The organism is Hyphococcus formosus (assembly GCF_046736345.1).
GTDB classification, from domain to species: domain Bacteria; phylum Pseudomonadota; class Alphaproteobacteria; order Caulobacterales; family Parvularculaceae; genus Hyphococcus; species Hyphococcus formosus.
In genome coordinates, this window is sequence record NZ_CP157210.1 from 2,834,064 (window position 1) to 2,890,738 (window position 56,675).

Below are 56,675 nucleotides of genomic sequence, written 5' to 3' on the forward strand. Positions count from 1 at the left end.
GGATTTTCACGGCGGAATTTCGCGATCGCCGCCGGGGCGATTTCCAGACCGATTGACGGCAACACGCCCAAGCGCAACAACCCATCATCGCCGCGGCGCAAATTCTTTGTCGTCTCACGCAGGGATTCTACGCGGTTATAAAGCTCGCGCGCTTCCCGAAATAAAATATGCGCTTCATTGGTGGGCACTAACCGCCCACGCACGGATTGAAAAAGCGCAAAGCCAATTCGTGACTCTGCATGTTTGAGAACTTTACTGACGGAGGGTTGCGAAACGTTGAGCGCGCGTGCGGCGGCACTTACAGAGCCGGTTTCGTAAACCGCGTGAAAGACCTCGATATGGCGTAAATTCATCATAGGTCGATATATACTCCACAATCCCTGTTTGGCGATATTGGTGCGTGAGGATAGGCGTAATCGCGGCTCAACATTATAAGTTGCCGCCTATACCCGCGGGTTATGGATACGCTAAATCATGGTCATACTTCCCGGTTGACCGGATCATGAACCCCATGAAGATTCGCAAATTGGTTCGCCTTGGGCGAAATCGCCGATATTGCTGGGAGCGACGGGCATGAAGATCGACATTGCGAAATTAACGGCAAAAATTACGGGGGCTGCCCTCGGCGCGAGTGCATTGCTGCTTGGATGCACTGAAAGCCCAGTTCAATATGACGTTATTATCCGTGGTGGTGAAGTCATAGACGGGACGGGCGCGCCGCAGTTTCGCGCCGATATCGCGATTGTCGGCGATAAGATCGAAGCAATCGGTGATGTAGATGGTGATGCAAAACAAATCATCGACGCAGCGGGCCTTATTGTTGCGCCGGGTTTCATAGACCCCCACGCTCATGCGGCACCGGGTATTGAAACCGCATCATTAGCGCCCGCACCACAGCTATTATATCAAGGTATCACAACGGTGATCCTTAATCCGGATGGTGGTGGCCCATCACGATTGGCACCGCAAATCGAGAATCTGAAATCTAACCGACCCGGGGTCAATACGGCTTTGGCTATTGGCCATAACGCCGTGCGGCGCGAAATCATGGGCGAAGAAGATCGGGAACCTACCATGGCGGAGCAAGCCGCGATGGAAGGGCTCGTGAAAGATGCGATGGAGGCAGGGGCGCTGGGGCTATCATCGGGGCCTTTCTATACGCCGGGGAAATATTCCAAGACGCAAGAGATCATAGGGCTTGCGTCGGTCGCGGCGAATTATCCGGTTGCGTTTCACACAAGCCACATCCGCGATGAATCGAATTACGATATCGGTGTCTTGGCCGCTATCGAAGAGGTGATTGAGATTTCGCGGCAAACGGGAATAACGGGCATCGTCACCCATATGAAAATGCTTGGCCCACAAGTCTGGGGTAAGTCATCAGATGCGATCGCGCTAATAGAGAACGCGCGCCGCGAGGGTGTTTCGGTGTGGGCGGATCAATATCCTTATACCGCGTCGGGAACGTCGCTAAAGGCCGCGTTGGTCCCCGGTTGGGCAAGAAATGGTGGCGACCAGGAAATGATCCGCAGACTGTATAACCCAGTACAGAGAGCGAAGATTAGATCAGAGATGGCGACCAATCTCGAACGCCGCGCGGGGGCGGGCGCAATCATGATCCGGAATTACGCGCCCAACCCCGACTATGTGGGTATGCGCCTTGATGAAATCGCCGAGGACATGGGGCTTGATCCTTTGGATGCTGCAATTGAGCTTTTAATCAATGACAGCCCGTCGATCATTTCCTTCAATATGAGCGAACAAGACCTTGAAGCGATCATGAAGCAGCCTTGGACCATGACAAGCTCTGACGGAACGCTGTCAGAACCCGGCAGTCGGCTTGAACACCCTCGCTCTTTTGGTGCCTTTCCGCGCAAAATTCGTCGTTATGTTTTGGAGCGTGATACGGTATCGCTTGAAGATGCGGTCCGTGCCGCAACCTCTTTAACGGCTGAAGTCCACGGCATTGAAAAACGTGGTACCCTCACAAAAGGAAACTACGCAGATATCGTCGTTTTTGACCTCGCCACTATCAATGATACGGCGACCTATCAAAAGCCCGAAGCCATGGCCGCGGGCATGCAATTTGTACTGGTGAATGGCTCGCTCGCAATCAATGACGGGAAGGTCACGGAAACGCAGCATGGACGCCTATTATTACGGGGACAGCAATAGGCAAGTGTAAATGGTGAGCGGAAATTTTTCCGCCCACCCAAATCCGCTAGTCAATCAATAGCCGCATTAGCTCTTCTGCGGCGATTTCACCGATTAGGTTTATGCGTTCAAAATCAGTTTTGTCACCAAGCTCAACCGTGACACCGGGAATGTCATAGGCAACATTTATCCAGGTTTTGAATGTCGGTTTTTCGCTATTGTGATTGGCATCCCGGACAATCGGATCATGCCCCGCAGCGACCAGACGCTCATTGATCGCTTCATGCCATGCTTTAACGATCATGCCCTTGGGTTCTGGGCTATCCGGTTGGGTGTACAGAATATCGCGGCGAGTGGAATGAAAATCGAGCCCGGCAATCAGCGATTGCCCCGCGTCTATTTTCTCCGCAATCAGATCACGTACTAATTGGCTTTCAGGTCGCGTAAACGGCCCCCAATCCCGATTGAGATCTAGCCCCGAAGATTCTAATCGCCAGTTGCCTGCGATAACGCCATCGGGGTTTAGCATGGGAATTGTGACAAGCCCGACTTTCTGGCGAAATTCATTCGCCATTGATTCATCGCGATAAAGCCGTTCGACAAAAGCCTTCATCGCAACAGCCCCTGTCGTTTCCGGCGGGTGTTGCCTGCCGATCAGGAGTAACCAATGATCGAGATCCTGTCCGGATTTAAGCGCGAATATATTTCGTCCCTGTGCGGATTCTCCGATGTTCTGGAATTCAGCCTGGTCATGGTTTGCAAGCGCTTTGAGCCAGCCATTCGTATCGCTGGGTAATATAATGGGCTGGGCCGCAATGCGGAGCGTACCGTCAAGGTCTTTGATCTTGAACGTGGCGCGCTTGCCGTCATCATGCACTTTGAGCTTGCTTGGCAAGGCTTGCCAGCCGGTCTCTTCCGTCCAGATTTTGGGGTCGTAGCGGTGCCAAAAATCCCCATATTCAAGGGTGATTTTTACGTCTCGTTCTGATTTCGTCGTGACGTCGAATGCGTACCAAGGGCTTGGGTTTATTGGTGTTGCTTCTGGCGTAATCGTCAGAACAAAATGACGTTTTCCTTTTTGAAAACACTCATTTAGACGGCCGCCATCAAACCGGGCGGTAAAGGAAACATTTTCGTATTGGCATTCCGGTCCGGATTGCGCTTTCGCTGGTTTCGCGTAGGCGTTGCCGGTGCATGTGAACGCAATTGCAAGCAATAAAAATGCCGTGCGAATGTTCTGAGAGCAGAGATTCACACGGCGCAATACCGTGGCGCTCATCATGAGCGCCACGCTTTAAGTTGATTAGAATGATTTCCGTACGTCGATATAAAGGTAACGACCACGGGCGCTATGGTAAGATGCATCATATCCATTTCTTTCGTCGGCAAGTGGGGGCTCTTTGTCGAAGATATTGTTTACCCCGAAACGGAAACGAGTATCACTGAGAACGCCAGCGTCCTCAAGTTCGTATTGCGCATAAAGATTAGTCGTCACCCAAGGTGTTACGATGAATGGTTCATCGTCTGGATTGAGACCTGCACCGGTATCGATAAAGCGGCCAATATAATTGACGCGCGCACCCATACCGAGGCCGCTATCATGACGCCATGTCAGGTTTGCACCAAGACGCCATTTTGGCTGACCATTTTCAAGAATGATGTCGCCTTCTTGTGCAACATCAATTTCATTTGAAATCTGGCCACTATCGATCGCATCAGCAATGGCGATTGATCCCGGTGAAAGGCTGACAAAGAACTCACGCAATTTCGTTGCGTTGAACTTGATGTCGAAATCACCGACCGCTGAACCACCGAAGGAATAATAAAGCGCGAAGTCGGTACCCGCGACATCGATATTCTCGTTATTGTCATAGGTGTCGTTGATGAACAGGATATCACCGACCGGGGTAATACCTGTACCGGCGAAGAATGCGATATCATCTTCGTTCGGATCCGCACGAACAACATTCGGGTTTGATGATCCATTGAGGCGCTGAACCAGATCAAGGCTGATATGGTTCTGACCACCGAAGACGCCGACAACGCGTTTACGCTGGATGTCCCAACGGTCCATCGTGATTGTCAGACCGTTCAGGAAGGACAATGCACCGTCAAGACCGCGTGGTTCAAACACGAAGCCATAGGTCAGGTTGCGGTCATCCTCAGGCCCGATATCCGGATCAACCGTCCGCCGCTCCTGCCGCGACTCCGTGAACCCTTCGCAATCGCTATAGTCGGCGAAGGTACCGTTTTCGACGCCAGCGTGACAGAAGACTGCATCGGTACGTGTATTTGAACGGAAGACCTCTTCATTGACCACGTAGAGGTTTGGAGCGCGGAAGCCAAGCGACCAAGCGCCACGGAACTTGATAAAGTCCACAGGTTTCCATGCCGCCGCGACCCGAGGCTTGATACCGCTACCGCCAAAGTCGGAATAATATTCATAGCGCGCAGCCGCCTGAATATCGAACGTGTTGATCAGCGGGATACCCATCTCAGGGCTAATGACCGGGATCGATGTTTCGACGAAGCCGGCCCATACGGTGCGCGAACCAGATGAATCAGGCGTCGGGCTGGAGCCCATTACATCGCTGAGAATTTCTTGCCCGGTCACCATATCGGTAAATGTAATCGTACCATCAAGACGATCATCACGATCTTCTTTATACGCCTCATAACGGCCTTCAACACCAAGCGCGACACCAACGCCGCCGCCCGGTAGCTGGAATAGACCGCCATTGGTCAGCTTGAAATCGCCGACGGCAAGTTCAGTCTGGCTCAGGCGTTGAACGTCAATCATGAAGGGATCGATCACTGATTGCGGGTTCGGTGTGGAATCGAGCGAGAAGTTGGTGAGGTCTGCGCCATTGAACATGTTATAGGCGTCAGGTGTTTCATTCGCCAAAGCCTGTTGGAACAAGGTCGATGAAACCCGTCCGTCAGTCATGTCGTCGGTTTTCGCACGCGAATAAAGCAGCGCGGTGTCAAAGTCCCAGTTAGACTGGCGCACTTGACCTTTCGCGCCCAAGAGCGCGCGCCAAGATGTGTTTTTCACATTGATATGGCGCGGTCCAAGATCGACAAGGCGATAGCGTGCACCGTCAACATAAACCGGCAGCCCTTCAGCAGGCACATTTTCAAGGCCAGGAAGGCGGTTTGGATTGGCGGAACCATCTGAGAAAGTAACCGGACCGAATGGGTTCCAGTAATTGTTCGCGGGGATTACGATATCACCGCTAGCAATCGGCGTAGATGCTTCGAGCGTGCTGTCAGTTTCAGCGTAGTAATAGCCAAACTCACCATAAACCCGAACGCCATTGTCCATGTCGTGGTTCAGGAAAGCAAACGCATTAAAGCGATCGCGGTCAGAAATGATCTGGCGAACAGGGCCAGCGTCATAGCGTAGTTCCCGATTTAGCGAGCTGTCATCAATGCAGATACCATCGGTGGCTAGATCATCTGCGGTCGTGCCGCGGCAGCCAGCCAATGTATCTGGCTGAATGTGAAACCTTCCGCCGGACGTCGTCAGGATTTCACCATTCTGGCGGACACGGGTCGATGAGGTTGTGTTCAGCGTAAACTGGCCCCAAGGCGAGCGTGTCGAGCGGTTGTCGAAAGAAACATCGCCTTCAAAATATCCGCCCTCCAGGAAGGGGCGCAGATCGTTGCTGGCCGAAAAGTCTTGCTCGCTTGCGAAAAGGCCATCGCGACGCGAATATTCAGCCGAAAAATTGATATTGGTCTTGCCGTCATTGAAGGTCTTGCCGGCCTGAAGACGGAAGCTTTGTTCGTCTAGTTCCGTGTCTTCGGCAGTTCCATGGCGTACTGAAAGCGCCAATCCTTCGTAATCATCGTCGAGAATTGTGTTGAACACACCGGCAACGGCATCGGTGCCGTAAATCGCGGATGCGCCATCATTCAACACCTCAACGCGTGAGATATTCGATACGGGCAGGGCGTTCACATTGGTTGTGACCACTGGTGTCGAGAGTTCCGCTTGCGTGCCGGGGTGGGCCACGACGCGGCGGCCATTCAGCAAGACCAGCGTACCGCTGGAGCCAATCGAGCGCAGGTTGATCGATGAAACGTCACCGCGCGCGTTGTTGACCGTACTATTGTTGTCGTCGCGGAATTCTGTTGCGCCTTGTGCCGGCAGCGCGGCAACAAGATCTTCGCCGTCGATACCGCCAACAGCCGCAATATCGTCTGCGCCGATCACCGTTACCGGGAGGGCCTCGTTGATGCGTGCTCCACGAATATTTGTCCCGGTGACAACAATAACATCTTCATCGGCGGCCGGAGCATCTTGTGCTACGGAAACGCCGGACATGAATGCAAACGCCGGTGCCGCGGAAAGCAGTAACTTCGTTTTGATTGAATTTCGCATATTATGTTTTCCCTCATGCGCGTCTTATTGGGCAAAAGACAGATAAGGAGTGTGCGCCTTTGCGGCGATTCCTGACCTGCTCCCTTGCCAAATTGGTTTTGGTGGTGCGCGTTATTCTTTTGTGATCTCTGGACGCGCAGCACCACGTTTAGTTGTGATCGATTGTGCTGCGCTGTCCACGAAAAATGAAATCGTTTCGTCGTATAAAGGCAGGGTGTGTTATAAATGCGCCAATAAACATGTGGAAATTGTAAGTTATGTTATGTGTAGCCTAAGCGTGTATAACCGCAGGTTATAATGCTATGAACAAAGATGTATCCTGTGGGTCGATATTGAATAAGGCGTAGGCGTCGTAATTTTCTGAGAGTGAGGAAGGCAATTTTTCATCAAGTCATAGAAAAAACCCGCCCCTTGGTATTTTGGCCGCCAGTGATTTTGCTGACCGGCGCGCTTATTTTTAGCCTTATCGATTTTGACGGTTTTCACAGCTCCGTGAGCGCGGCCAATGGGTGGTTGCTTACGCATTTCGATTGGCTGTTCAGTTACGCCTCCTTTGCGGCGGTTGGCTTGATCGTTTGGGTAGTGTTTTCGCCACTGGGCAGCGTCAGAATTGGTGGCCCCTCGGCCAAGCCTATCCTCAGCCGGTGGAATTGGTTCTCGATTACATTATGCACCACGATTGCCATCGGAATTTTGTTCTGGGGCGCGGCGGAGCCGATGTTCCATATGAATGGTCCGCCGGAGTTTTCCGGGGTCGCACCCCATTCAGAAGGGGCGGAAAGCTTTGCGGTCTCGTCCATGTTCATGCATTGGACGTTCACGCCCTATGCGATTTATTCGGTTCCCGCGCTGGCATTTGCCTTGGCGCATTATAATCTGGGTCGCCCTTATTCTTTGAGTGGTCCTCTCTCTTTGGTGTTTGGCCGTGCGGCGCTCGGTAAATCCGGCGCGGTAATTGATGCGGTCGGGCTTTACGCATTGGTGGCGGGCGTTGCCGCATCACTTGGTGCGGGGGTCATGACCTTATCAAGCGGCATTGAAACGGTGTCTGGCTTACACGACACAACCTTCTTGCGCTTTGTCATGATGGCGCTGATCGTTTCCGTCTTTGTGCTGTCATCAATCAGCGGTGTTCAGCGCGGCATAAAAATTCTCTCCGACCTCAATACGAAGTTCTTCTTTGCCTTGGTTGCCTTTGTGCTGATTGTCGGGCCGACCGGGAATATTCTCGCATTGGGGGCGGAAAGCCTGGTTGAATATGTAACGAAGTTCATACCGCGCAGCCTCGCGCTGGGTGAGCGCGCAAGTGATCCGTGGACGCGCGATTGGACGGTTTTCTATTTCGCAAATTGGCTTGCCTGGGCACCGATTACTGCACTTTTCCTTGGCCGGATTTCGGTCGGGTATACCGTGCGCGAGTTCGTGCTCTTCAATCTGGTTGCGCCCGCCTGTTTTGGTGCGGTTTGGATGACGGTGTTTGGCGGCGCGGCGATTGGCGCGGACGCAGGCGGCGGTGCGCTTTCTGCGGCGCTTGAAAGCCGAGGGCCGGAGTCCGTGATCTATGCTTTGTTTGAAACCTTTCCATTCAGCGCCATAATCATTTCATTGTTCATTATCCTGACATTTATTTCCTTCGTCACGGCAATGGATTCCAACACCCATTCGATTACGGGCGTTTGTTTAAAGGGAACGACGAGCAAGGAGCGCAGGAACGCTGAATATCAGATGAAGATATTTTGGGGCGTTCTTGTGGGTGCAATCGCGTTTATCATGACATCCACAACGGGGATTGATGGGGTCCGTATTTTATCGAACCTAGGTGGGTTGCCGGGCCTGTTTATTTTGATAACCATGGGCATCGTCATCGTCAGGATACGTCTGGCATGGCTCGACGAAGTGCGTGCCGCGCGTCAGCCGGCATCCTCACCTGACGAACCCGCCGGGCAGGTAAGCGCCCAATAGGGCCGATTTTGTTGCGGTAATGTCGCGCGCCTCACTAGGCGTGATTTTTTGGAACCATAATTTATCGCCCGGGCGCATTTGACCCAATAGCGGCAGGTCGGCCGCTATTATCTGTGCAATACGCGGATAGCCGCCGATCGTTTGTGCATCGACCGAAAGCAAAAACGGTGACCCGTCCGCCGGACATTGCACCGTACCGGGGAAGACCGCGCTACTGGCCATCGGTTTATGCGTATCGAGCGCAAGGGGGTTGCCCTCAAGCTGGAGCCCCATTCTGTCCGCACGCCGACCAATAGTCCAGGCGCCCGAAAACAACTGGCGCTGTGACTTTTCGGAGAGTTGCTCAAATTCCGGCCCTTCGAGGGCGCGAAGGAAAAAATCATGCGCAATGACCGGCCGATAGTCCGTAGGAATATCTTTTGGCGAGATGGTTTCGAGCCCCATCAAAGAAAGCGTGTCATCTGCGCGGATCGGATGCCCGTCCAAGCCGCCAATCAGCGCCGGGGGATAGGTCGATACGCTGTTGAGGAAGCGTTGCCCGGCAAGACCGCTGGCGAATGCAATATAGCAGCGTGCACCAATCGGAGCCGCGCCGATTGATAATATATCGCCGGGAGAAACTTTAATGGGGCGGTAGAATTCCAATGCTTCGTCATTGAGCAATGCCTTCATGGGCGCGCCAGCGAGCGCGATTTCACACTCTGCGCTGAACCGAATTGTCGGGCCGTTTAACGTGCATTCCAACGCTGCTGCGTTTGGCGGATTGCCTATTGCAGCATTGGCTAAGGCGAATGAAATTGGGTCCGCGGCACCGGATTGAGGGATGCCGAAATGGCGTTGCCCTGTGCGTCCAAGGTCCTGGATCGTCGTGTGAAGGCCGGATTTAAGAACGGTGGCAATCATCGACTTGCTTCCGAAAGAGCGCCGAATTCATCTTCGGTTATCTCCCGAAAACGAACTTCCGCGCCTGAGTGAAAGATGAACGGCTCCTCTGCCAAAGGATCAAAAAGTGGTATCGGTGTTCGTCCAATGATGTGCCAACCACCGGGCGACGGTAAGGGATAAATACCGGTCATGTTTCCAGCAATTCCAACGGACCCCGCAGCAACCTGAGGGCGCGGTGTGTCGCGCCGATTACAATGAAGCGTTTCGTCCGTCGGGCCGAGATAAGCAAAGCCCGGCGCAAACCCAACCGCCAGAACTCGGTATGCCGAAGCGGCGTGGAGTTTAATTAATTCACCTTTTTCAAGGCCGAGTGTGTTTGCTATCTCTTCGGTGTCTGGTCCATATTCGGTGCCATAGCATATGGGAATTTCAATAGTGGTCGTGGGCTCAGAAAAATCAGTAGGCGTATTTTCTATCGCCTCGACTAAAGTTATCTGCGCGGCGTCATTTGAAAGCGCGCTTGGCGCATAGCGCATTGTAACGCTATCAATACCGGCGACCGCATCAATGATACCGGGCTTGGTTCTTAAAGTCTTGGCGACTGTGTTCACGAACAATGCATCAGCCACGAGATCGGCATCATCGTGAATGGTCGCGATCCAACCATTTTCACCAAATGATTTTATGTCAAAACGATTTTTGTTCATGTAAAGGGCCGAATGGAAAAGCTTTTTGTCTCAAGCGCATGCCGGACCTGCGTCGCGGTTTCGACAGCGCCGGGTGAATCGCTGTGAATGCAAAGCGTATCAACGCGGAGACGCAAGTCTCCATCCGCAGCCTTGAAGCTTTCTTGTTGGGCGATGGCGGTCGCCTGGGCTGCGCGTTCGGTAACATCTTTGATGATCGCACCGTCCATGCTTCGCGGTGTTAACGCGCCATTTGCCAAATAGCGACGGTCAACAAAGCCTTCTGAGAAAAATTGTAGCCCCGATTCAGATGCCGCCTGTTCCAGCGCGGAACCCGGTGGGCCCACCAGTGCAGTATTTCCGCTCGCACGAGCGATCAGCCGCGCCAAATCAATATTCTTTGCTGCATCATTATAAAGCGCACCATGCGGCTTTATGTGATTGGCCTCTAGCCCATTCGTATCTAGAATATTTTTGAGGTTTAGGATTTGCGTGCGCAGACTGGCCTCTAATTGATCGCGCGGTATGTCGATGCTGCGCCGGCCAAAACCCTCTTGGTCGGGATAGGATGGATGCGCGCCCGCCCGAACACTATGGGATTTGGCAAGTCGTACCGTAGCCTGCATTGTCTCTGCTGTGCCCGTGTGACCGCCACAGGCAATCGAGCAAGAAGAGACCAGCGGCATCAATGCGGCTTCATTTTGTCTCTCTTTTTCGGTGTTATACTCACCCATATCTGCGTTGAGATCGATTGATCGCATCACATAACTCCGATCGCGCGCAAAATTCCTCTTATGCCAAGGCCAGCGGCAATTAAAACAACAATAATGCTTGCGCTATTTGCAAGCCAACCATTGGCATATTCGCCGAGCAGTTTTTTATTGTTGGCCGCATATAGCAGGAACACCGCAATGATCGGGAGCAATGCGCCATTCGCAATTTGCGCAAATATTATGATTTCGATGGGCCGCACGCCCGTAACGGCAACGATGGTCCCAAAAAGCAAAACGGTTCCGGCGATTGCGCGAAATTTTATGTTCTTGGGATCTGCGGGAAACCCAAATAGTTCCGATGCGGCAAAGCCAGTCGCGAGCGGTGCGGTGATCGCTGATGATAGACCGGCCGCAAATAGTCCGGCCGCCAACAAATAGGTAGCGCCGGTCCCGAATGCAGGTTCGAGTTGCCGCGCCATATCCGCGGCATTATTGACCGTTAGCCCAGTGCCGAAAAGGCACGCCGCTGCGGTTGAAAGGACAAGTATTGAAACAATACCGCCAACGCCGATCGATAATCTCGCGTCGAATTTCGCTTCCCGCAGCCCCATAGGGGAGGGCCAGCGTTTCTTTGCGGCGGCTGCATGAAGAAATAAATTATAAGGCACGATTGTCGTGCCGATTAGGCCGATCACGAGGGGGAGAGCGCCGGCAGGGATTTTCGGCATAGCGGCGCTTTTTAATAATGCGGTCCAATCAGGTCCTATGATGAAAAGCGCCGTTGCAAAGGCAAGCGTCATCAACAGAACGGCAACAATCAGTACCCGTTCAATGGTGCGGTATCCTCCGAACAACAATATTATGCCCGCAAAAATTGCGATTGCAGCAGCAAGCACCGAACGCGAGGAAAACGCGGGAAGCGCGGCCTCTATGCCCAATACCGCCCCGGCAATGTTCCCGCCCTCATAGGCGGCGTTACCGATAAAGAGTGCGCCAATAATCAGTGCTGCCACAGGCCATTTCAGCGCCGGTCGCCCGGTAAACTGTTCCATGACCGCTTCACCAAGGCCACGCTGTGCGATAACCCCAAGTCGAGCGGCGGTTTCTTGAAGAATGATGGCGGCAATCGTTGCGAATACCAATGTCCAGACCAGCGCATACCCATATGTTGCGCCGGCAACGGTTGCCGTTGTGACTGTGCCCGGCCCGATAAAGGCAGCTGCAGTAAGGGCCCCCGGGCCAATTGCGCGAAGTCTTTTCAACATTCGCAGACTTTACTGTGGGCCGCGCGAAATTGCACCCAACAAAAAAGCTGCCTTCCCGAGAGAAGGCAGCTCTGAAATAATTGATTTTTATACGCCTAGTAGTTTTCAGATTTTAGTTCGACACCGGCATCTTCTGTTGTCGATGCTTTTGTAACCGGCGCGGCTTCGATCAATGCAATCGGCGCACCGTCCGGAGTTTTTGGTTCTTCTTTCCGCTCTTCGCGAAGTTGCGGTTTTGGTTCCGGCGCGAGCGGTGCCGCAGGGGCTGGCTCGAAGTTAGGCGTTTCTACATTGCCGGATGCATATTCATCCCAATATGCGGGTTGCGCCATCATTTGGCGGTAAACGTCTATATTGTTATCGGCAACGATGGGCGGAAGGTCAGAACGTGCAAGACGTTCAGCTTCGCGCATTTCGCCCGAAAGAGCGAGGACCAATGCGAGGTTTTGACGAATGCGTGAATCACCACCGGCATTTGCTGCCGCTTTGCGTAGCGTTGTATTCGCAAGACCGAGTTTACCGTCGAGGGCGAATGAAAGCCCCTTATTGTTGAGTAGCATGACTTCGTTTGGTGCCATTGCCAAAGCGCGGTCGTAATTGCTGCGCGCCGCGGCGTGTTCACCGATTTGGTCTAGCGCCACGCCATAGGCTGAGAGGGCGCGCCAGTCATTCGGCAATTTCGCTATGGCTGTTTCAAGATAACGTACAGCTTCAAATGCACGGCCGTTTTCGACCAATACCTTGCCATATTCGAGATTCACTTTTGCGTTTTCCGGGTGCAGTGTCGATGACTTCTGCATTACAGAAACAGCTTCGTCGCTCGAACCAATTTTCCGCAAAGATTGCGAGAAACGGACAGTAATATCCGGGTCCGATTGATCCGTATTATACCGCGTACCCCAAAATGCCGCAGCGGCAATCGGGTCCATCCCCTCGTCAACAACGGGATCTGTATAAACGCCAATCGCGTCACGATATTCGGATTTACTGACCGATTCCGTACCCGCGTTCTGGGTGGTTGCACAGGCAGACAGCATAATTGCTGAACCCGCGATAATTGCGTATTTGTTTACAAGCCTAGATGCGTTAAGCATGGGTCGCGCCTCGATGAATTCCGCTTAGATTGGTCCAGATGATGACGCAAGGAGTTCAATAAAGGCTTAACCGTAAGGATAATGTACAATTAAAACCCGTTTTAGGGTGATTGTCGGAATTGATAGGTTAGCGGATTAAATATGCGTCAGGAATTATTAATCGACTATGAACAAGAAGCAGCCAATGCGGCGCTTCCGATTTATCTCGTCAATGAAAATGCCATTGAGGAATGTGATGCGCCAGACGGATTGAAATCGCTGGCGGAGGCAAATGGCTTTAACGGCGAAGCTGGGGGCGTCTTTAATGATGGTAAAGCGATCTTGCTCGGCATGGGCGATGGAAGTGATCCATTTTTAACTGCGGCGGCATCAGAACGTCTGCCCAAGGGCGATTATAGTCTCGCCGGAAATGTCGAGCCTGACAAAGCGGCTTTGCTCGCCCTTGGCTGGTTGATGGGGACCTACCGCTTTGATCGGTACAAACAACAAAAACCGACCGTCGCCCGATTAATCGCGCCGAAGGGCACGGATGTCGCGTCGGTGCACAGAGCGGCAACAGCCGTTTCGGCGGTGCGTGATCTTGTGAATACACCTGCTAACGACATGGGACCGTCAGCGATTGAGCATGTGGCCCGAAATCTTGCGGCAGGGGCCGGGGCGCAGATCGACGTCATCACCGGTGATGATCTCCTGGCTAAGAACTTTCCTATGGTGCATGCGGTGGGACGTGCGGCGAGCGAGGCTCCGCGTCTTATCGATCTGCGTTGGGGTGAGCCGGATGCGCCGCGACTGACCTTGGTCGGTAAGGGCGTGGCGTTCGATTCCGGCGGGCTCAATATCAAAGGCGGCGCTGGCATGTCGCTCATGAAAAAGGATATGGGCGGCAGTGCGCATGTTCTTGCGCTGGCGGGCATGATTATGGCGGCAAAGTTGAATGTCCGCCTCCGGGTGCTTGTACCGGCGGTTGAAAATGCGATTTCCGGCAATGCCTTCCGCCCGAGCGATATTCTTCAAAGCCGCAAAGGCCTGTCGGTCGAAATTGGTAACACAGACGCCGAGGGCCGATTGATTCTGGCTGATGCGCTGGCCTATGGCGCAGAAGAAAAGCCGGATTTGATGATTTCAATGGCGACGCTGACGGGGGCCGCGCGGGTAGCGCTCGGGCCTGAACTGGCCCCATTTTATTGTGACGACGAATCCCTTGTGGGCGCGTTACAACAAGCGGCGGCGCGTTGTGCGGACCCGGTTTGGCGTATGCCACTCTGGCGTAATTACGATGCGATGCTGGCTTCCTCTATTGCGGATGTGAACCATATTTCCGGCGGTTCCTTTGCGGGATCGATTACGGCTGCGCTTTTCTTGCGGAAATTCACCGAAGATGCGGCCCGGTGGATGCATTTTGACATCTATGCCTGGCGGCCCAAAGCCGCGCCGGGCCGGCCGGTCGGCGGCGAGGCGCAGGCAATCCGGGCATTGTTCGATGTTTTGAGCGCGCGCTACCCCGCGGCGTAATCTGTCGTTTCTTTGCCGATAATACCCTTGCCCTGAGCGGCCGAACGGTTGCAAGCATAGTAAATTAAAGAACGGGCGTTAAGGCGTAAGAACGAGCATGGCAGCGACGGATAATCTAACCAGTTGGCGGGAAGTAATGTGTGACGCAGTGCGCGCTGATGGGCCGGATCTCTCGATGCGGCAATGGGCGATCCTGCTGTCCGTTTATATGAAACCCGGCCCACATACGGTGCGGGCCTTGGCGCGGGATCTGAATGTGCCGAAGCCGGCAATCTCTCGTGCGTTGGACGCGTTATCTATCCTTGGGTTCATCAAACGTGTTCGCGATGCCAATGACAAACGGATTGTCATTGTGCAAAAAACTGCGGATGGCGCGATCTATCTCGACAATTTTTCACGGCTTGTTGATACCCATACGGAAGAACCGCGCCTGAACGCGATGTATGGCTAAGGCCTTTATTTAAATCGCGGCAGGTCTGCGATTTTTGTGCCGGCAATGCTGGCGGCACCATTCTCTAATTCAATCGGGCTCGAAATTTTGCCGCCGCCCGCAATAGCGGCCAATGTCAATGATGCCGATAATTGCTCGGCGTCGTCTTTCGATAAAAAATCAAGTTTCTCAATCGCCTTGATCATTGCCGCAGGGGCAGTGATTTCAGTGTTTAATTGGCCTGCAGGCGCGTTATTTTCGTCGAGCGTAATTTGCCCAGCAACCGCAAGTTTCGACTGTTCTATCTGTGCTTCGAGGCCGGAAATCACGAGTGCGCCACCATTCTCTCTCCATAGTGCTTGATCGTCCAGCAAATCCGTTTGGGTGAGGGCGATAAGCGCACGCATATTGGCGAGATCAATACGTTCTTGTCCGTGAAGCTTGGTTAGCTCTTCAAGCTTCATGCTGAGAACAAGCGTTGATCCGCCTTCTGTTTCGGGCATCAAGCCAAGCAGTAGCGTCTCAAGCTCGACGGTCTGGTTATCCTGAGGGCGGTTCGCGCGCAGGGAATTGATTGTTGCTGCGAATTTCCATCCATGATCCTTGTCATTGACGATTGAAAACCGAAAGTCTTCGGCGGTTGTTCGCCATTCGCCGAAACCATCGATAAAAGTGACTTGCTCGGTGCGCGACGAGAAAATCAGCTTGTTCAAATCATAGGGTAGGGCATCAAGGCTTAGGCGTTCCGTGTACCAAGAAATTTCGCCGCCCTGCGTAATGATTTTCGGATTCTCTACATGAACGCGAAGGAAAAACGGAAACCCGTCTGATTTCAGCGCATCATACTGAACATCAATCCCAATCTCGCGTTGATCCGCCGCCCAGTTTCCAATTGCCTTTTTCATCTCGCTGGCACCGGCCTGCCAGAGAAAGTAATAGGCGATGACGATAATGCCCGCGACCGCATAGGGAACATACAGCCAACGACGCCGGAGTTTTTTTGTCGCTTCAGTCATGGCGTTGATCCTCAAGGTCCGGTCGAGCGCGCTCTAATGAACCGCGCAATTCTTCCGTAAAGCTTTTGCGGTCAAGTCCCGGTTGAATGGGCGGCAAAATACGCATCGTTATCGTGCCCGGTATCTTTTTGATCCCCGGATGCAACCAGTGTCGGCCGCTATCATGGGCGACGGGTACACAAATGGTTTTTGTCGCCGCATAAAGCCCGGCAACACCCGGTTTTATCGATGCGCGTTCGCCCGGCGGAATACGGGTTCCTTCAGGAAAAACAATGACCTGCTCGCCAGCTTCAATATGCTCGACGGTTTGTCTGGTCATCGCGCGAAGCGCTTTTGCGCCGTCCTGCCGGTTAATGGCGACATTCCCGGCCCCGCGCGCCCACCATCCATAAACCGGTATGTTGAGAAGCTCTTTCTTCAATATCATAACCGGTTTTGGCATCAGCGCATAAAGGGCGATTGTCTCCCACATAGATTGATGGTTTGCGGCGATGATGGCACCCGATTGCGGAATATTCTCTTTGCCTTCGAGGTGCAGTTTAACGCCCGCAATATGGTGCAGCAACCATAGGGCAATACGCGCCCAAAGCTGGACGGTTTTGCGCGCTGCGTTTTTGTTGATGATCATCGGTAGGCAGATAATGCCCATGACCGCGATGCTCAGAATCAGGAGTATTGTAAAAATGAGCGAGCGAATTGCGATAAGCATTGGTTATGCGCCGATGCTGTCGATAAAGCCTTTGAAATGCGCCAGCAAATATTTCGAATATTCACCGGCGAGGCGGAGACCGGATTTCAGCGATGTCGGTTTTCCATCGCTATCAAGATAGCCGGAAGAAACCGCATAGGGCGTGATTTTTGCATCGGGCATCTTGGACGAGGTCTCTAGGATTGCGCGCGGCATGTGATATTCTGATGTGACGAGAACGATCTGCGTGAAAGCATGGGTCGAGGCCCAGTTTTTCAACTCGCTCGCATTTCCCTTAGTGCTCATGGCTTCGCGGCCCAGATCCACACAGCAGTCAAACCGATCAGGATCGCCAGTCCAGAATTCCGATAATCTTGCGCGGGATGTATTTGGATGGACGCCGGAAATGAGCAAGCGCTTGCCATTTCCCTTTTCGAAAATATCCATCGCCGCAACGATGCGCGCGCCGCCGCCGCCCGTATAGACGACAATGCCGTCTGCCTGATTTGGGGCCATATTGTTCGTCGGTGGTAATTTGGCGACGAAGATCAGCAGGCCGATCGCCCACAAAATGCCTATCCCGGTAAGACTTGAAATCAACTGTCTCACGTTTTTACCCGTCCCAAGTCTGTGGCACCCGCAATCATCGCAGCCGCCACGATACCCGATCCTGCCACGGCCGGTCTAGAGCGCTTGTCTTAATATTGATTGGCTAATGTTTTTAATACCGTAAGCCGTGCGGTGAGCGCGGTTACAAGGCAGGTCGCAATCGGGGCCACGGCCAGCCAGAGAATGACCCATCCACTCAGTGAAAAAGTCGGTAAAAAGCCATCGGTGCCCATTCTTGCTTTCATGCCAAGCGCTAAAAGGCCCAACACGGCAAGCGCGACTACTAAACCAAGAAGCGCGCCGCGAAGACCGAGAATGAAAAACCGCCTTTGGACTTCGGTAGCGATAAAGCCATCGGTTGCACCAACAAGATGAAGCACGGAAATAATTTCATGATTGGCCGCAAGCCCCGCGCGCGCTGCAAAAACAGAAATCGCACAGGCAGCGGCCATAACAAGAAGAAAGATCGCCAAGGCCAAAGCCTGACCCGACCGAGTTGCGCCGGATAGCCGGTCATGCCATCGCGAGTGATCATCAATGCTCGCGCCCGGTGCGGCGGCGGTCAGGCGGTTACGCAAAAGGTCGATATTATCGCGGATGGAGGGATCTGCTCTGACTTCGATAATGGCGGGGATATTCAGAAATACTTCCGCGTTGCCTTCGCCCAGCCAAGGTTCAAGAAGCTTTGCGGATTCTTCACGGCTCCGCATATTGGCTTCGATGACGCCATCAGTTTCTTGAAGAATGCGCATTGCTTCGGCAACGCTGGCGTCAATATCAGAAGGGCTGTCGCCTTTAACCTGAACGGTGATTTCTGATCGTAGGGCCGAGGTCCATTCGCTTGCTGAGCGATTGACCATTAAAAGCGCAGCCATGGCGAGTACCGCCAGAAACGACATGATCGCAATCACTGCGGTCAAAGGCGCGCCCGCCGCGCCAGCTTCGGGCAATAAGGGCGCGGAGCGTGATCCGAACCGTTTTTTCTTTGGTTGGTCTTCGCTTGCTTCTGCGTCTTCGCTCATGACGCGCCTCCCGCACCGGCACTATGGGAAACACCGCCATCATTAATTCTTAACACCGGTTTACCAATTGATTGCACCAGATGAAGATCATGGGTCGCGACAATGACGGAAGCGCCGAGTTTATTGAGCTCAACAAAGAGCTTCATAATTCGTTCACTCATTGCCGGGTCAACATTTCCCGTCGGTTCGTCAGCGAGAATAAGGTCCGGTTTTGAGACAAGTGACCGCGCCAAAGCCACTCTTTGTTTCTCTCCGCCGGACAAAGTTGGGGGTTTTGCGTCCATTCGGTGCCCCAAACCGACCCAGTTTAAGAGTTCGCTTACATCTTCACGGTATTGGTTTTGGTTAACACCAGCGACTTTCATGGGGAGCGCGACATTTTCGAAAGCGGTGAGATGGTCAAGGAGTCTAAATTCCTGGAATACGACGCCAATGCGTCGGCGCAGCGCGGGCAGTGCCTCGCGTGGGGCCGCCATGGCATCCACGCCGAACAGAAAGAAGCGCCCGCGCGTCGGTCGATGTGCAAGATAAATCATTTTGAGCAGGGACGTTTTCCCTGCACCGGACGGTCCGGTCAGAAAACGAAACTCACCCTCAGACAGCGACAAAGAGATATCGCTAAGGGTTTCGGGCGCGCCTTCATAGGAAAGCCCGGCATTTTCGAATCTGACGATTTCTTTTCCGGTATCCATAATCCATCCGGTTTGAGTGTGCAGCACATGATCTTACGCGGCTTCACTCTTGGTGAACACATAAATGATTCTGGCGTGTCATGATAATAACCTGTCCCGATTGTACCACCCGTTACGATGTCGATGACGAGCGATTTTCCCCAAATGGGCGCTCAGTGCGGTGTTCTTCCTGCGGCGAGAGCTGGTTCGTGCCCGCACCGGAACCGATTGATGTTGAGCCGATGAAAAAGGCCGATCCTGAACCTGAAAAGGAAGAGGAAAAGCCCCGCCGCGGTAAAAAAGATTCTGGCCGGATTAGGGTCGGTATTCCTGATGATGATCGAGACCATCGGGAAAGTCGCGATGATCGTGACAATGATCGCGACGACGACAGAAATTATAAATCGAGCGCAAAAAAACGTCGCGATACGCGTGATTATGATGATGACGAGGATCGCGGCCCAGTACGGTCGAAATCGCGTCGCGATAATCGCGATGATGAGCGTCGCCGGAAATATGCTGATGATGACGAAGACGATCAGCTTTTCGAACGATCTGAAAAGCGTGAATCAAGCGCACGTAAAAATAGAAACGACCGCCGCGATGAAGATTACGCGGACGATCGAAAGAAAACAGACAAGGAAACGTCTCGGCATTCACGCGACAATGATGACGAAGTCGCAGAAAAAGGCTGGCGCAAGGGACGGCAATTTATCATCGAGGATGAAGAGGACGATGTAGAGAATCGTCCTTTCTTCGCGCGTAAAAAGCGCAAAAACCGGGACGAAGAGCGTCGCGAAACATTGCGATTCCGCGATGAAGAAGCGGAAGATGATCGCGAGCCCTATGATCCGCGCGATGATGAGCGTTATCGCGACGAAGACGGCGATGATGAAGTTGATTACCGCGTTGTTGATGCGGATTGGGAAGACGTCGAGGATGAAGGCCCGCTTGAGCGTGGTTTTGGTCGTCGGATCAGGAACCAACGCCGCCGGGCAACAGCAATTGCGCGCCTTGAAGATGTGCGTCCGCTAGACCCTGATGCGCTCGACGAAGAGTTTTTTGCAACATTAAAGGTAACGCCGCGCGAGTTAGAATCTGCAATTCGCAAGGCCCGTCGTCGCGCGGAAGCGCGCGAGAAAAACCGCTTGACGCCATTCCGGGCTTTCGGGTGGGCGGTCTGGCTCTTTGTTGTTGCGGGTGTTTGCTATGGCATCGTGACTTATCGCGATGATATTGTGAAAATTGCTCCGGGTACGGCTGATGCTTATGCTGTTATCGGAATTGAGGCGAACCCCTATGGGCTGGCGATTGACAATGTCCGTCACCGGCTTGCCATGTCCACAAACGGACCAACAATCGAGATCACGGGCCAATTAAAGAATGAAACGGCCGGCGTCGTGAATACGCCATTATTACAGGCCGAGGCGCTTGGTGCTCGCGGTCAGTTATTGGCGCGCTGGACCTTCACCGCTAGCGAGGCACAGGTTCTTGAGAATGGTATGGTCGAGTTTGTGACGCGGGCTCCGGCACCGGACGGCGTAACAGAGGTTGCCCTTTCTTTCGCGCCAGAGACCTCGACGGTTTTGGAAAGCCTTTTGCCGGTCAACGAGTAGGGTTTACGGTCAAAACTGGCATTTCGGCCAAAAGGTGATTAAGACAGTTCCCTTCACGAGCAGGATGACGGGAGCGCGAAATGCGCACATTATATACTGAAGACCAAATTGCCGCGCGGATCGACGAAATGGCGCAAGAAATCGCACGTGATCTGCCTGCGGATTTTTTGATGGCACCGGTGCTGACCGGTGCTTTTATTTTTGCGGCGGACCTTTTACGGGCGCTCTATCGCCATAATTCAGACCCTTATGTGGATTTCATCCAGTTGTCGTCTTATGGGGGCGCGCGCTCATCGTCGGGTGTCGTGACCTTATTGAAGGATTTTTCGATTGACCTGACCGATAAAACGGTTCTGCTCGTTGACGATGTGTTGGATACCGGCCGGTCCTTGCATTTCGGTAAGGGGATGATCCTTGATCGCGGCGCAAAAGACGTCAAAACCTGTGTCTTTGTGAAAAAGCAAACCGGCCACGCAGAAGATATCACTTGCGACTATATTGGGTTCGAAGCCAAGGCCGATGATTTCCTGATCGGCTATGGGATGGACGATGACGGTCGTAAGCGCGGCGTGCCGATTTTGGGCGCTGGCTAAAACCGCTCCAGCAATCTTTCGAGATATTCGACTTCGCTTTCATCGCGGTCGGGCTGACCAAGGCGTTTGCGCAATTCGTCAATAACGGCGCGGGTTTTACCGGCTTCGCTAAGGCCCGGTACTTCGACCCCATCGCCATCTGCCTGTCCTGCGGGGCGGCCTAGCGGATCAGTTGCAGGGCCGCGCTGACCGTCTTCACCCGGACCGCTTTCGCCATTGGCCTGGCGTCTTTGTTCTCGGGCCAGCTGGTCTGCGCCCTCGCGCAATCCCGCAATCGCGCGCTCCATAGCGTCACTCGCCGAACCAAAATCATCCCCACGCAGAGCATTTTCCGCCTCACGCATCGCGTTCCGAGCACGGCTTAGAGCTTGACCCGCTTCACCATTTGGATCGGCTTGTAAATTGCCGCTGAGTTCGTCGATTAATGCGTCGAGGTCTTGCCCAAGTTCGCCTTCTTCACCGGCTAGAGCATCGCCATTGCCGCCACCGGATTGGCCTTGCTGAAAGGCCTCATCCGCAAGTTCGCGTTGGCGGCCGATAAGCTCGCCCGCTTGCCCCGCCGCGCCGCCCGAGGCCTCCCCAGATTCGCCCGGTTGCCCGCGTCCTGACCCGCCCGAGCCGCTTTGGGACATGCGTAAATTATTGAGCATGTTCTCGAGTTCCGACAGCATTTGCCGCGCTGCGTTTGATGCGCCCTGTTCCGAGAGGTCACGAATAGCATCAAGCATATCGTCGAGATCTGAGCGTTCGAGCTGTTGTGCGTCTTGCGGCATCTGACCGTCTGTAGACTGACCGGACTGCGCCATTGCCATCAGATAATCATTCATGGCCTGCCGTAATTCTTCGACCAGTCTTTCGATCTCGGCGTCGCTTGCGCCGCGTTCAAGGGCCTGGCGCAGGGCTTCCTGCGCCGCTTCCAATCGCTGGCGGGCTAGTTCCAGTGCCTCATCTTCCAGTTGCAGTGCGAGCGGCCAAAACTTTTCGACCGCATCGTCAAAGCCGTCGTCATTTTGGCGCATTACCCGCCAAAACGCGGAGCGTAGCAACAGGAAATCTTTTGGCTTGTCCTTATAGAAAATGTCCGGAGCGAGGGTTATCGCATCGAAGGACCGGGCGGCCCGTTTCCACTGATCTGCCGCGACAGAAAGCGTCTGGCGTTGTTCAATGACCGATTTTGCAATCGGGTTGTAAAACAATCGCGCCGGTAAGGTGACGAGCGCTTCTTCCGTTTCGCCATTCTGGCCCGCCCCGTCGGTTACAATCACTTTTGCAAATACCTGCAATCCCGCCCATGGGTCCGATTGAAGGTCCAGTGTGACTTGATGTTCACCATTGCGGCCCATCACCCCTTCAAGTGGGATATGTCGCCTTTCTTCAAGGGCGGCTTCAGTGAATGCCGGGCTGTCGAGAGGGCGTTCCTGATCAGGATCAAGCCGTAGAACCAATCGGGATTGCCTGACCCCATAATCATCTTCCATCAATACGCTAAATGCCAAACGCGCATCATCGGTTCGTGCGGGCGGCTCTGCGAAAGAAACTAAGGGTTCTGTATCGCCGATGATTGCGATCGGCCAGCTGGTCTCGTTCCCGTTAAGGGATAATTCCAAAAGGCCGCTTTCCCCTAAGGCAATCGTTGTGCGGCTAGAGCGTTCTGATCGGTTGATTTCTGGACGGATGTTTTCCCGTTCGGTGCGATAGCTAAGTTTCGCCCGGCCAGTGCCATTGATCTGTGCGACCAATAAAGATCCCTCGGGCGTGTCGATCTGTGCGATATCTTTTGGCGGGGTTTCACCGGCGCGCAGTAAATAGATCGGTGCGCGATTGGTGTATGCCGGTGGTTCGATCCATAAATCGGCGACTAGCGCGCCAGATCCGCCATGCGCTGTCGGTGCCAGCCCCAACGCTATTCTTTGGCCAGCCTGATCACCGGCGGCGATGAAGCCAATCCATAAAAGGCCAAGGGCGATGAACCGTAAGCCTAGCGGGTCTCGTTCATAGGCATGTGTATCAAATGACCCTAATCGCGCTTTCGCAGCGCGTTCGCGCATTTCCGCAAGATGCGCTTGCCATAAAGGCGATTGATTTTCGTCATTGGTAAACGGTTGATCGTCTAAGGCTTGAAGCGCCGCATGGGTGACGCCGCCATCGGCCTCCAGCCGGGCTTGCGCATCGCGCCGCGACGGGAACTCGATTCCTCTCAGGTCTCGAAAAATGAGATACCCAAAACCGCAGGCCCCAAGAATTAACCCTAAGCTATGGGCCCAGACTGGAATGTAACGCCATAGGTCACACAGACTGATGAATAGATAGGCAAAGGGGATGGCCAATGCCGGTAAAATTGCCGGCCAGAATTTTTCCCAGAATAAGACAACTCGCGCCGCGATAATCGCGGATCGGCCCGGAATGCGCTTCCGCTTTGATGAATCATGTGCCAACACGGACGTCATACTTCTTGCACTTTATCGCGGGATGGGGCTCGCGTCGACGGCGCTTTGCCTTACTCTTTGATCACTCTGGCGTATTGCCGGCGGAAATGGGTTAACAAAACGGGAGAATACCTTTGGTGTTCGTGCTTGCTTCGTCGAAACGCCGGCAACAAATGACAGAAGAGGCCAAGCAATCCCGCGCATCGGCATTGCACTGGAACCTCGCTTGGCTTTTCGTGGTCATCTATAACCTTGTTGGAATAGCCGATATTTTTTCAACAGAACTTGCCTTGCAGATGGGGGCCGGCGAAGAGGCCAATCCGATCGTTCGCGGGATGATGGAGCAAGTCGGCGACGGTTGGATCGTCGCCAAACTTTTACTACAGGCCGTTATCAGCTTTATGGTGTTGTGGTTTCCACACTGGATTGTGCTGAGCTTTTTTGCGGTGGCCACCTTCGGCAATGCGATTATTGTCGCCAATAATTTCGCAATTGCCGGTGTGTTTTAACCCATCCACTCAGGATAGCGTTCAAGCGCAGTCATTTCATCGAAAGTCGGACGTCTGCGGATGATTGCGTATTCGTCACCATTTACCAGAATTTCCGGGATCAATGGGCGTGAATTATATTGCGATGATTGCGATGCCCCATAGGCACCCGCTGACATAATCGCCATAAATTCACCGGGTTTCATATCCGGTAATGTCCGGGCTTTGGCGATAAAGTCGCTGGACTCGCAGACAGGGCCTACAACATCATAACGATCATTCTTTGCGTCTAAATCTCGGGTGACCGGGATGATATCATGATGGGCGTCATATAGGGCGGGACGGATAAGGTCGTTCATCCCGGCATCGACAATCATGAATTTTCGCGCTTCGCCCTCTTTGACATAGACTAGCTTAGTCACCAGTAGCCCGGCATTGCCCGCGATCATGCGGCCCGGCTCAAATATTAGCTGAACATCAAGCGGCGCGGTAACACGTTTGATAAGTTGTGCATAATCATCCGGATGCGGCGGAATTTCACCGGCCCCGTAAGGAATCCCAAGGCCGCCCCCAAGATCAAGACGCTCAATCGTGCAGCCATCTTCGCGTAAATCGGCGATTAACCCGGCGGCTTTCTTAAACGCAGCCTCAAAAGGCGCAAGATCAGCAATTTGTGAGCCAATATGAAGGTCAACGCCTTTTACCTCGATGTTTTCAAGCTCTCTTGCGCGCGCATAAAGGGCACGTGCGCTGCCCCAGGCGACGCCAAACTTGTCTTCCTTGCGGCCGGTTGAGATTTTGTCATGGCCGCCAGCGGCAACATCCGGATTTACGCGGATTGCGACCGGTGCATGCTTTTTCAATTCACCTGCGACTTTATCAAGGGCCTCTAGCTCCGGCGCAGATTCCACGTTGAATTGATAAATCCCCGCATTGAGTGCGGCTTCCATTTCTTCGGTGGTTTTGCCAACACCAGAGAAAACAATTTTATCAGCAGGAATACCAGCATGTAGGGCACGGGCCAGCTCGCCGGCGGAGACAACATCTGCGCCGGTCCCTTCACTGGCGAGAATGCGCAATACGGCAAGGTTTGAATTGGCCTTGACCGAATAGGCCACAAGCGCATCCGTGCCCGAGAAGGCGTTCGAGAAAACCTTTACGTGACGCCGAAAGGTTGCTTCGGAATAGATGTAGAAAGGCGTGCCGATCTTGTTTGCTAAAGCGGCAATATCGACATCCTCAGCATGAAGACGATTATCGCGGTAATCAAAGTGATGCACTGTATCTGCCTATTGGGTGTATAATTGCGTTTCAGGCTCATCGGGTGCGCGCAATGGCGCTTTTTTTCCGCATGCAGAGACGGCCAGTAAAACGGCAAGCGTCATTATCATAACACGCATATCAATTCTCCTTTTTCAACGCAGCGATCCAACGTTGTGCTTGGTTCTTTACATTTTCTGGTGCTGTGCCGCCATAGGCTTTTCGTGATGCGACGGATGCATCAACCGATAAAACGTCGAAGATCCCTTGATGAATTTTCGGCTCAACCGCTTGCATTTCCGCGAGCGATAATTCGTCAAGGCGAACCGACTGCGCGTCTGCGACGGCGACAATTCGGCCGGTGACGTGATGGGCGTCGCGGAAAGGAAAGCCGAGTTCGCGAACGAGCCAATCGGCGAGGTCTGTTGCGGTGGAAAACCCACGCGCCGCTGCGGCTTTCATATTCTCCGGATTTGGCTTGAAGTCACCAATCATGCCGGTCATTGCCGCAACGGCAAGCGCCAACGCATCAACAGCCTCGAAAGTTGCGGCCTTGTCTTCCTGAAGGTCTTTGGCATAGGCAAGCGGCAATGCTTTCATGACATTGAGCAATAAATTGAGCGAACCAGTGATGCGTCCGGTTTTCGCCCGTACGAGTTCCGCCGCATCCGGGTTACGCTTTTGCGGCATGATCGAAGATCCGGTTGAGAACGCATCTGAAAGCGCGGCAAAGCCGAACTGGGGCGATGTCCAAAGCACAAGCTCTTCGGCAAGGCGCGACAAATGGGTCGCTGCAATTGCCGATGCTGACAATAACTCCAGTGCGAAATCACGTGACGAGACACCATCAAGGGAGTTCGCACACGGATTATCAAAGCCCAGTGCATTTGCGGTCGCGCTACGATCAATTGGGAATGGCGTTCCGGCCAAGGCCGCAGAGCCGAGCGGACACTCATTCATGCGCCGGCGAGCATCGGCGAACCGGCTTGCATCGCGAGAAAACATCTCGACATAGGCTAATAGATGATGGCCGAGCGTAACAGGTTGCGCTGTTTGAAGATGCGTGAAGCCAGGCATAACCGTTGCGGCATTTTCTTCCGCGCGTTTGGCAAGGGCCTGCATGAGGTCTTTCAAGCCGCGCTCCGCTTCGTCGCAGGCATTGCGGCACCAGAGACGGAAATCCGTCGCGACTTGGTCGTTGCGCGAGCGAGCGGTGTGGAGGCGACCGGCTGGCTCGCCGATAATTTCTTTCAAGCGAGCCTCGATATTCATGTGAATATCTTCAAGGGCATGGCTGAATTTAAAAGTTCCGCCTTCGATTTCGGCTGCGACCTGATCTAGGCCACCAAGAATGGCGTCGCGGTCATTCGCGGATATGATCGACGCTTCGGCCAGCATTGTCGCATGCGCACGCGATCCGGCGATATCTTCGCGCCAAAGACGCTTGTCGATATCGATTGAAGCATTAATCGCTTCCATAATCGCGGAAGGGCCTTCTGAAAATCGCCCGCCCCACATCTGGTTTTCTGCGCTATCTGACTTATCTGACATATTACAAATCTATTCGGTTGGAGTGACTTCACGTGAAACTATTAAAGCAGCCCCGCTTCTGGCTCCTCATCTGGGGAGCGCTGGGCGCGGTGTTCCTCCTCTACGTCATCGTGAGCGCAAGTGTAAGCCCACGCGACGCCGCATCTGCCACTAAACCATCGGCATTAGATCATGATCGTGCGCTGTTGGTAGGGGAAATGGAGGATTTCACCTATGCATTTCCGCCCCGCGGGACGCCGGAAATCGCCTTTTTACATGAAGGATCATCCAAAACCCTCAAGGACTTTCGCGGGAAAGCCGTTTTGGTGAATCTATGGGCGACGTGGTGTGCGCCTTGCCTGAAGGAACTACCCTCGCTGGATGCGCTTCAAAACACGCTGAGTGACAAGAAATTCGAAGTCGTGGCCATTGCCTCCGACCCGCGCGGGCCAGACGTGGCGCAAGATTATCTCGACCGCCTTGAGATCAATCATTTGAAATTATACGCAGATCCAAATCTGCAATTCGCTTTTGCCATGGGCGGCGGCGATGTTTTGCCGGTCAGTATTCTCTATGACGCCAAAGGCCAGGAAGTTGGCCGTCTTATTGGGGAAGCCGATTGGCAAAGCCCCGAAGCGTTGGCGCTGGTTCGTTCAGTTTTGCCATAAAACGGTCTTAGCTGCGCCCTAGGCTTGATCCGCCATTGCCGATATACCATGCCAACGATTCATACCGTGGAGGGGCAATGGCGCATCGGGCGGTTTGATTGCACCACGGCGAGGGAGCTAATTTCGTGAACTATACCAATATTTTATTAGCGGGCGTGGCCTCGCTTGCGCTTGTCTCTTGTGGACAAAAAGATGACGGCGTCGATGCGCCGAAATCGGAAACCAGCCAGAAGGCAGCGAAAGTCGATGCGGATTCCCCGCTCGATAGCACTTTCAAACTCAAAGGCGCTGAACCGGTTGATATCGACCAGTTTTTTGCATTGCTGCCCGAAGATGCGCGGCCGACATATGAAACCGCAACCTTCGACAAGGCGCTTGGTGCGGATGTCGTGACCGGTCTTCGATTCTCGGATGCAGATGATGGCGAAGCGATTACCGTGGCGCGGGCAGAATTTTTCGGCCTCGATATGGATGCGATTGAGCGTGTCAAATCGGCGGAAGATGCGGGGCAGGACGCGCCATTCGAAACCATCTTTACCAAAGTGCGCCTTTATGATCTGGCGACCGAGGGGTTTGAAGGCGACGTTGACAATGTCAATTTGACGATTGGCGGCGTTGAATTCGATCAACTGCAAATTCGTCAGGGCGGCACTGAAGGTAACGGTGAAGGCGATGAGGGTGCGCGCGCACTGAACGCAATCAACATTGCCGGCATCTATTACAAAGATATTGCAATGGCTGCGAGTTCAAGCGACTCGCCGTCCTTTGCCGTGACTGTGCCGGATCTTCGCTTCGTTGGCTTTGGCGGAGGCAAGCTCAATGCGGTGATCGCAAACGATTTAGGTTACAGCTTTAATCAGACCGATGAATCGCGTCTTGCGCTGGCACAGGCAATGGGCCCGCAAGGGGCAATGTTCCTTAATGGTCCGCTGTCCGGTTTCATCGCGCCAGAAAGCCAAGAGATCAAAGTGGAAAGCTTTGAGTGGCGCGATATTGATTTCTCCGGATTGTTGTCATGGGGTCTACGCGGTGAAGAGCCGCCGATGACGGCGGAAAACCTGATCAATTTGGGGACAATGAAAGCGTTTAATGCCGAGACATGGGTCAATGGCAAGCGTGCTGCGGTGGCTGCAGAAACGATCATGCCAGTGGCGGAATTCACTTGGCTTGTACCGTCCGATGTCCGGATCGAGACCAAAGACGCAGAGTATGATTTCACGGCCTATGTTCCGGATACAGAGGAAGAAACGCTTGAGATCTTGAAGAAGCATGGCCTCGACAACGTAGAAGGTGATGGTATCGCCGCTTGGGTCTGGAATTCGAAAAACGGCAATGCAAGTCTCGAATATGCGTTTGAAATGCCAAAGCTCGTGGATATGAGCACGAATATTTCATTTGCAGATCTCAAGCTTGAGGAGCTCGCGCGCGCAGCCGAAGAGGGCGAGACGAATTTCGTTCGCGAGCAAGGTGCGTTCAAGGGCTTTACGTTGAACGTGAAAGACGAAAAAGCGCTTGATGCGATTTTCGATATTGCCGCCTTACAAATGGGTGGTTCAGGCGAAGACTTGCGCGTTTCCGCGCCGGGCTTAATTCGCTTGTCCGGTGCGCAGGCGGCGCAGATGAATCCGCGGATTTCTTCTTATATCGATGCGGTTGCGAATTTCGTCGGCAAAGGTGGCGCGCTGGAAATTTCTGCTGTGCCGGCAGAGCCAGTACCGTTTACGACCCTGCAGTCTACAGGCGTAACTGCCCCGCAAACTATTCCTGATGTGCTTGATCTAACGGTTACGCACAAAGAATAATCGACCTGATACGAATTAATGAAGGGCCGCGCGTTTCGCGCGGCCCTTTTTTATTAGTCGTCAAGGATGAAGGTTACTTTCATAACGACGCGATATTCTTTGATCTTGCCATTGTCGAGTATGATGGATTGGTCCTTGATCCACGCTCCTTCGACATTCTTCAGTGTTTTATTGGCGCGATCGATGCCGTCATCGATAGCATCCTGAAAACTCTTACTGGAGCCTGATATGATCTCTGTTACGCGTGCGACAGCCATAATGTCTCCTTTAGGTTTTTTGGCGCAGAAGTGCGCCTACCTAAAGTAGAACATTTTTGACTGCCCGCTGGCAAATGCCGCTTAGCGTGTCGGAACTGGCGCGTCACCTGCGTAATCGTAGAACCCACGACCGGTTTTACGGCCCAGCCATCCGGCCTCGACATACTTCACCAATAACGGACACGGACGATATTTAGAATCGGCCAGTCCTTCATAAAGGACTTGCATGATCGCAAGGCAGATATCGAGGCCAATAAAGTCAGCAAGTTCCAATGGTCCCATTGGGTGGTTTGCACCGAGCTTCATGCCCGTATCAATGCCTTCAACGCTTCCGACGCCTTCATAGAGCGTGTAGATCGCTTCATTGATCATTGGCATCAAAATTCGGTTGACGATAAATGCGGGGAAATCCTCAGAAATCGCCATGGTCTTGCCGAGCGAGGCGATCACTTCTTTGGTCGTTTCAAACGCTTCTTTCGACGTTGCGATCCCGCGAATGACTTCGACGAGTTTCATTACCGGTGCCGGATTCATGAAGTGAATACCGATAAACTGATCGGGCCGTTCGGTTGCGGCGGCGAGGCCGGTAATTGAGATGGATGACGTGTTACTGGCGAGGATCGCGTCTTTCTTTAGAACGCCTTCAAGCGCGCCGAAAATTTCTTTCTTTACGGACTGCACTTCGCTGGCGGCTTCGATCACAAGATCGCATTGGCCGAGCTCTTTGATGTCGCCGACAGTTTTTATCCGCGCGAGTGCTAAAGTGTCCGCCCCCTGATCAATCACACCTTTCGCGACTTGCCGCGCGAGGTTTTTCTCGATTGTCGAAAGGGCCTCTTTCATCTGATCGGCGGAAATGTCGTGCAAAATGACATCATAGCCAGATTGCGCAAAGACATGGGCAATCCCGCTTCCCATTTGACCAGCGCCAATTACCCCGACTGTTTTAATTGATGTCATTGCCCGTCCCACTTTTCTTAATTGAGCCGCCTTGATGCGGTATTGAAGTCAGAAATATTAAGTCGCGCGCATATTCGTGCGCCCACAAGAGATATTGCACTGCAATATCAGCCTCGGCAAGGGTTCTTGTGCATAAGGTGCCAGACGCACATTGATGATACTGGGGGAGCATTTTTTGCTAACCGCCATAAAAAAAGCCCCGCACAAGGCGGGGCTTTTTGGTCGATTGTAAAGCTTTGCTTAGAGCGCTTCCTGGAGTTCGGGCAGCGCTTTAAAGAGATCGGCGACGAGGCCGTAATCCGCAACCTGGAAGATCGGCGCTTCTTCGTCTTTGTTGATGGCGACGATGATCTTGGAATCTTTCATCCCCGCAAGGTGCTGAATCGCACCGGAGATGCCAACCGCAATATAAAGCTCAGGGGCTACCACCTTACCGGTCTGGCCAACCTGATAATCATTCGGCACATAACCGGCATCGACAGCGGCCCGAGACGCGCCAACGGCCGCCCCAAGTTTGTCAGCGACGGGGAAGATATATTGCTCGAAATTCTCATAGGAGCCGAGCGCGCGGCCGCCGGAGATGACGATTTTCGCGCCAGTCAGTTCTGGGCGTTCGGATTTGGTCAGCTCTTCGCCGACAAAGCTCGAAAGACCCGGATCGGCTGGGCCGTCAATTGTTTCGATGCTTGCTGATCCACCCTGTTCTGCGGCGGCAAATGACGTCGCGCGAACCGTGATGATTTTTTTCGCATCGTTAGACTTAACCGTCTGCATTGCGTTACCCGCATAGATCGGCCGGACGAATGTGTCTGGTGCTTCCACTGCAATGATCTCAGAGATCTGCATCACGTCTAGCAATGCTGCGACCCGCGGCATGACGTTTTTGCCGGTGGTGGCCGCTGATTTCAGGATCGCGTCATAGTCATCGGCAATCGAAACGATCAGGTCTGCGAATGGTTCCGCTAGGCGGTTTGCATATTGCTCCGCATCCGCATGAAGGACTTTTCTAACGCCGGAAATTTTAGCGGCTTCTGCGGCGGCATCACCCGCGCCAGAACCGGCCACGAGGATATCGATATCGCCACCGATTGCCTGTGCGGCAGAGACGACTTTAAGGGTTGAATCGTCGATCGCGTTTCCGTGGACGTCTGCAACTACGAGGACAGCCATTAGAGTACTCCCGCTTCGTTTTTCAATTTCTCGACCAATTCCGCAACGCTTTCGACTTTGACGCCAGCTTCGCGTTTTGGTGGTTCGGTCACTTTTACGGTTTCAAGGCGCGGTGCGACATCAACGCTGAAATCACCAAGCTCTTTCACATCGAGCGGCTTTTTCTTGGCTTTCATGATGTTCGGCAGCGAGGCATAGCGCGGCTCGTTCAGGCGAAGATCGGTGGTGACAATCGCCGGCAGGTTGATCGAGATGGTCTGCAGTCCGCCATCAATTTCGCGTGTGACACTTACCTTGCCATCGGCCGGTTCGACCTTTGACGCAAAAGTACCCTGTGCCCAACCAAGCAACGCGGCGAGCATTTGGCCCGTTTGGTTCGAGTCGTCATCAATCGCCTGTTTACCGAGAATGATCATTTCCGGCTTTTCTTCTTCGGCAACAGCCTTGAGAAGTTTAGCAACCGCCAATGGCTCAATCACATCATCCGTTTTGATAAGGATGCCGCGATCCGCACCCATGGCCAAAGCCTGACGGATTTGATCCTGGGCTTTTTCCGGCCCGATGGAAATGGCGACGACTTCGGTCGCTGTGCCTGCTTCTTTCAGGCGGACCGCTTCTTCGACGGCAATCTCGTCGAATGGGTTCATGGACATTTTGACATTGGCGAGATCGACGCCGGTTTCGTCCGATTTGACGCGGACTTTGACGTTGTAGTCGATCACGCGTTTGACGGGCACGAGGATTTTCATCTTTTGCTCCTGACGGGTGCTGACATGCGGAACTCGCCGTTTTGCGGCGAGCATTCAAGTACATTCGGCCGGACCATAGTCGCGGCGCTCAGGGGATTCAACGATTACCGGCAGATGAACGCAGAGGCACCCGCAGTGCGGACAAAATTGTCGCAGGGGGCGCAGTATTATAGTGGGGAGATACCCAAGCCTCGAAGAAGGCTGATAATCGGCCTAGGACCCATTTCCGACGAGCCATAAGAACAGCATCATCAGGGCAATAGCGATCGCCTGCGCCGCAACGCGCATGCGCATCAGCTTGTTTGAGTGCTGCTTTGAGAAAGTGCCGCCTTTGGCAAGGGAGAAAATGCCCACACCCAAAATAATAGCGGTCGCCGCCAAGGCGATTGGGATAAGGAAAAAGACAAATCCGCTCATATTTATTTGCTCCTGCGCAAAACTCGTTTGAGGTCGAGATATAAGCGCATTTTTACGGCGTTACAGGGCGGCAGTTTATCGCGCAATGGGTCTGGTGGCTATCGCGCAAAGCGCCAAACACCCAGCGAATCCGGGGTTTTTCAGTCTTTCACGTTCACGATTTTAGAATGTGTGGCATTATGCCATGCCGGAAACGCAACAGTTTCTTCGTGGTAATTGGCCGGCACAATCGAGCCTTCGCCCTCGCTTTTGGCCAATCGTGGTCCCGAAAGACTGAGGAGGTAAGCGCGAATGTCCGCGTCGGCCGGAGCCTCGACCCCAAGGCCACCTTCCTTTGGCGAGGCGACCATAGGCGGCTTTAATTCATCCAGCGTAAAGTCCATGCGGACATCATAGGTGCGCTCGGCCTGATAGCGTAAAAAGCGCTGGGCATTGTACCACTGCTCTTTTGTTTTATCGTCCGTGCACGTTTCCAGCTCCGCGCCATCGGCGCCCCAACGCCGTTCTGGGCAGTGATAGGGGTCAAAGGAGATGTCCCATAAACGCTCCATCGCATGCGCGAGGTTTAACCGCATCCGCGTGGTGTCCGATCGCCAATAGGTAAAAGTACAGGCGTCTTTCTCTTCTTCAAATGCCGCGAACAGATCACCGGCGAGGTCATCTCCATCATAAACAACACCGGGCGCACCGGCTTTTGCATCTTCGTAGAGATGCTGAATATTGCGGCGTAACTCGATGAAGCTGACTTTCAGGCGCGCATCGCGCGATGGCGTCGAATATTCTTCCCATTCCCCATAGGTGCCGAAAATATTGGGCGGCAAAATGCCCGGATGGGGTTTCAAGTGAACTTTTGATCGATAGGCATTATCGACTGCGACCTTGCGGGCTTTCAAAGAACCGCAGATCGTTTGAAGGCCAAACCGCAATTCATCCACCGGATTATAGGCAAAGTCTGGTGCCGCCAGTTTGCGCCGGACATAATCGTAATATTTCAGTGTACGGTTGTTAAAGCGAAACTCGCCATAGTGCCAAATGCCGGATGGGTGTGGCTCGGTGCCGAAATATTGCTCCAACGAGAAGTTATCGATCTCCTCGTTTTTGGCCGCGCGCAGTTTACCGCCTTCAAGAGAGCCATCGTCAGAAATCTTGGCCTCTTCTACATAGATCGGACGCCATGCTTTCAATCCGGCACCCAATGCGGGACCGGAGCGCATGAAATTCGGACCATAGGCGGTGCGCGTTACAGAATTGTCTGGGTGCGAAGCAACCACGAGCACCCGACCATTTGGCAGCACGTCATAAACGATACCCACATGGCCATATATGTCATAGGCAAGTACGCCCGGCTTGACGGAGGTTCTATTAATTGCGACCGGATAAAAATCATCATGACTACGGCCGCCGCCGGTTTGTGGGTCTGTACGGAACATCGCTGTCGATACTTCGCCGCCAATTCTTGAGATGAATGCGGGCGCATTGGTGACATAGTTTATGATTTTGCGCCGACCGGCGACCTTGTTGCCCCCCGATGAATATCGCAGATCCTCCCGAGCGCCATCGGCGGTGCGCATAGCGTTCTGGTAGGAGAAGGGAAGCCCATTTTTCCACGCATAATAGGCGCGAAGGACATAGGCCATGTCCGCGCAATCGCCGGGCAATTCCGGATCGACGTCAGAGCGATAGGGATTTGCATCGCTGTTGAGGCAAGTGGCCATGGATGAACAGCTCGACCGGCCAATACGCTGAACGAAGGCGGCGTAGCCTGCTTCATCTTGAGCGGACCAGTGGTCTTTATAAACTTCCCAGGTTTTTCCGGTGTTTATAGCCGGGGGGATCACTGATGATGCGTCAGGCGGATTTGCGAAGGCGGCGCTTGCCGTCCCGCATAGAATGCTGACCGTTGCCGCTAATCCCCATCTTGTTTTTCGCAACCACACCATGGGTCCCTTTTTAACGTGGCTGGCGCTGACTCGGTAGGGGCTTGGCGCGGGAAAATGGTTAGAATTTATTCAGTGCGGTCTAAATTTCCCGCAGGGTGCGAAAAAGAAACACAAAGCACCCCGGAAAACAGCGATGATTCAGTATTTTAGTATCGCTTCGCGGGATCAGAAAACGCGGCGGCGAAGATCGCTATGGGCGAGGGTTCGACCAATTGGCCACAGCGCAAAGCCGGCGAGTTTTAAATGCGCCCAAGCGAACGGCAATCCGATGATTGTAATCGCGAGGCCAAGCGCGGCAATCAGATGACCCAAGGCGAGCCACCAGCCAGCGAAGATGAACCAAATGATATTGCCCAGAAACCCTAAAGGCCCTGTGCCAATATCCTCTCCATACAAACGATCGCGCGCAATCGGTTTCGCGCCGAATGGCCACAAGGTATAGATGCCATTGTCGAAGGCAGCGCGCGCCCAAGGAATGCCGATGATAGAAATCACCATGAAGAGCGCCGCAATAAACCAGCCAATCGCCGCGAATGCGCCGCCCAATACAAGCCATATCAGATTGAGGATAAGCGCCATCGGCGAGATTGATCGCTCGTCAGTGAGTGGGTGGTCTGGGTACATGTTGCGCCTCCTATTAAGTGATATATAGGTGGCAATTCACTCAGATGCCATGATTTTAACCGCAGATTAGGCTCGTCTCATCGGCTCTATCGCTTGAAAAACCGGTCAAGCGCCAATGTATCATATTCTTTGAATGCCAGAATTATCAGCGTCGCAACGGCCACAGTCGTTGATGGGAAGAACAGTACGTTGCGGGTTTCTTCGGTCAGGAGAAAAAGCCCCAACGGGTCTAGCAGATATTTCCAGATTGCCAGTGCGCTGATGACAAGAACGATGGCTTGGAGTGGGTAAACGATAAAGCGAAACAATCCGACCACCACGAGAATGCCAAGCGCCATCTGCGCTAATCCGAGTGGCATTTGCAGGGCTTCAACACTCAAAGAGCCGGAATAATATTTGTCTGATATGCGCAAGGCCGTGTCGGGCGAGAAGGCGCGGATGGAACCCCAAATAACAAGTAGTAAGCCCGTGGTTGTGCGCAGCGCCAATAATAACCCAGCTTTCATGTGAATATCCCTCTTCCAAAAATTTGCGCGTATTTAAGCGGTGGTGTGACCGACTGTCATCTCACGCCATGCTCACATTTTCTTTAGCGCGCTCAATATCTGCCATTTATGTGCCGTAATCTTGTGGTGACGTCGCGATATGTCAGTGCTTCGCATATTTCTGGTCTTATTAGCGCTCGGAGCGGCGTCACCAGCATGGGCGCAGATGAGCTTTGGTGACCGGCTTTCTACGGCAGCCAAAGAGCGTACAAAACACCAAGTCGTTTACGACTCCGCCTATGTGCGCATAGATTATCCGATGGGCGATGTCGCGCCAGATCGCGGTGTTTGCGCCGATGTTGTTATCCGTTCATTGCGGGCATTGGGCATTGATCTGCAAGAAGAAGTGCACCGCGATATGACGCAGAACTTTTCTGCCTATCCACAACATTGGGGCTTAAGCACGCCTGATCGAAATATTGATCATCGCCGTGTGCCAAATCTTGAAACCTATTTCACCCGTCAAGGTGCGCGATTAGCCCGAAGTGATGACCCCGCAAGTTTTCAACCCGGCGATATTGTCGCGTGGAATTTAAGGGGCGGGTACGGATGGTTGCCGCATATCGGTATCGTTACGGATCAAATTTCCGCGACCGGAAGACCGATGGTCGTTCACAATATTGGTGCGGGACCGAAGTTAGAGGATGTGCTTTTCGATTGGCCCATCACCGGACATTACCGCCTTGAAGTGCAATGATTGCGCTGCAAATTGCTTTTTGCTGAATTTCAAGAGTTGATCGCAATGTGATTTTTGTGCGATCAATAATGCACATGCAATCGCATGAGAAATTCAATACAATTGGAGGTAAGTATGCGCAAAGTTGGCTTGGGCCAGTCTGGCATTCAAGTATCGCGTCTCGGCTTTGGCTGTATGGGGCTGGCTGAGTTTTATGGCGATGCTGTTTCTAATAACGAAGCAGAAAGCCTGCTTGAAGCTGCGTTGGAACGCGGCATCAATTTCTTTGACACAGCTGATATGTACGGCGCGGGTAAGAATGAAGAACAGCTTTCCGGATTTTTGAAAAAACATCGCAAGGATGTCGTGCTGGCAACAAAATTTGCTTTTCAACGCGGCGAGAATGGCGAATTCGCCGGCATGTCGAACGATCCGAAATATATCAAAGAGGCCGTCGACGCGTCGTTGAAACGGCTCGGTATTGATGTCATTGACCTCTACTATATGCACCGCCGTGACCGGAATGTGCCTGTCGAAGATTCGGTTGGTGCGATGGCGGACCTTGTCAAAGCCGGTAAAGTTCGTGCGCTGGGCCTTTCTGAAGTCAGCGCAGAAACGCTTAGAAAAGCGAATGATGTTCATCCGATTTCAGCGCTGCAATCAGAATATTCGATCGTCACCCGCGAAATGGAAGACGAAATTATCCCGGCGTGCCGTGCGTTGAATGTTGCGTTTGTGGCCTATTCGCCATTGGGGCGTGGCTTGTTAACGGGTGCTTATCGCAAAGAAAGTGATTTCGGTTCTGGCGACTATCGCATGATGGGTAATCCGCGATTTTCGGATGGCGCATTAGAAAAGAACGTGTCGCTCGTTGATCAGCTTACGGATATTGCAAAAGATAAAGACGCTTCGCTTGCGCAGATTGCACTCGCGTGGGTGATAGCGAAGGGTGATGACATCATTCCAATCCCGGGCACCAAGAAACTGCATCGGTTGGAAGAAAATATCGGTGCGTTGAACGTCAATTTGACGGACACGGATATAGAGGCGATTGAAAAAGCTATCCCGCAAGAAGCTGTTGCGGGCGCGCGGTATCCTGAATCGCGGTCTTCAACCCTTTACGCCTAAAGGCCAAGACGCGCGATAAGATCAGATGGCGTTGCGCCGCCCTCCCGCAGGGAACGCAATGTCATTGACTTATCGCGTTTGGCGAGCCGATTGCCCGCATCATCAGTTATAAGCTGATGGTGGTGGTATATGGGTTCTGGATATCCCAATAATTCTTGTAACAATCGATGAAGATGTGCGGCGCTCGCAAGGTCTGTCCCGCGAATGACGTCAGTGATGCCTTGCAAGGCATCGTCATGGACAGAGGCGAGGTGATAGCTTGTCCCTGCATCTTTGCGTGCAATTACCGGGTCGCCAAATATATCTGGTGCGGCTTTTACTTCTTGAATGTCACCATTCGAGTTGCGTTCGCGAAAACAAAGCGTATCGAATTTTTTGCCGAGCAGTTTCTTTGCTGCGGAAATAGAAAGTCGCCATGCAAAGGGTTCTCCCGCGTCGATGCGCTTTTGCTCTTCGGAAGGCGCTAATGGTGCGCCGAAATATTGAGGGCCTTCGGGGGTGGTGTGTGGCGCGCGTGCAATTTCGTCGGTAATTTCCTTGCGCGTTTTAAAACACCGATAGACCAACCCCCGCTCACGCAGAGACGCGAGGGCCGCTTTGTAGTCGTCAAAATGATCCGACTGCCGACGAACTGGCTGTTCCCATTCAATACCCAGCCATTCGAGGTCTTCCAATATGGCGGTTTCGAACGCCGGCTTGCACCGGGTTTGGTCGATGTCTTCTATGCGCAACGAATACCGCCCGTTACGTGCTTTTGCGGCCTGATAGGCGAGCAATGCCGAATAGGCATGACCAAGATGCAAGAGGCCTGTCGGCGAGGGGGCGAAGCGCGTGACGAAGTTTGGCATGCGGCGCGCTATGCGCTCGCACCGCCAACGGTCAGGCTGTCGATCTTGATGGTCGGTTGACCAACGCCCACCGGCACGCCTTGTCCTGCCTTGCCGCAAACACCAATGCCGGGATCAAGCGCAAAATCATTCCCGATCATTGAAACCTTGGTCAGGACGCTCGGCCCGTCACCAATTAGCGCAGCATTTTTAATTGGTGCGCCAACTTTACCGTTTTTAACGCGGTAGGCTTCGGTGCAGTTAAAGACGAATTTACCTGAGGTAATATCAACCTGACCGCCAGAAAAATTCACCGCATAAATACCGTCTTTCACGGTGCTGAGGATTTCCTCAGGGTCATGCTCGCCCGCCTTCATGAAAGTGTTGGTCATGCGCGGCATGGGCTGATGCGCATAGCTTTCGCGCCGACCATTGCCCGTCGCGGCCATGCCCATCAAACGCGCATTCAACCGGTCTTGTAGATAACCTTTCAAGATCCCGTCTTCGATCAAAACGGTTTCAGACGTTGGTGTGCCTTCATCATCAACCGTAAGCGAGCCGCGGCGGCCGGAAATTGTTCCGTCATCAATGACGGTAACGCCCGGTGCAGCTACGCGCTCGCCAAGACGTCCGGCAAATGCCGATGTCTGCTTGCGGTTAAAATCCCCTTCAAGGCCGTGGCCAACGGCTTCGTGTAAAAGGACGCCGGTCCAGCCAGAGCCGAGAACGACTTCCATCTCGCCCGCTGGTGCCGGTTCGGCGGCAAGATTGATGAGCGCCTGCCGCAGCGCCTCGTCGACCTGCCCTTGCCAGGCGTCAGGCGCGATAAAGCGCGCATAGCCCTCGCGGCCACCTGCGCCATAGCTACCTGATTCCTGCCGATCTCCTTCGCCGGCCGTCACGGAAACATTAAGGCGCACAAGCGGACGGAAATCACGAATGATCTCGCCGCCGGGACGGATGATTTCGATCGCCTGCCAAGCGCCGCTCAGCGAGCAAGAAACCTGACGGACCCGTTTATCTTTTGAGCGGGCATAATCGTTGATTTCCGCCAAAAGCTGGGTTTTGGCCTCAAATGACATATCCCCAAGTGGGTTTTCTTCCGGGTAAAGCTTGGTGTTGGTGCGGGCCGGCCCATCGGCGACAGCACCGCTTTTGCCGCTTTTCACGGCCTGTACCGCATCGCCCGCCCGTTTGAGAGCTGCTTCGGAAAGTTCAGAAGCGTGGGCATAACCCGTTGATTCGCCGCAGACGGCGCGCAGGCCGAAACCTTGTTGCACGTCAAAATTTGCCGTTTTCAACCGGTTATCATCAAAGACAAACGCCTCTGATTGGCTATATTCTAGGAACAGCTCCCCATCATCGGCCCCTTTCAGGGAATCATCGAGAATGGATTGTGTGCGTTCACGGTCGAGATCGGTGCGGGAGAAGAAATAAGAGTCTGTCATATGAATGATTTAGGCGTGTGATCAGCAATCGGCAATGGTTTGGGGCCTGCTAGTTGTGCTCGCGTCGGTGCTGCGACCATTTTACCGCAAATCAGGCAATGACGGGACGCCCACAGGCGGCCTATAAGCGGGCAGAAGGGTTTGACCTTGGCGCGCGAGCAGGCGTATCGAAGCGCGCAAAGGCTGGAACAGCTGCCCAAGGCGTAGGTTTGGTTAGCGAATGACGCGGGATGCGACTATGAAAAGACTTTTGAATGCTGCTTTTGCGGCGACAACTGGAATTAGCGTGTGGGCGGCCTCAGTGGCACATGCGCTCCCCGAGCAAGGCGGTGTGGGCATGGTCCCGGCCGGATCTGCGCTCGCGGAAGAAGTTCAATTTTTCCACAACGGCGTTTTGTTGCCGATCATTACCGTGATCAGCCTGTTCGTGCTGGCGCTCCTGATTTGGGTTGTGTTGCGTTACAATCGCAAGGCTAATCCGGAAGCACGCAAATTCTCGCATAATACAATGATCGAGGTTCTTTGGACCGGTATTCCGATCATTATCCTGCTCGTTATCTCGCTGCCTTCTTTCGAAGTTCTCTTCAAAGATGGCATCACGCCAGATGGGAAACAGGTTGTTTCACGCGGTGACGGTCAAACTGTTGATTTTGTTTTCCCGAATGACTTCCCGGAAAGCCGCATGGTATCGCGTGCCGGCCACCTGCAAGTCATTCTTGATGACGGCTCTTCACGTACGGTTCTCAAGCACAAGCGCGATTATACAGTTGATGGCTGGGGTGAGCGCGATCTCGTGGTTTCGCTCGACAATCCTGCACCAAGCGGCACAAGCGTTATCATTCGCGGTGGGCGGTCAACCCAGAACGTTTCCGGTTGCCCGATGGCCAAGCGCTATTTCGATGGCTGCGAAAAAGAAGTCGTTCTCGCACCAACCATGACCCTCAAGGTAAATGGCTATCAGTGGAACTGGCAGTATTCTTATCCGGATTTCGGCGATTTCGATTTCTTCTCGAACATGCTGCCGGAAGACCAGACAACTCCGGAACTTTATCGCTTTGAAGTTGATAACCGCGTGGTCGTGCCTGTTGGTGAAACGATCCGCGTTACCATCACGGCAAATGATGTGATCCATTCATGGGCACTGCCGAATTTCACGCTGAAAATTGATGCGGTCCCAGGCCGTATCAACGAGACATGGTTCCGCCCTGAGCGCGAAGGTATTTACTACGGCCAGTGCTCGGAGATCTGCGGTGTCCGCCACTCCTTCATGCCGATTGCGGTTGAAGTGGTTTCGCGTCCGGAGTTCGAAGCATGGGTCGACAGCCAGCGTGCGCTGGCCGGTCTTGAGCCAATGTTCGATACTGACAAGGTTAAACTCGCGCAGGCGGCTGACGCCGATGCAGCGGCTGAATAAGAGAAGGGCCCAAAAAAATGGCTGATGCACACGCAGCACAAGGCGCTCACGAAGAGCACGACCACAAGCCACCATTTTTGGTACGGTGGTTTTTCTCGACGAACCATAAAGATATCGGAACGCTATATCTTTTGTTCGCGATCGTTTCTGGCATTGTCGGCGGCGCTATGTCGGGGCTTATGCGCCTCGAACTTGCAGAACCGGGCGTTACCGTCCTCACGCAGTGGACCGGTGGCGATCTGACCGCAGCCGCCAACTTTTATAATGTCCTGATCACCTATCACGGCTTGTTCATGATCTTCTTCATGGTCATGCCAGCGATGATTGGCGGATTTGGTAACTGGTTCGTGCCGATCATGATCGGTTCACCGGACATGGCCTTCCCGCGGATGAACAATATCTCGTTCTGGCTTTATGTTGCTTCGGGTATTGTCATTACGCTTTCGCTATTCGTGCCGGGCTATGGTTCCAATACCGGATTTGGCGGGGGCTGGGTCATGTATCCGCCGCTCTCGAGTAACGCGGGTAGTCCCGGGCCAGCGATGGATCTCGTGATTTTGTCGCTGCACCTCGCGGGTGCGTCATCGATCCTTGGTGCGATTAACTTCATCACCACGATCTTCAATATGCGCGCGCCGGGCATGACCCTGCACAAAATGCCATTGTTCGCTTGGTCCGTTCTGGTTACGGCCTTCTTGCTGGTGCTGTCGCTTCCTGTTCTTGCTGGCGCGATCACCATGCTTTTGACTGACCGGAACTTCGGCACATCATTCTTTGATGCAGCCGGCGGCGGCGACCCGATTCTTTACCAGCACCTGTTCTGGTTCTTCGGTCACCCGGAAGTTTACATCCTTATTCTTCCTGGCTTCGGCATCGTCTCGCACATCGTTTCGACATTCTCGAAAAAGCCGATCTTTGGTTATCTCGGCATGGCCTATGCGATGGTTGCGATCGGCTTTGTTGGTTTCATCGTTTGGGCGCACCACATGTTTACGGTTGGCCTTTCGGTGAACATGAAAGCCTATTTCGTTGCCGCGACGATGGTCATTGCGGTGCCGACGGGGATCAAGATCTTCTCGTGGATCGCGACCATGTGGGGTGGATCGATCACCTTTAAAACACCGATGCTTTGGGCTGTTGGCTTTATCTTCCTGTTCACCGTCGGTGGTGTGACCGGTGTTGTTCTCGCGAATGCGGGTATCGACCACTACATGCACGACACCTATTACGTTGTGGCGCACTTCCACTACGTTCTGTCGCTTGGTGCGGTCTTCGCGATCTTTGCGGGCTGGTATTACTGGTTCGGCAAAATGTTTGGCTATGAGTACCGCGAATGGCTGGGTACGCTGCATTTCTGGGTCATGTTCGTTGGTGTGAACCTGATCTTCTTCCCGCAGCACTTCCTCGGCCTTCAGGGTATGCCGCGTCGTTACATCGATTACCCAGAGGCATTTGCCTATTGGAATCAGGTTTCGACCATCGGTTACTTCATCATGGTCGCTGGCTTGGGCGTATTTGTTGTCACGATGATTGATGCGTTCTTCGTCTATCGGAAGAAAGCCGCTGCGAATCCATGGGGTGAAGGCGCAACAACACTTGAGTGGACGCTTCCTTCTCCGCCACCATATCACCAGTTCAATGAACTGCCACGATTTGATAAAGGCGACGCAAAAGCGTTCTAACGCTCTGTAAAATCTAATAAATAAAAGCCCCGCAGGTGATCCGGCGGGGCTTTTTTGTTTCAGCGCGGCTTCTAGCGAGTCGTTTCAGAATGCGTTAATAATGGTTAATCGCCGTTAGGGGCAAAGAAACGACGAAACAACAGTAAGGACTAGGGGCATGCTGGAAACTATCATCAACGACGTTACTGGAATTTTTCGAAGCACTTTCATGAGTGGCGACTGGATCGCGCTGGTTATTGCATTCGGGTCGGTGCTTTTTGCATCAATCATGATGCGACGCGGGACACAGATCGGCTCGATGACATTGCTCGCTTTGGTCGTATTCGCGATCGGCGGATTTTTACGCGGCTATTTCCGGGGTGCGCCGGCGGAACAGGCGACCTATGGGGATCGCGCGGTATCGCAACTCGAAGCGAGTTGGATGCACTTCATGAATCTGCAGGCAGGAACGCTTCTGGCCTATTTCATCGCCTTTATGGTGTTAATTCTCGTGTTGTTTAGCTTGCGCTCGGTTATTTCGCGCTAGTACAAACAGCAAAATTCGGGGCGGCTGCGGCGTTATGTATGCGTCGCAGCCGTTTCCATTTAAAAAGCGCTATTTCCCTCAGCATGGCTTTGGGGCATAAGCGCGCCATGAGCGACAGTGTTATGACACCACAAACAGATAGCGACGCAGGGCAAAACAGCTATGCCTTGGCTGGGCCGGAGGATTATTTCTCCCTGCTGAAGCCGCGCGTCATGTCATTGGTGATTTTCACGGCACTGGTCGGGATGTTGGTTGCGCCGGGGCGGATCGATTTTTTCCTTGGGGCCGTTTCGCTATTGGCGATCGCGGTCGGTGCGGGTGCTTCGGGTGCGCTGAACATGTGGTGGGATGCGGATATCGATGCCGTCATGTCGCGCACGATCAAACGCCCGATTCCCGCAGGTCGCGTACCGCGCGCAGAGGCCGCTGCCTTTGGCGGGTTTCTTTCTGTTTTGTCGGTCGCGCTATTGGGTTTGGCGTCCAATTATCTTGCGGCTGGCCTATTGGCCTTCACCATCTTTTTCTACGTCGTCATTTATTCGATGTGGCTTAAACGCACGACACCGCAAAACATTGTGATTGGCGGCGCTGCCGGGGCGTTGCCGCCCGTCGTTGGCTGGGCAGCCGCAACCGGCACGGCCCCGATTGAGGCGTGGGTTTTATTTGCAATCACTTTTATGTGGACGCCGCCGCATTTCTGGGCGCTGGCCCTTTATAAGCGTGGCGATTACGAAAAAGCCGGCATCCCGATGATGCCAAATGTCAAAGGCGAAAAATCGACCCGCCGACAAATATTTGCATACGCCCTAATTCTTGGGCCGGTCGGCGTTGCACCTTATTTCATGAATATGGCGGGGCTTTTTTACCTCGCGGTTAGCGCGCTTATGGGGATCGGCTTTATTGCCCTATCCTGGGCCGTTCTTACCGCAAAGCCCGAAGACCACGGACCGGCGAAAAAACTGTTTGGGTTTTCATTGCTATACCTGTTTGCGCTTTTCGCCGCACTCCTCATTGAAACCATAGTCAGAAAGGGAGCGGGGCTATATGTCTGATGATAATGTTGATCCGCACGCGCCGCGCGCGTTGACGCCCGAAGAAAAGAAACAGCAAAAGCGCAGAAACATGGCTGTCGCATTGGCTCTTGGGGCGTTTATCTTGACTGTTTTTCTGGTCACGATCATGCGACTAGGCGGCGCTGTAGTGGATCGGTCCTTTTAAAGGAGCGTATTGTGTCAGGCACGGATTTAAGCCCGCAGGCGAAAAATCAAAAAACAGCAATGATCGTGTCCGCCGTTGTTGCGGGGATGATTGGTCTCTCTTTCGCGGCAGTCCCGCTTTACAAGGCATTTTGCCAGGTTACCGGTTGGGGCGGTACGACCCAGCGGGCCGAGGCGGGTGCCGGACAAATCGTTGATCGTGACGTCACGGTCCGATTCGACGCCACTGTGGGTAACGGCCTTAGCTGGCGCTTTAAACCGGAACAGGTCTCGCAAACCCTGAAAATCGGGGAGACCGGATTGGCCTTTTACGAGGCGGAGAACACGACGGACCACCCCGTTACGGGCCGCGCGACGTTTAACGTATCTCCTGCAAAAGCAGGGCTCTATTTCCGCAAAATCGAGTGTTTCTGCTTCACCGAACAGACCTTGCAACCGGGCGAGAAGGTCTCAATGCCGGTGACCTATTTCGTCGATCCGGAGCTGGCTGAGGACAAACAGCTCGACGATGTGCAGACAATTACCCTGTCCTACACCTTTTTTAAGTGGGATAATGGCGAGGAAAACGCCGCAGATAGTGACACTGCGGCTGAATAGCGCGGTATCAGGCCACAAGGGCGCTTGGATTTTTTGCCCGCGGCAGTATAGAAAACGACAAGATTCCGGGAAACGAATAAGAGGGACGAACCATGTCCGGTGCCGAAGTTAAACACGATTATCATCTGGTCAATCCATCGCCTTGGCCGCTGGTGGGCTCACTCAGCGCGGCGGTCATGATGATCGGTGCTGTCGCATGGATGAAGTCCGGCGCAGGCGAAGCTGGCATTCAGGTCGGCGGTATTGCCGAAGATGGTTCTGCGGGCATGTTCTCGCTGACCGGCAATTGGCTCTTCTTCATCGGCTTTGCCGGCGTGTTGCTCACCATGGTGGGCTGGTGGCGTGATGTCATCAAGGAAAGCCTCACCGGCGAGAACACGGCGCTCGTTATTCGCCTTGGCCTTCGCTATGGCATGATCCTGTTCATTGCCTCCGAAGTCATGTTCTTTGCGGCATGGTTCTGGGCATTCTTCGGCGCGGCTTTGTTCCCCGGCGCGATGGAGCCGATTATCCTTTCCGATGGCACGCAGATGGTGAACCCTGCGGGCGATCCCGCGTGGCTTGGTAATGATGGCCGCGTCCATGCGACCGGCGGTGTCTGGCCACCAGTTGGCGTTGAGCCGCTCAGTGCTTGGGGCTTGCCGCTTATCAACACGCTTATCTTGCTTCTATCGGGGACAACCGTCACTTGGGCGCACCATGCTGTTCAGCACAATGACCAAAAAGGCCTTATCCAAGGTCTGGTCGTCACGATCATCCTTGGTGTTTTCTTTAGCGCGTTGCAGGCGGTCGAATATTACGAAGCGCTGCATTACGAAATGTTCTCATTCGTTGGTGGCGGCATTTATGGTTCGTCGTTCTTCATGGCGACGGGCTTCCACGGTCTTCATGTGATTATCGGAACGATCTTCCTCGCGGTCTGCTTGTTCCGCGCGATGGCCGGACATTTCACACCGGAACGCCATTTCGGTTTCGAATGTGCCGCTTGGTACTGGCACTTTGTTGACGTGGTCTGGTTGTTCCTGTTCGCGTTCATCTATGTCCTCGGCAATCAGGGCCTATTGTCCTAGAGCGCTGCGGGCAAAAAACAGGAGTGCTTATGCGCTCATTGCCCGAATTGAAGACACGAATTGACGTCAGATTTGTGGTCGCCGCATTTGCGGCGATCACTTTGTCTGGTTGTCTCGTATCAGAAGAACCGATCCTCACAGAAAAGAATGGCAAGGCCCGTCCCCTGAAAGCGGGTGGTTATCAGTCCTGTGCGATTGCCGATGATGGCAGTTTAAAAGACTGCGAGCCGCTCACGGTTACGACAACTGATGATCGCGGCTATATGGTCGCGAGTGATGAGCAGGAGCCAACGGCACTTCGTTTTCGTCGCGTGAAGCGAAAGAGTTACGTTGCGCAAATGCAAGAGAGTGACGGCTACGCATATTACTATGCGGCCGGCGATCGAAACCGATTGACGCTCACCATGATGGAATGCCCGGACCTGCCCGATGATTTGCGCTCAACGCTGATCGAAAACGGGGATCTTGCCTCCGACGATGCCGATTACGAATTCTGCACAGTCCTAACACTTAAAGGGCTAACCGAAGCGGGGCGTGCTTATGCGACCGGAAAGGTCGCAAACGATTCGCCATTGTCACTTGTCCTGACGGCCCAAGAGTAAGGGGCAATCATGAGCTATTATCCGCCTGTTTCACCTTATGCTGCGGGGCTGGGGTGCAAATGCCCCCGCTGTGGGCAGGGGCCATTATTTGATGGTTACCTCAAGCTGAGAAAAGATTGCGAGCAATGCCAACTGGATTACGCCAAAGCCGATAGCGGTGACGGGCCTGCGGTTTTCGTTATTTTCATCGTTGGCTTTGCTGCGGTCGCTATGGCTTTTGTGGCGCGCTATGTCTTGTATGCGCCGATTGGCGTTGCGCTTTTTATCAGCATGACTTTCGCGATCGGATCGATCCTATTGATCATCAGGCCGCTAAAAGCCACCATGATTGCCTTGCAATATGCGAACAAGGCATCTGAAGGCCGATTGGAAGAATAAGCGATGCTGGCTGGCCGACAGTTTAAATTCCGTCCCGTACTGACGGTCTTCGTGGTTGTTGCTCTTGGCATTCTTGTCTGGCTTGGCACATGGCAACTCCACCGGCTCGCGTGGAAAACAGACCTTATCGCCAAAGTCGAAGCACGCGTCGCGGCACCGCCGATTACTTTTGACGAGGCGGTCAAGCGCGCGCAGGCAGGCGAAGACATGGAATATATGCCGGTAGAGATCACTGGCATCCCCACAAGAGCACATGCGCGCGTTTTCGGTTCCTATGAGGCAGGGGCGGGGTATTACGAATTTGTTCCTTTCCAAGCGGATGAGTTTGGCGTGGTCTATGTCAATCGCGGTTTTGTCCCGCAGGGCGCGGATGCGGCGGAGCCAAACTATAATGACCCGAGCGAAGCCATCGGCCTTTTCAGGACCGCAGAACAGCCAACGCCCCCGGCAAGCTGGTTCCGTCCCGTAGGAAAATCCGTTGACGGATTGTGGTACACGCGCGATCCGAACCAATTTGCGCAGACCGCGGAATTATCGACTATTCCTTATTATGTCGATCAATTTGCGGTTGCGGATCGGCAATGGCCCAAGGGCGGAACGACGCGACTATCCTTTAATAACCGCCATCTAGAATATGCGCTGACATGGTATGGTCTGGCGTTGACGCTGGTCGGTGTGTGGCTGGTTTTTTCATTGCCATCCCGCAAGGAAGACAGCGCCGATCGAGCGTGATAGGGTTTTGCTGTCGGGGGAGTTTGCGATGTCATTACAGCCACTAATGGATGCGCCTTGGGTGATTCAAGTTCATGCAATTGGCGCGATAGCGGCGTTTTTATTGGGTGTCGTTCAGTTCACGGCCCCTAAGGGAACATTGCCCCATCGAAGTCTGGGCGTGCTCTGGGTAATATTGATGATCGCCGTCACCATCAGCAGCATATTCATCCGGCCCGCTTTGGTGCCTGGCCTTCCGATCACCGAATGGTTCAGTTTCATTCATATCTTTACCGTGCTGACGGCCTACGGTCTGATCGGCGGTATGATCTATCTCATGCGCGGCGGCGCGCATCTCAAAAAGCACAAGGGCCCATTCACCGGTATTTTTATCGGTGGCCTTATCATAGCCGGCATGTTGGCATTTTTACCCGGACGCATCATGCATCAGGTGGTCATGGGCGGTTAGGGCGTCCGCAATTTGCGCTCATAGGCGCTAACAAGCGTCATATAGGGATTGACCTGATCGAAGACCGGGTCCGTTTCTGCGTCCGGCGCATAGTTTTGATACATTTCAAAATGAAGGTGATAGGTCGTCGGTACCGGATCGCCAGACGAGTTGAAAAAATCATTCGAGACACGGCCAATGCGTTGACCCTTGGTGACATATTCACCATCGCTAACCGCTAAGGCATCCATTTTCAGATGGAGATAGCGATAAAGCGTGCCGTCTTCGGTTTGTAGACGGACGGTATAGCGCGAGGAAGCCGGTGCGATGATGCGGCCATCCTCGACGGCAATCGCCCAATGCTCGGCACCGCTTTGTGGGATACAGGTCGCCGGGCGTATATCTACGCCTTCATGTCCGCCATTCGGGCACATGATCTGGCTGCGTGAGCGTGATTCGCAAAACGTATCCTGCCAAGGATATTCATAATTCGACGAATGGCATTGGCCGCCATTCATACCGTTGACTGAGCCTTGATAACCGCCATGCCGATAGACCTGACTATTTAAAAAGGCTGCTTCCTCAAGCGGAAACATTATGTCTGGTCGATAAATCGTTGTGTCCTGATGGCCGGGCCCAGAATTTGGCAATAAATCGCCCACCGGCACATAGCTGAAAATTCTGCCTTCTTCGTCGTCGAGATATTCTTCTTCGGGGATTGGATCCGGTTGCGGATCAGGGTTCGGGTCAATCGGCTCTGGGTCAGTCGGGTCTGGGTCCGCAGGGTTATCCGGACCCGGATCGATTGGTGTTGGCGTTTCGCCCGGCTGATCGCAGGCGATCAAACCGAGGGATAAAATCAAGGCGATAAGTGTATGCTTGGCGTACTCCATCATTCACCTCCGGCGAGTTCTGGGTTAGCGAGAAACATCGATTCTGCGAGGCCGGTGATATACTCATCGCCGGAACAACGCGGATCTGCAGCGGGGTCGCCGCATTCAATTGTCACAACATAGCCGCAGCCAAATTTGGAAAAGCTAAGATCGACCCCGAAATCATTCCGGCTGATATGATAGGCCGCATTGGTGCCTTCGAGGCGACGCGGCGCAACACTGAGGCGCTTTCGTGCTTCAACAATATCGGGATCGCCACCAATGACACGATTACAAGTGCCTGAAATCATCAAACTTGCCTCCGTGTCGATTGATGCTGACGCGGTGTAAACATTTCTCATCCCATATAGTTTCATGCGGTCTGCAAATTCGAGACTGCCGGGAATCAAAACAGGCACACGGACATCAATTAGCTCGCGGCGGTCAGCCGCTTTCAAGCGTTCATTTGTAACTGCGCGAATGCCCTTTACCGGCGGTAATGCGGTGATGGCGCGGGTGGCCGCCAGCGTATCTGTTTGGGTTGCCCGATCAGCTTCGCGCGTTGCGTTGAGGGAGTCGCGAATTTCCTGAATATCGGGTGCGCGCACAATGGTTTCTGCGCGATTGGCGCGTTCGTCGGAGCCTGCACGCAATGCTGAGGCAAGACCTCGGCGCGGAATGCGCTTGGCCTTTTCTCTCAGTGTACGTTGTATTTCGTCGGGGTTGGGCGGGACTGCGCTGATGGTCGGTTCTTCGGAAGCGGGTGCTTCTTGCGCATAAAGGTGCCCGCCAGCAAGAGCAGTCAGACAAACCGCTGTTACAATTGCGTTCCTCATGTCTCCCCCCTGTGTCGTTAGGTTTATCGCTCCGTCAGCTTGAATTCGATGCGCCGGTTCTGGGCGAGCGCAGCGCTAGAATAACCGGACACAATCGGTGCCGCCGATCCCGAACCGGTCGCCAATAGACGGCGTTCAGGAACGCCACGGCTCTTGATAAATTCTACAACAGAAATCGCCCTTTGTGCGGATAAATCGAGATTGGAATCGAATTTTGCACGGCACGATGGCCCCAAAGGCGATTGGTCCGCATGGCCGTCAACTCGCAATACCCAGTTCACTTCTGATGGGATTTCCCCCTGAATATCGAGAAGCGCCGTTGCTAGTTTTTGAAGTTCGAGCTTACCGGCCTCGCCGAGCGTCGCAGAGCAGGACCCGAAAAGTATATCACTTTCAAAGATAAAGCGGTCGCCAACGACTTTTATATCGGTGCGATCACCCAGAGCTTCGCGCAATGCCTCGAAAAAGCGAGAGCGGACTTCCTGAAGTTCCTGAACCTTGCGTGCAAGTGCAGCATTGAGGCGTTTCGAGAGGTTTTCAATTTGCGCCTGTTGCTCAATGTCTTTGGCTTCAGCGGCGTCAAGCGCTTCTTGAAGGCTGGCGAGCTGCCGGCGCAGCGCCGCAATCTGTGCATTGAGCGTTGCAATCTCGCTTTTTTGTTCTTCGGTCAGCGCTTTTTCCGCTTCCAATTCCTCCGCAGACGCAGCAACCGCTGACTGACTTGCGGCGAGGGCCACGCCCAAACCGGCAAGCTCTGCATCTTTCTGGGCGATCGTGTCTTCGAGCGCCAAAACCTGAGCGGCGAGGCGATCTCGTTCTGCTGTCGCCAATCCTAGTTGGTCGTTCAGGCTGTTGATCTGTGCGATCAGTCGCGCAAGCTCATCATCCTTGGAGGCAAGTTCGTCTTTAACGCTCGCAAGGCGATCACCCAAATAGAATTGGGCAACAACGAAAATCGAAAGGATAAACATCAATACGAGCAGCAAAGTCGATAATGCATCGACAAAGCCGGGCCAGATATTTCCGTCGCTTCTGGAGCGCCTGCGCGCCATGACTATTCTCCGCCGCCGACGCGGATCAGGGTGCGGTTAAGCGCCCGGATTTCGTCTTTTAGCTCCGAGGTCTGACCCGCCTGGGCCTTGATTTGCATATCGGTATTGGCCGCAAGTGCGCTTTCGAGCGCGTTGATTGCGTCGGCAAGGTCACCATCGGTTGAATAGCTTGATCCGTCTTTCCCGCCATTTCGAACGGTTTCTGTCATGCCAGCAAGCCAGTCTTCAAGGTCTGTGTAGAAACGGTTTTGCGATTGACCTGCTTGCAGGTCGAGAAAGCCAACGACAAGGCTGCCGCCCAAACCAAAAAGTGAGGACGAAAACGCTGTCCCCATACCAGAGAGGGGTTGTTCAAGGTTTTTGATTAACTGCGCGACTGCATCTTCTGCGGCACCGGTGGTATTCGCGAGACCGCTGATCGTAGCGCCAACCGCGTTCACAGTTTCGAGCAATCCCCAAAACGTACCGAGAAGGCCAAGAAAAACGAGAAGGTTCATCAGGTAACGACCCATCTCTCGGCCTTCATCCATCCGTGTGCCGATGGAATCAAGAATGGCCCGGGACGATTCCGGTGACAGGCGCCCGGCCCGCGTATCCGCGTCGAGAAGGAGTTTCGACATCGCATTGATCAGGCTCGGTGCGCGGGGAAGACGGGAACGCGCGGGATCAACTGACTCGCGAAAAGCCTCGACCCATCGAACAGCTGGCGCGATAACACCGGCCTGCCGCAAATTGTAAATAATCCCGACCGCCAAGACCCCAAGGATGAGGCTATTGAGTGCCGGATTGGCATTGAAGGAGTCGATCAACAGATTTGTCGGCTGCGGGCTCCACGGGGAGAGGTAGTAAATGATCGCGCCCACCACAAGTAAAAAGATGAGCATATTCATGATGTAACGGCCGGGCCGGACAAATTTTACCGACCGTTCGAGCGAGCGTGACATTCAGTTCCCCTTACTTCTGCTATCCCACAGCATTCGTTACATTATTCAATAATTACGCCGCGGGATACGCTATTTCGCCGTTTTCCACCTGATTCATCGGTCTGCGTTGGCATATGGCCACAGAACCTCCCGCCGACCGATCTCGCTTTTCAATGTATTGGTTAATGATGACACAAAAAATCAGCGCACAATTTGCGCATTATTCTTGACGTGACAGTACGGTGACGGTTATATGACAGATTAGTGACATAAAAATAAAAAACGAACGGAGAAAAAAGATGCAGATAAAACAAATCATAATGGCAATCGCGGCGGCTTTCACATTATCCGCCGGGGTACACGCATCTGATTTTGGAAGCGCCCCTGCTGACTACGAAGCGCAGGTAATCGAATATTTTGGTGAGCGCCTGATGGAGCCCCGCACGGCTCGTTACGATTTCACCAGTGAGCCTTATCAAGTGTTCGCTGACCTTCGTGGCTATGAAGGCCTCCCCTGTTGGGCTGTTGATGTGCGCGTGAAATCACGCATGCCGAACGGCTCGCGCGGTAGTTATGTCTCTTACACAGTCCTTTTCCTTGATGGCGAAGCGATCGCCCTCGAAGATGATGTTGTGCGGATGGTCCGCGCTTAACGCTGACTGTTAATCGAATCACGCAAAAACCCCGGCGAAATCATCGCCGGGGTTTTTTTATGTGGGCGATTACGCTGCCCGTAATTGTTCGATCTCAGCAATCATATCATCTGCCAAAGCCGCCTGCGCGCGCTTATCGATGCCGCGATGGATCTCAATTCTTAACGCAGACACATTGGACTGAAATCGCCGGGCAAGGCGCATTGTGTCGAGGTCATTCCCGATTTCTCCGGCTAGCTTTGCGCGTTCAAACGCGCTGGCGAATTCCTGCAATATCTCATTAAGATAGCGCGCTGCATCTCCGGCAATGGCTTCGTCCGTGGCTCCTGTATCCAGAATTGTCTTGATCAACATGCAGGCGCGGCCATGGGGGTCATCAGGGCCGCATCGGCCAAGTTCACGAAGATAATTCTCAAGCCCTTGAAGAGGGGACGAGGCGGCTTCGAACGCCGCCTTCAGCGATGTCAGGGATTGATCGAAATAACGCTTCAGCGTTTCACGATAGAGTGTCTCTTTGTTGGTGAAAGCTGCGTAAATGCTGCCTGGTTTCATGCTCAGTGCGGCTTCAAGATCTTTCAGCGATGTGGCGTGGTAGCCCTTTTCCCAAAACAGGTTAAGGGCAGCATCAATCGCGACGTCGCGGTTATAACGGGCTGATCTTTTCATCATCAGATACTCGGAATTAAAAACCTTGGCTCAACTTACTTATAGCTCGCTTGAGTGTTCACTCAATATATGCACCGTTTTTCGACAAACAAGAAACACCTTTCGTGCGCACTAACACATTGATTCCAATAAAAAACGCCCGCCGCGAGAAGCGACGGGCGTTTATTTTCGAGAAGTATTTGAGGCTTTTTAAAGCTCGCTAGCCTTTTTGACTTCGATCTCGCCGAGATTGAGAGACCGGATCCCGTCTTCAATCTTTTCGTAATCGCCGACGATGACCCAGATCAGGCTTTCCGGATGGATGACCTCATCGGCTGCGGCCGTGATGTCCGCAATCGAAAGCGCCTCATATTTATCTTTGACGGTTGCCGGATAATTCCATGGACGACCATAACGCTGGCTGGCGGTCAAGCTGCCCAGAACATCACCTGAGGTTTCATATGAACCCGGCAGTGAGCGAACATTGTTCAATACTGTGCGCTCAAGTTCAGGTGCGGAGGCTGGCTTCTCGCCTTTATAGGCGTTCAGCTCACTGAGTAGTTCCTGAAGCGACTCTTTTGTTTTGTCCGTTTGGACCGGCGCATAGACCATGAATGGCCGCTGGCCTGTCGCCCCTTGCAGGAAGGTATAGGCACCATAGGCCCAGCCTTTATCTTCGCGCAGATTCATATTGACCCGCGCAGAGAACTGGCCGCCGATGATGTCGTTCATCGCGTTGATCGCAATTGCGTTTGGTGCATTGGTCGGCGGTGCCACATGGGCTGCGAGAATAAGAGACTGCGGTGATCCGGGCTTATCGACGATAATGACTTTGCCTTTTTCAGGGACCTCGACCGTTTCGATGTTTTTGCTTGGTACGGCCGTATCAGGCGCGGACCAATTTCCGAATACGCCCTCTAGCATTGGTTTGATTTCATCAAGGGTCGTGTCGCCAACAACAAAGATCGTTGCATTGTCCGGGCGCAGCCATTTTTCATGAAAACCTGTCAGGTCAGCGCGCGTAAGCGAATTGATTGATTCAACTGTCCCTGACCCGGTCAATGGCGCTGCATAAGCGTGGCCAGCGCCATAGATTTCCGGCGGAAGAAGACGCAGTGCCAATGAAACCGGCGACGCTTTCTCTTGTTCGATCCCGGCCAACCAACGGGCGCGCAATTTATCGATCTCGCTTTGCTCGAAAGCTGGGTTTCGGATGACATCGGCAAGCAGATTGAGTGAAGGTTTCAGATTATCCTTAAGCGCCGACATTTGGACCGTTGATGTGTCCAGATTTGCGCCGGCAGACATATTCGCGCCCAACGATTCTAGCTGTTCGGCGATTTGCGCCGCGGAGCGCTTTTTCGTTCCCTCATCAAGCATTGATGACGTAAACGAGGATGCACCCAGCTTGCCGCCGGGTGTGCTATCGGCTGCATAGCCCGCATCAAATTGAACGGCGATCTCCACCAATGGAACCGTGTGGCGCTCAGCGACGACAAGCTTCATGCCGTTGCTCAGGGTGGTTTCGGCGACATCAGGGAAGACGAGATCTGGTGTTGATGTTACGGCGGGCAATCCGGTCGAGCGATCAACCACGGGTTCCGATGTAGAATATTCCGGGAACGGAAGAACAGTTAGCTGGTAATTGCCCGCATTCATGACATCACGCGCAGCGGCGAGAACTTCTTTTGGTGTTGCCTCTTCCAGCCATTCAAGCTGCGTCAGGATAAAGCCGGGATCATCGGCATAGAGCGCACCCTGGGCGAGAACGACCGCCTTGCCGCCAAAGCCGCCGATTTCCTCAAGACCGCGCAGAATATTCGCCTTGATGCGGGTTTTCGCCCGCGATAGTTCCGCCGCAGTTGGGCCTTTGGCGAGGAAGGCGTCAATGGTTGCTTCCATCTCGCGTTCCACTTCAGCGAGATCGGCGTCGGCCTTGGCATCGACGGTGACAGAATAAAATCCCATCAACTCATGCGATTGATTGTTCGCAGATGCAGAAGTGGCGATTTGAAGATCATCAATAAGATGCTTGTAAAGCCGCGAGGTTTTGCCGCCGCCAAGCACCTGTGATGCGAGGTCAAGCAATACCGCTTCGCGGGTTGTTCTTCCGGGGGCGACCCAATTCCGATCAATCCGTGGCTGTGGGATGCGGTCATACATGACCTCGCGCTTGTCGGTCGCAAGCTTGGGCGCGTTTGCTTTCGCTTGAGTGACGGGCGGTCCCGCAGGAATATCGCCGAAATATTTTTCGACCATGGTTTTTGCGGTTTCCGTATCAATATCACCCGCAAGGACGAGAATGGCATTCGCCGCGCCATAATAATCCTTGAACCACTGTTGGGCGGTTTCAAGCGATGCCGCTTCGAGATCTTCCATCGAACCAATGGTGCTGTGACGATAAGGGTGGCCTGCAGGCAATAACCCTTCGAGCGTGGCATATTCCATCATGCCATAGGGTTGGTTGTCGCCTTGGCGTTTCTCATTCTGGACGACACCGCGTTGCTCATCGAGTTTTTCTTGCGTTACCGCGCCAAGCAAATGCCCCATGCGGTCGGATTCCATCCAAAGCACACGATCAAGCGCCGTAGTCGGAACAGTTTGGAAATAGTTGGTACGGTCAAACCATGTGGTTCCATTCAACCCAGTTGCGCCGACCTCTTCGAGCGGGCCAAACCAATCATCGTCGAAATTTTCAGATCCATTGAACATGATGTGTTCAAACAGATGGGCAAAGCCGGTTTTGCCTTCCGGCTCATCTTTCGAGCCGACATGATACCAAATCGAAACCGCGACAAGCGGTGCCTTGCGATCTTCGTGAACGACCACCT

The 56,675-nt window shown here is 53.5% G+C and carries 56 protein-coding genes and 1 pseudogene (2 of these 57 cut by a window edge); 25 read left to right on the plus strand and 32 right to left on the minus strand.

Going from position 1 to position 56,675, the window contains the following annotated elements:
* On the minus strand, positions 1–356 hold the 5' end (the start) of the coding sequence (locus ABFZ83_RS13230) for a LysR family transcriptional regulator (protein ID WP_411817026.1). 535 nt of this gene lie to the left of the window's left edge; 356 of the gene's 891 nt are visible here — the first part of the coding sequence; its start codon is at positions 354–356; its stop codon lies off the left edge, out of view.
* 217 nt (positions 357–573) lie between these two features.
* On the opposite strand from ABFZ83_RS13230, the gene ABFZ83_RS13235 reads away from it, so the two are divergent.
* On the plus strand, positions 574–2,175 hold the full coding sequence (locus ABFZ83_RS13235; protein ID WP_411817027.1) for an N-acyl-D-amino-acid deacylase family protein: 1,602 nt from the start codon (positions 574–576) through the stop codon (positions 2,173–2,175).
* A 46-nt stretch (positions 2,176–2,221) separates the two neighbouring features.
* On the opposite strand, the gene ABFZ83_RS13240 is transcribed toward ABFZ83_RS13235, so the two are convergent.
* Positions 2,222–3,436, minus strand: a complete 1,215-nt coding sequence (locus ABFZ83_RS13240; RefSeq protein WP_411817028.1) for a M14 family metallopeptidase — start codon at positions 3,434–3,436, stop codon at positions 2,222–2,224.
* A 21-nt stretch (positions 3,437–3,457) separates the two neighbouring features.
* Entirely contained in the window at positions 3,458–6,541 is a 3,084-nt protein-coding gene (locus ABFZ83_RS13245) for a TonB-dependent receptor domain-containing protein (RefSeq protein ID WP_411817029.1), read from the minus strand.
* Positions 6,542–6,952: 411 nt separating this feature from the next.
* Here ABFZ83_RS13245 and ABFZ83_RS13250 point away from each other — a divergent pair, with 411 nt between their 5' ends.
* Positions 6,953–8,503 (plus strand): BCCT family transporter, encoded by a 1,551-nt coding sequence (locus ABFZ83_RS13250; RefSeq protein ID WP_411817030.1) that lies wholly within the window; start codon positions 6,953–6,955, stop codon positions 8,501–8,503.
* Here ABFZ83_RS13250 and ABFZ83_RS13255 read toward each other — a convergent pair.
* The 5 genes from ABFZ83_RS13255 to ABFZ83_RS13275 form a co-directional block, all read right to left on the minus strand.
* On the minus strand, positions 8,465–9,406 hold the full coding sequence (locus ABFZ83_RS13255; protein ID WP_411817031.1) for a biotin-dependent carboxyltransferase family protein: 942 nt from the start codon (positions 9,404–9,406) through the stop codon (positions 8,465–8,467). The two genes, ABFZ83_RS13250 and ABFZ83_RS13255, sit on opposite strands and share 39 nt — an antisense overlap.
* Positions 9,403–10,095 (minus strand): 5-oxoprolinase subunit PxpB, encoded by a 693-nt coding sequence (gene pxpB, locus ABFZ83_RS13260; RefSeq protein ID WP_411817032.1) that lies wholly within the window; start codon positions 10,093–10,095, stop codon positions 9,403–9,405. The genes ABFZ83_RS13255 and pxpB overlap by 4 nt, the downstream gene beginning before the upstream one ends.
* The gene (pxpA, locus tag ABFZ83_RS13265) at positions 10,092–10,835 is read right to left on the minus strand and encodes a 5-oxoprolinase subunit PxpA (protein ID WP_411817033.1); all 744 of its coding nucleotides are present in this window, start codon (positions 10,833–10,835) and stop codon (positions 10,092–10,094) included. The genes pxpB and pxpA overlap by 4 nt, the downstream gene beginning before the upstream one ends.
* Positions 10,835–12,052, minus strand: a complete 1,218-nt coding sequence (locus ABFZ83_RS13270) for an Nramp family divalent metal transporter (protein ID WP_411817034.1) — start codon at positions 12,050–12,052, stop codon at positions 10,835–10,837. Before ABFZ83_RS13270 ends, pxpA begins: the two co-directional genes overlap by 1 nt.
* Positions 12,053–12,147: 95 nt before the next feature.
* A complete protein-coding gene (locus tag ABFZ83_RS13275) occupies positions 12,148–13,146 on the minus strand; it encodes a tetratricopeptide repeat protein (protein WP_411817035.1) in 999 nt (332 codons plus the stop codon).
* A gap of 141 nt (positions 13,147–13,287) precedes the next feature.
* Here ABFZ83_RS13275 and ABFZ83_RS13280 point away from each other — a divergent pair, with 141 nt between their 5' ends.
* Together ABFZ83_RS13280 and ABFZ83_RS13285 are read left to right on the plus strand one after the other, a co-directional pair.
* Positions 13,288–14,658, plus strand: a complete 1,371-nt coding sequence (locus ABFZ83_RS13280) for a leucyl aminopeptidase family protein (protein ID WP_411817036.1) — start codon at positions 13,288–13,290, stop codon at positions 14,656–14,658.
* A gap of 97 nt (positions 14,659–14,755) precedes the next feature.
* Positions 14,756–15,109 carry a MarR family transcriptional regulator gene (locus tag ABFZ83_RS13285; protein WP_411817037.1) on the plus strand — a complete coding sequence of 118 codons (354 nt, stop codon included), beginning with the start codon at positions 14,756–14,758 and terminating at the stop codon, positions 15,107–15,109.
* A 5-nt stretch (positions 15,110–15,114) separates the two neighbouring features.
* Here the strand turns inward: ABFZ83_RS13285 and ABFZ83_RS13290 are convergent, their stop codons facing one another.
* The 5 genes from ABFZ83_RS13290 to ftsE all read right to left on the minus strand — a co-directional run bounded on the left by ABFZ83_RS13290 (position 15,115) and on the right by ftsE (position 19,115).
* Positions 15,115–16,104, minus strand: a complete 990-nt coding sequence (locus ABFZ83_RS13290; RefSeq protein WP_411817038.1) for a DUF2125 domain-containing protein — start codon at positions 16,102–16,104, stop codon at positions 15,115–15,117.
* Positions 16,097–16,813: a lysophospholipid acyltransferase family protein gene (locus tag ABFZ83_RS13295; protein ID WP_411817039.1), complete on the minus strand. Its 717-nt coding sequence runs from the start codon at positions 16,811–16,813 to the stop codon at positions 16,097–16,099. Before ABFZ83_RS13295 ends, ABFZ83_RS13290 begins: the two co-directional genes overlap by 8 nt.
* 3 nt (positions 16,814–16,816) lie before the next feature.
* On the minus strand, positions 16,817–17,401 hold the full coding sequence (locus ABFZ83_RS13300) for a YdcF family protein (protein WP_411817040.1): 585 nt from the start codon (positions 17,399–17,401) through the stop codon (positions 16,817–16,819).
* Between the two features lie 89 nt (positions 17,402–17,490).
* Entirely contained in the window at positions 17,491–18,423 is a 933-nt protein-coding gene (locus ABFZ83_RS13305; protein WP_411817041.1) for a cell division protein FtsX, read from the minus strand.
* On the minus strand, positions 18,420–19,115 hold the full coding sequence (ftsE, locus tag ABFZ83_RS13310; protein ID WP_411817042.1) for a cell division ATP-binding protein FtsE: 696 nt from the start codon (positions 19,113–19,115) through the stop codon (positions 18,420–18,422). The genes ABFZ83_RS13305 and ftsE overlap by 4 nt, the downstream gene beginning before the upstream one ends.
* Positions 19,116–19,195: 80 nt before the next feature.
* On the opposite strand from ftsE, the pseudogene ABFZ83_RS13315 reads away from it, so the two are divergent.
* The 3 genes and pseudogenes from ABFZ83_RS13315 to ABFZ83_RS13325 all read left to right on the plus strand — a co-directional run.
* Positions 19,196–19,291 (plus strand): annotated as a pseudogene (locus ABFZ83_RS13315) (zinc-ribbon domain-containing protein); the annotation flags it as partial.
* 12 nt (positions 19,292–19,303) lie between these two features.
* Positions 19,304–20,710, plus strand: coding sequence for a hypothetical protein (locus ABFZ83_RS13320; RefSeq protein WP_411818856.1), 1,407 nt, complete (start codon positions 19,304–19,306; stop codon positions 20,708–20,710).
* Positions 20,711–20,790: 80 nt separating this feature from the next.
* Positions 20,791–21,303 (plus strand): phosphoribosyltransferase, encoded by a 513-nt coding sequence (locus tag ABFZ83_RS13325; RefSeq protein WP_411817043.1) that lies wholly within the window; start codon positions 20,791–20,793, stop codon positions 21,301–21,303.
* Here ABFZ83_RS13325 and ABFZ83_RS13330 read toward each other — a convergent pair.
* Entirely contained in the window at positions 21,300–23,750 is a 2,451-nt protein-coding gene (locus ABFZ83_RS13330) for a DUF4175 domain-containing protein (protein WP_411817044.1), read from the minus strand. The two genes, ABFZ83_RS13325 and ABFZ83_RS13330, sit on opposite strands and share 4 nt — an antisense overlap.
* Before the next feature lie 116 nt (positions 23,751–23,866).
* On the opposite strand from ABFZ83_RS13330, the gene ABFZ83_RS13335 reads away from it, so the two are divergent.
* Positions 23,867–24,238, plus strand: coding sequence for a DUF5658 family protein (locus tag ABFZ83_RS13335; RefSeq protein ID WP_411818839.1), 372 nt, complete (start codon positions 23,867–23,869; stop codon positions 24,236–24,238).
* Here ABFZ83_RS13335 and lysA read toward each other — a convergent pair.
* The gene (lysA, locus tag ABFZ83_RS13340; RefSeq protein ID WP_411817045.1) at positions 24,235–25,497 is read right to left on the minus strand and encodes a diaminopimelate decarboxylase; all 1,263 of its coding nucleotides are present in this window, start codon (positions 25,495–25,497) and stop codon (positions 24,235–24,237) included. The two genes, ABFZ83_RS13335 and lysA, sit on opposite strands and share 4 nt — an antisense overlap.
* A 121-nt stretch (positions 25,498–25,618) precedes the next feature.
* A complete protein-coding gene (argH, locus tag ABFZ83_RS13345; protein WP_411817046.1) occupies positions 25,619–27,028 on the minus strand; it encodes an argininosuccinate lyase in 1,410 nt (469 codons plus the stop codon).
* Positions 27,029–27,060: 32 nt separating this feature from the next.
* On the opposite strand from argH, the gene ABFZ83_RS13350 reads away from it, so the two are divergent.
* Positions 27,061–27,675 (plus strand): TlpA disulfide reductase family protein, encoded by a 615-nt coding sequence (locus ABFZ83_RS13350; RefSeq protein WP_411817047.1) that lies wholly within the window; start codon positions 27,061–27,063, stop codon positions 27,673–27,675.
* A 125-nt stretch (positions 27,676–27,800) separates the two neighbouring features.
* Positions 27,801–29,477: a hypothetical protein gene (locus tag ABFZ83_RS13355; protein ID WP_411817048.1), complete on the plus strand. Its 1,677-nt coding sequence runs from the start codon at positions 27,801–27,803 to the stop codon at positions 29,475–29,477.
* 53 nt (positions 29,478–29,530) lie between these two features.
* Here the strand turns inward: ABFZ83_RS13355 and ABFZ83_RS13360 are convergent, their stop codons facing one another.
* The 8 genes from ABFZ83_RS13360 to ABFZ83_RS13395 all read right to left on the minus strand — a co-directional run bounded on the left by ABFZ83_RS13360 (position 29,531) and on the right by ABFZ83_RS13395 (position 36,100).
* Positions 29,531–29,734, minus strand: coding sequence for a dodecin family protein (locus tag ABFZ83_RS13360; protein ID WP_411817049.1), 204 nt, complete (start codon positions 29,732–29,734; stop codon positions 29,531–29,533).
* Positions 29,735–29,815: 81 nt separating this feature from the next.
* Positions 29,816–30,694, minus strand: coding sequence for a 3-hydroxybutyryl-CoA dehydrogenase (locus ABFZ83_RS13365; protein ID WP_411817050.1), 879 nt, complete (start codon positions 30,692–30,694; stop codon positions 29,816–29,818).
* 240 nt (positions 30,695–30,934) lie between these two features.
* Positions 30,935–31,864 carry an electron transfer flavoprotein subunit alpha/FixB family protein gene (locus tag ABFZ83_RS13370; RefSeq protein WP_411817051.1) on the minus strand — a complete coding sequence of 310 codons (930 nt, stop codon included), beginning with the start codon at positions 31,862–31,864 and terminating at the stop codon, positions 30,935–30,937.
* The gene (locus tag ABFZ83_RS13375) at positions 31,864–32,613 is read right to left on the minus strand and encodes an electron transfer flavoprotein subunit beta/FixA family protein (protein WP_411818840.1); all 750 of its coding nucleotides are present in this window, start codon (positions 32,611–32,613) and stop codon (positions 31,864–31,866) included. Before ABFZ83_RS13375 ends, ABFZ83_RS13370 begins: the two co-directional genes overlap by 1 nt.
* 213 nt (positions 32,614–32,826) lie before the next feature.
* Complete coding sequence (locus ABFZ83_RS13380) at positions 32,827–33,030, minus strand: twin transmembrane helix small protein (RefSeq protein WP_411817052.1); 204 nt, start codon at positions 33,028–33,030, stop codon at positions 32,827–32,829.
* Between the two features lie 140 nt (positions 33,031–33,170).
* Positions 33,171–34,970: a hypothetical protein gene (locus ABFZ83_RS13385; RefSeq protein ID WP_411817053.1), complete on the minus strand. Its 1,800-nt coding sequence runs from the start codon at positions 34,968–34,970 to the stop codon at positions 33,171–33,173.
* 165 nt (positions 34,971–35,135) lie between these two features.
* The gene (locus ABFZ83_RS13390) at positions 35,136–35,558 is read right to left on the minus strand and encodes a YccF domain-containing protein (RefSeq protein ID WP_411818841.1); all 423 of its coding nucleotides are present in this window, start codon (positions 35,556–35,558) and stop codon (positions 35,136–35,138) included.
* 122 nt (positions 35,559–35,680) lie between these two features.
* Positions 35,681–36,100, minus strand: a complete 420-nt coding sequence (locus tag ABFZ83_RS13395; protein WP_411817054.1) for a hypothetical protein — start codon at positions 36,098–36,100, stop codon at positions 35,681–35,683.
* 139 nt (positions 36,101–36,239) lie between these two features.
* Between ABFZ83_RS13395 and ABFZ83_RS13400 the strand changes: the two genes are divergently transcribed.
* Positions 36,240–36,836, plus strand: coding sequence for a DUF1287 domain-containing protein (locus tag ABFZ83_RS13400; protein WP_411817055.1), 597 nt, complete (start codon positions 36,240–36,242; stop codon positions 36,834–36,836).
* 114 nt (positions 36,837–36,950) lie between these two features.
* Positions 36,951–37,943, plus strand: coding sequence for an aldo/keto reductase (locus ABFZ83_RS13405; RefSeq protein WP_411817056.1), 993 nt, complete (start codon positions 36,951–36,953; stop codon positions 37,941–37,943).
* Here the strand turns inward: ABFZ83_RS13405 and gluQRS are convergent.
* Positions 37,940–38,791, minus strand: a complete 852-nt coding sequence (gene gluQRS / locus ABFZ83_RS13410) for a tRNA glutamyl-Q(34) synthetase GluQRS (protein ID WP_411817057.1) — start codon at positions 38,789–38,791, stop codon at positions 37,940–37,942. The genes ABFZ83_RS13405 and gluQRS overlap by 4 nt on opposite strands.
* 8 nt (positions 38,792–38,799) lie before the next feature.
* Positions 38,800–40,218 (minus strand): metalloprotease TldD, encoded by a 1,419-nt coding sequence (gene tldD / locus ABFZ83_RS13415; protein ID WP_411817058.1) that lies wholly within the window; start codon positions 40,216–40,218, stop codon positions 38,800–38,802.
* A gap of 98 nt (positions 40,219–40,316) precedes the next feature.
* Between tldD and ABFZ83_RS13420 the strand changes: the two genes are divergently transcribed.
* The 12 genes from ABFZ83_RS13420 to ABFZ83_RS13475 all read left to right on the plus strand — a co-directional run bounded on the left by ABFZ83_RS13420 (position 40,317) and on the right by ABFZ83_RS13475 (position 48,884).
* Positions 40,317–40,442, plus strand: coding sequence for a hypothetical protein (locus ABFZ83_RS13420; RefSeq protein ID WP_411817059.1), 126 nt, complete (start codon positions 40,317–40,319; stop codon positions 40,440–40,442).
* A 14-nt stretch (positions 40,443–40,456) separates the two neighbouring features.
* Complete coding sequence (locus ABFZ83_RS13425) at positions 40,457–41,632, plus strand: cytochrome c oxidase subunit II transmembrane domain-containing protein (RefSeq protein ID WP_411817060.1); 1,176 nt, start codon at positions 40,457–40,459, stop codon at positions 41,630–41,632.
* A gap of 17 nt (positions 41,633–41,649) precedes the next feature.
* Positions 41,650–43,314, plus strand: coding sequence for a cytochrome c oxidase subunit I (ctaD, locus tag ABFZ83_RS13430; protein ID WP_411817061.1), 1,665 nt, complete (start codon positions 41,650–41,652; stop codon positions 43,312–43,314).
* A 208-nt stretch (positions 43,315–43,522) separates the two neighbouring features.
* On the plus strand, positions 43,523–43,840 hold the full coding sequence (locus ABFZ83_RS13435; RefSeq protein ID WP_411817062.1) for a hypothetical protein: 318 nt from the start codon (positions 43,523–43,525) through the stop codon (positions 43,838–43,840).
* A 107-nt stretch (positions 43,841–43,947) separates the two neighbouring features.
* Positions 43,948–44,892 (plus strand): heme o synthase, encoded by a 945-nt coding sequence (locus ABFZ83_RS13440; RefSeq protein ID WP_411817063.1) that lies wholly within the window; start codon positions 43,948–43,950, stop codon positions 44,890–44,892.
* Positions 44,885–45,058 (plus strand): hypothetical protein, encoded by a 174-nt coding sequence (locus ABFZ83_RS13445; protein WP_411817064.1) that lies wholly within the window; start codon positions 44,885–44,887, stop codon positions 45,056–45,058. The genes ABFZ83_RS13440 and ABFZ83_RS13445 overlap by 8 nt, the downstream gene beginning before the upstream one ends.
* Before the next feature lie 11 nt (positions 45,059–45,069).
* Complete coding sequence (locus ABFZ83_RS13450; RefSeq protein ID WP_411817065.1) at positions 45,070–45,654, plus strand: cytochrome c oxidase assembly protein; 585 nt, start codon at positions 45,070–45,072, stop codon at positions 45,652–45,654.
* Positions 45,655–45,746: 92 nt separating this feature from the next.
* Complete coding sequence (locus ABFZ83_RS13455) at positions 45,747–46,724, plus strand: cytochrome c oxidase subunit 3 (RefSeq protein WP_411817066.1); 978 nt, start codon at positions 45,747–45,749, stop codon at positions 46,722–46,724.
* Positions 46,725–46,753: 29 nt separating this feature from the next.
* A complete protein-coding gene (locus ABFZ83_RS13460) occupies positions 46,754–47,326 on the plus strand; it encodes a hypothetical protein (RefSeq protein ID WP_411817067.1) in 573 nt (190 codons plus the stop codon).
* 9 nt (positions 47,327–47,335) lie between these two features.
* Complete coding sequence (locus tag ABFZ83_RS13465; RefSeq protein WP_411817068.1) at positions 47,336–47,704, plus strand: DUF983 domain-containing protein; 369 nt, start codon at positions 47,336–47,338, stop codon at positions 47,702–47,704.
* 3 nt (positions 47,705–47,707) lie between these two features.
* Positions 47,708–48,436 carry an SURF1 family protein gene (locus ABFZ83_RS13470; RefSeq protein ID WP_411817069.1) on the plus strand — a complete coding sequence of 243 codons (729 nt, stop codon included), beginning with the start codon at positions 47,708–47,710 and terminating at the stop codon, positions 48,434–48,436.
* Positions 48,437–48,464: 28 nt separating this feature from the next.
* A complete protein-coding gene (locus tag ABFZ83_RS13475) occupies positions 48,465–48,884 on the plus strand; it encodes a DUF2306 domain-containing protein (protein ID WP_411817070.1) in 420 nt (139 codons plus the stop codon).
* On the opposite strand, the gene ABFZ83_RS13480 is transcribed toward ABFZ83_RS13475, so the two are convergent.
* The 4 genes from ABFZ83_RS13480 to ABFZ83_RS13495 are packed head-to-tail and all read right to left on the minus strand — an operon-like array spanning position 48,881 to position 52,567.
* The gene (locus ABFZ83_RS13480; RefSeq protein ID WP_411817071.1) at positions 48,881–49,759 is read right to left on the minus strand and encodes a M23 family metallopeptidase; all 879 of its coding nucleotides are present in this window, start codon (positions 49,757–49,759) and stop codon (positions 48,881–48,883) included. The two genes, ABFZ83_RS13475 and ABFZ83_RS13480, sit on opposite strands and share 4 nt — an antisense overlap.
* The gene (locus ABFZ83_RS13485; protein ID WP_411817072.1) at positions 49,756–50,571 is read right to left on the minus strand and encodes a hypothetical protein; all 816 of its coding nucleotides are present in this window, start codon (positions 50,569–50,571) and stop codon (positions 49,756–49,758) included. Before ABFZ83_RS13485 ends, ABFZ83_RS13480 begins: the two co-directional genes overlap by 4 nt.
* A gap of 23 nt (positions 50,572–50,594) precedes the next feature.
* Positions 50,595–51,623: a peptidoglycan -binding protein gene (locus ABFZ83_RS13490; protein ID WP_411817073.1), complete on the minus strand. Its 1,029-nt coding sequence runs from the start codon at positions 51,621–51,623 to the stop codon at positions 50,595–50,597.
* A 2-nt stretch (positions 51,624–51,625) separates the two neighbouring features.
* Positions 51,626–52,567, minus strand: coding sequence for a hypothetical protein (locus ABFZ83_RS13495; RefSeq protein WP_411817074.1), 942 nt, complete (start codon positions 52,565–52,567; stop codon positions 51,626–51,628).
* A 278-nt stretch (positions 52,568–52,845) separates the two neighbouring features.
* On the opposite strand from ABFZ83_RS13495, the gene ABFZ83_RS13500 reads away from it, so the two are divergent.
* On the plus strand, positions 52,846–53,199 hold the full coding sequence (locus ABFZ83_RS13500; RefSeq protein ID WP_411817075.1) for a hypothetical protein: 354 nt from the start codon (positions 52,846–52,848) through the stop codon (positions 53,197–53,199).
* Positions 53,200–53,268: 69 nt separating this feature from the next.
* Here ABFZ83_RS13500 and ABFZ83_RS13505 read toward each other — a convergent pair whose 3' ends face one another.
* Together ABFZ83_RS13505 and ABFZ83_RS13510 are read right to left on the minus strand one after the other, a co-directional pair.
* Positions 53,269–53,868 carry a TetR/AcrR family transcriptional regulator gene (locus ABFZ83_RS13505; protein WP_411817076.1) on the minus strand — a complete coding sequence of 200 codons (600 nt, stop codon included), beginning with the start codon at positions 53,866–53,868 and terminating at the stop codon, positions 53,269–53,271.
* 186 nt (positions 53,869–54,054) lie between these two features.
* Positions 54,055–56,675 carry the 3' portion of a M16 family metallopeptidase gene (locus ABFZ83_RS13510; protein ID WP_411817077.1) on the minus strand. It continues 115 nt past the right edge of the window, so only the last 2,621 of its 2,736 coding nucleotides appear in the window; the start codon falls outside the window, past its right edge; its stop codon occupies positions 54,055–54,057.

Excerpts from the sequence above, each read along its gene's own strand:
- pxpA (WP_411817033.1), bottom strand. The coding sequence starts at position 10,835 with ATGCGATCAATCGATCTCAACGCAGATATGGGTGAGTATAACACCGAA.
- ABFZ83_RS13470 (WP_411817069.1), top strand. The coding sequence starts at position 47,708 with ATGCTGGCTGGCCGACAGTTTAAATTCCGTCCCGTACTGACGGTCTTC.
- ABFZ83_RS13485 (WP_411817072.1), bottom strand. The coding sequence starts at position 50,571 with ATGAGGAACGCAATTGTAACAGCGGTTTGTCTGACTGCTCTTGCTGGC.
- ABFZ83_RS13500 (WP_411817075.1), top strand. The coding sequence starts at position 52,846 with ATGCAGATAAAACAAATCATAATGGCAATCGCGGCGGCTTTCACATTA.
- ABFZ83_RS13445 (WP_411817064.1), top strand. The coding sequence starts at position 44,885 with ATGTCTGATGATAATGTTGATCCGCACGCGCCGCGCGCGTTGACGCCC.
- ABFZ83_RS13245 (WP_411817029.1), bottom strand. The coding sequence starts at position 6,541 with ATGCGAAATTCAATCAAAACGAAGTTACTGCTTTCCGCGGCACCGGCG.
- ABFZ83_RS13395 (WP_411817054.1), bottom strand. The coding sequence starts at position 36,100 with ATGAAAGCTGGGTTATTATTGGCGCTGCGCACAACCACGGGCTTACTA.
- ABFZ83_RS13330 (WP_411817044.1), bottom strand. The coding sequence starts at position 23,750 with ATGACGTCCGTGTTGGCACATGATTCATCAAAGCGGAAGCGCATTCCG.
- ABFZ83_RS13460 (WP_411817067.1), top strand. The coding sequence starts at position 46,754 with ATGCGCTCATTGCCCGAATTGAAGACACGAATTGACGTCAGATTTGTG.
- ABFZ83_RS13275 (WP_411817035.1), bottom strand. The coding sequence starts at position 13,146 with ATGCTTAACGCATCTAGGCTTGTAAACAAATACGCAATTATCGCGGGT.
- ABFZ83_RS13435 (WP_411817062.1), top strand. The coding sequence starts at position 43,523 with ATGAGTGGCGACTGGATCGCGCTGGTTATTGCATTCGGGTCGGTGCTT.
- ABFZ83_RS13480 (WP_411817071.1), bottom strand. The coding sequence starts at position 49,759 with ATGATGGAGTACGCCAAGCATACACTTATCGCCTTGATTTTATCCCTC.
- ABFZ83_RS13305 (WP_411817041.1), bottom strand. The coding sequence starts at position 18,423 with ATGAGCGAAGACGCAGAAGCAAGCGAAGACCAACCAAAGAAAAAACGG.
- ABFZ83_RS13325 (WP_411817043.1), top strand. The coding sequence starts at position 20,791 with ATGCGCACATTATATACTGAAGACCAAATTGCCGCGCGGATCGACGAA.
- ABFZ83_RS13235 (WP_411817027.1), top strand. The coding sequence starts at position 574 with ATGAAGATCGACATTGCGAAATTAACGGCAAAAATTACGGGGGCTGCC.
- gluQRS (WP_411817057.1), bottom strand. The coding sequence starts at position 38,791 with ATGCCAAACTTCGTCACGCGCTTCGCCCCCTCGCCGACAGGCCTCTTG.
- ABFZ83_RS13455 (WP_411817066.1), top strand. The coding sequence starts at position 45,747 with ATGTCCGGTGCCGAAGTTAAACACGATTATCATCTGGTCAATCCATCG.
- ABFZ83_RS13495 (WP_411817074.1), bottom strand. The coding sequence starts at position 52,567 with ATGTCACGCTCGCTCGAACGGTCGGTAAAATTTGTCCGGCCCGGCCGT.
- ABFZ83_RS13295 (WP_411817039.1), bottom strand. The coding sequence starts at position 16,813 with ATGCTTATCGCAATTCGCTCGCTCATTTTTACAATACTCCTGATTCTG.
- ABFZ83_RS13255 (WP_411817031.1), bottom strand. The coding sequence starts at position 9,406 with ATGATTGCCACCGTTCTTAAATCCGGCCTTCACACGACGATCCAGGAC.
- ctaD (WP_411817061.1), top strand. The coding sequence starts at position 41,650 with ATGGCTGATGCACACGCAGCACAAGGCGCTCACGAAGAGCACGACCAC.
- ABFZ83_RS13240 (WP_411817028.1), bottom strand. The coding sequence starts at position 3,436 with ATGATGAGCGCCACGGTATTGCGCCGTGTGAATCTCTGCTCTCAGAAC.
- ABFZ83_RS13365 (WP_411817050.1), bottom strand. The coding sequence starts at position 30,694 with ATGACATCAATTAAAACAGTCGGGGTAATTGGCGCTGGTCAAATGGGA.
- ABFZ83_RS13290 (WP_411817038.1), bottom strand. The coding sequence starts at position 16,104 with ATGACTGAAGCGACAAAAAAACTCCGGCGTCGTTGGCTGTATGTTCCC.
- ABFZ83_RS13490 (WP_411817073.1), bottom strand. The coding sequence starts at position 51,623 with ATGGCGCGCAGGCGCTCCAGAAGCGACGGAAATATCTGGCCCGGCTTT.
- ABFZ83_RS13405 (WP_411817056.1), top strand. The coding sequence starts at position 36,951 with ATGCGCAAAGTTGGCTTGGGCCAGTCTGGCATTCAAGTATCGCGTCTC.
- ABFZ83_RS13380 (WP_411817052.1), bottom strand. The coding sequence starts at position 33,030 with ATGAGCGGATTTGTCTTTTTCCTTATCCCAATCGCCTTGGCGGCGACC.
- ABFZ83_RS13360 (WP_411817049.1), bottom strand. The coding sequence starts at position 29,734 with ATGGCTGTCGCACGCGTAACAGAGATCATATCAGGCTCCAGTAAGAGT.
- ABFZ83_RS13280 (WP_411817036.1), top strand. The coding sequence starts at position 13,288 with ATGCGTCAGGAATTATTAATCGACTATGAACAAGAAGCAGCCAATGCG.
- ABFZ83_RS13375 (WP_411818840.1), bottom strand. The coding sequence starts at position 32,613 with ATGAAAATCCTCGTGCCCGTCAAACGCGTGATCGACTACAACGTCAAA.
- ABFZ83_RS13270 (WP_411817034.1), bottom strand. The coding sequence starts at position 12,052 with ATGTTGAAAAGACTTCGCGCAATTGGCCCGGGGGCCCTTACTGCAGCT.
- ABFZ83_RS13440 (WP_411817063.1), top strand. The coding sequence starts at position 43,948 with ATGAGCGACAGTGTTATGACACCACAAACAGATAGCGACGCAGGGCAA.
- ABFZ83_RS13475 (WP_411817070.1), top strand. The coding sequence starts at position 48,465 with ATGTCATTACAGCCACTAATGGATGCGCCTTGGGTGATTCAAGTTCAT.
- ABFZ83_RS13370 (WP_411817051.1), bottom strand. The coding sequence starts at position 31,864 with ATGGCTGTCCTCGTAGTTGCAGACGTCCACGGAAACGCGATCGACGAT.
- ABFZ83_RS13465 (WP_411817068.1), top strand. The coding sequence starts at position 47,336 with ATGAGCTATTATCCGCCTGTTTCACCTTATGCTGCGGGGCTGGGGTGC.
- ABFZ83_RS13505 (WP_411817076.1), bottom strand. The coding sequence starts at position 53,868 with ATGATGAAAAGATCAGCCCGTTATAACCGCGACGTCGCGATTGATGCT.
- ABFZ83_RS13400 (WP_411817055.1), top strand. The coding sequence starts at position 36,240 with ATGTCAGTGCTTCGCATATTTCTGGTCTTATTAGCGCTCGGAGCGGCG.
- ABFZ83_RS13425 (WP_411817060.1), top strand. The coding sequence starts at position 40,457 with ATGAAAAGACTTTTGAATGCTGCTTTTGCGGCGACAACTGGAATTAGC.
- ABFZ83_RS13420 (WP_411817059.1), top strand. The coding sequence starts at position 40,317 with ATGACGGGACGCCCACAGGCGGCCTATAAGCGGGCAGAAGGGTTTGAC.
- ftsE (WP_411817042.1), bottom strand. The coding sequence starts at position 19,115 with ATGGATACCGGAAAAGAAATCGTCAGATTCGAAAATGCCGGGCTTTCC.
- tldD (WP_411817058.1), bottom strand. The coding sequence starts at position 40,218 with ATGACAGACTCTTATTTCTTCTCCCGCACCGATCTCGACCGTGAACGC.
- pxpB (WP_411817032.1), bottom strand. The coding sequence starts at position 10,095 with ATGAACAAAAATCGTTTTGACATAAAATCATTTGGTGAAAATGGTTGG.
- argH (WP_411817046.1), bottom strand. The coding sequence starts at position 27,028 with ATGTCAGATAAGTCAGATAGCGCAGAAAACCAGATGTGGGGCGGGCGA.
- ABFZ83_RS13285 (WP_411817037.1), top strand. The coding sequence starts at position 14,756 with ATGGCAGCGACGGATAATCTAACCAGTTGGCGGGAAGTAATGTGTGAC.
- ABFZ83_RS13385 (WP_411817053.1), bottom strand. The coding sequence starts at position 34,970 with ATGGTGTGGTTGCGAAAAACAAGATGGGGATTAGCGGCAACGGTCAGC.